The sequence below is a fragment of the Paraburkholderia sediminicola genome (assembly GCF_046027355.1).
In the GTDB taxonomy this organism is placed as follows: domain Bacteria; phylum Pseudomonadota; class Gammaproteobacteria; order Burkholderiales; family Burkholderiaceae; genus Paraburkholderia; species Paraburkholderia sediminicola_B.
On the sequence record NZ_JAQQEK010000018.1, the window covers coordinates 1 to 56,398 of the forward strand.

55 protein-coding genes are annotated in these 56,398 nt (G+C 63.7%); 33 read left to right on the forward strand and 22 right to left on the reverse strand.

What is annotated here, in order from left to right:
- Positions 1-3 precede the first annotated feature (3 nt).
- From PQR42_RS27105 to argS, 6 genes are all read right to left on the reverse strand, one after another.
- Positions 4-1,590, reverse strand: a complete 1,587-nt coding sequence (locus tag PQR42_RS27105; RefSeq protein WP_408389004.1) for an ABC transporter substrate-binding protein — start codon at positions 1,588-1,590, stop codon at positions 4-6.
- 261 nt (positions 1,591-1,851) lie between these two features.
- Entirely contained in the window at positions 1,852-2,670 is an 819-nt protein-coding gene (locus PQR42_RS27110; protein WP_408389002.1) for a cobalamin-binding protein, read from the reverse strand.
- A 3-nt stretch (positions 2,671-2,673) separates the two neighbouring features.
- Positions 2,674-3,453: an SDR family oxidoreductase gene (locus tag PQR42_RS27115; protein WP_408220005.1), complete on the reverse strand. Its 780-nt coding sequence runs from the start codon at positions 3,451-3,453 to the stop codon at positions 2,674-2,676.
- 15 nt (positions 3,454-3,468) lie between these two features.
- Positions 3,469-4,107 carry a thiol:disulfide interchange protein DsbA/DsbL gene (locus PQR42_RS27120; RefSeq protein WP_408220008.1) on the reverse strand — a complete coding sequence of 213 codons (639 nt, stop codon included), beginning with the start codon at positions 4,105-4,107 and terminating at the stop codon, positions 3,469-3,471.
- 172 nt (positions 4,108-4,279) lie between these two features.
- Positions 4,280-5,089 (reverse strand): SPOR domain-containing protein, encoded by an 810-nt coding sequence (locus PQR42_RS27125; RefSeq protein ID WP_408220011.1) that lies wholly within the window; start codon positions 5,087-5,089, stop codon positions 4,280-4,282.
- 61 nt (positions 5,090-5,150) lie between these two features.
- Positions 5,151-6,941 (reverse strand): arginine--tRNA ligase, encoded by a 1,791-nt coding sequence (argS, locus tag PQR42_RS27130; RefSeq protein WP_408389000.1) that lies wholly within the window; start codon positions 6,939-6,941, stop codon positions 5,151-5,153.
- A 435-nt stretch (positions 6,942-7,376) separates the two neighbouring features.
- Between argS and PQR42_RS27135 the strand changes: the two genes are divergently transcribed.
- Positions 7,377-7,703 (forward strand): DUF1840 domain-containing protein, encoded by a 327-nt coding sequence (locus PQR42_RS27135; protein WP_408220017.1) that lies wholly within the window; start codon positions 7,377-7,379, stop codon positions 7,701-7,703.
- 143 nt (positions 7,704-7,846) lie between these two features.
- Here the strand turns inward: PQR42_RS27135 and PQR42_RS27140 are convergent, their stop codons facing one another.
- From PQR42_RS27140 to PQR42_RS27170, 7 genes are all read right to left on the reverse strand, one after another.
- The gene (locus tag PQR42_RS27140) at positions 7,847-8,056 is read right to left on the reverse strand and encodes a hypothetical protein (RefSeq protein ID WP_012431543.1); all 210 of its coding nucleotides are present in this window, start codon (positions 8,054-8,056) and stop codon (positions 7,847-7,849) included.
- Between the two features lie 160 nt (positions 8,057-8,216).
- On the reverse strand, positions 8,217-10,934 hold the full coding sequence (gene metH / locus PQR42_RS27145; RefSeq protein ID WP_408388998.1) for a methionine synthase: 2,718 nt from the start codon (positions 10,932-10,934) through the stop codon (positions 8,217-8,219).
- A gap of 84 nt (positions 10,935-11,018) precedes the next feature.
- Positions 11,019-12,089 carry a homocysteine S-methyltransferase family protein gene (locus tag PQR42_RS27150; RefSeq protein WP_408388996.1) on the reverse strand — a complete coding sequence of 357 codons (1,071 nt, stop codon included), beginning with the start codon at positions 12,087-12,089 and terminating at the stop codon, positions 11,019-11,021.
- A gap of 285 nt (positions 12,090-12,374) precedes the next feature.
- Positions 12,375-12,632 (reverse strand): BTH_I0359 family protein, encoded by a 258-nt coding sequence (locus PQR42_RS27155; RefSeq protein ID WP_007179533.1) that lies wholly within the window; start codon positions 12,630-12,632, stop codon positions 12,375-12,377.
- Positions 12,633-12,749: 117 nt separating this feature from the next.
- Entirely contained in the window at positions 12,750-13,538 is a 789-nt protein-coding gene (locus tag PQR42_RS27160; RefSeq protein ID WP_408388994.1) for an alpha/beta fold hydrolase, read from the reverse strand.
- Between the two features lie 185 nt (positions 13,539-13,723).
- Positions 13,724-15,007 (reverse strand): DUF3108 domain-containing protein, encoded by a 1,284-nt coding sequence (locus tag PQR42_RS27165; RefSeq protein WP_408388992.1) that lies wholly within the window; start codon positions 15,005-15,007, stop codon positions 13,724-13,726.
- Between the two features lie 275 nt (positions 15,008-15,282).
- Positions 15,283-16,176 (reverse strand): IclR family transcriptional regulator, encoded by an 894-nt coding sequence (locus PQR42_RS27170; protein ID WP_408388990.1) that lies wholly within the window; start codon positions 16,174-16,176, stop codon positions 15,283-15,285.
- A 128-nt stretch (positions 16,177-16,304) separates the two neighbouring features.
- On the opposite strand from PQR42_RS27170, the gene PQR42_RS27175 reads away from it, so the two are divergent.
- From PQR42_RS27175 to rfaE2, 6 genes are all read left to right on the forward strand, one after another.
- Positions 16,305-17,288, forward strand: coding sequence for a fumarylacetoacetate hydrolase family protein (locus tag PQR42_RS27175; protein WP_408388988.1), 984 nt, complete (start codon positions 16,305-16,307; stop codon positions 17,286-17,288).
- Positions 17,289-17,540: 252 nt separating this feature from the next.
- Positions 17,541-18,776, forward strand: coding sequence for an ABC transporter substrate-binding protein (locus tag PQR42_RS27180; protein ID WP_408220047.1), 1,236 nt, complete (start codon positions 17,541-17,543; stop codon positions 18,774-18,776).
- 49 nt (positions 18,777-18,825) lie between these two features.
- Complete coding sequence (locus PQR42_RS27185; RefSeq protein ID WP_408388986.1) at positions 18,826-19,713, forward strand: enoyl-CoA hydratase/isomerase family protein; 888 nt, start codon at positions 18,826-18,828, stop codon at positions 19,711-19,713.
- A gap of 82 nt (positions 19,714-19,795) precedes the next feature.
- Positions 19,796-20,602 carry a PhaM family polyhydroxyalkanoate granule multifunctional regulatory protein gene (locus PQR42_RS27190; RefSeq protein WP_408388984.1) on the forward strand — a complete coding sequence of 269 codons (807 nt, stop codon included), beginning with the start codon at positions 19,796-19,798 and terminating at the stop codon, positions 20,600-20,602.
- A gap of 567 nt (positions 20,603-21,169) precedes the next feature.
- The gene (locus PQR42_RS27195; protein WP_408220056.1) at positions 21,170-22,042 is read left to right on the forward strand and encodes a ferritin family protein; all 873 of its coding nucleotides are present in this window, start codon (positions 21,170-21,172) and stop codon (positions 22,040-22,042) included.
- 160 nt (positions 22,043-22,202) lie between these two features.
- A complete protein-coding gene (gene rfaE2 / locus PQR42_RS27200) occupies positions 22,203-22,685 on the forward strand; it encodes a D-glycero-beta-D-manno-heptose 1-phosphate adenylyltransferase (protein WP_408220059.1) in 483 nt (160 codons plus the stop codon).
- A 100-nt stretch (positions 22,686-22,785) separates the two neighbouring features.
- Here the strand turns inward: rfaE2 and PQR42_RS27205 are convergent, their stop codons facing one another.
- Genes PQR42_RS27205 through PQR42_RS27215 form a run of 3 tightly spaced genes read right to left on the reverse strand, consistent with a single transcriptional unit; the run spans position 22,786 to position 24,781 of the window.
- Positions 22,786-23,025, reverse strand: coding sequence for a hypothetical protein (locus tag PQR42_RS27205; RefSeq protein ID WP_408231482.1), 240 nt, complete (start codon positions 23,023-23,025; stop codon positions 22,786-22,788).
- A 53-nt stretch (positions 23,026-23,078) separates the two neighbouring features.
- Positions 23,079-23,891: a type III pantothenate kinase gene (locus PQR42_RS27210; RefSeq protein WP_408388982.1), complete on the reverse strand. Its 813-nt coding sequence runs from the start codon at positions 23,889-23,891 to the stop codon at positions 23,079-23,081.
- Positions 23,888-24,781: a biotin--[acetyl-CoA-carboxylase] ligase gene (locus PQR42_RS27215; protein WP_408220068.1), complete on the reverse strand. Its 894-nt coding sequence runs from the start codon at positions 24,779-24,781 to the stop codon at positions 23,888-23,890. Before PQR42_RS27215 ends, PQR42_RS27210 begins: the two co-directional genes overlap by 4 nt.
- Before the next feature lie 105 nt (positions 24,782-24,886).
- On the opposite strand from PQR42_RS27215, the gene PQR42_RS27220 reads away from it, so the two are divergent.
- From PQR42_RS27220 to PQR42_RS27265, 10 genes are all read left to right on the forward strand, one after another.
- Positions 24,887-26,020, forward strand: coding sequence for an MlaE family ABC transporter permease (locus PQR42_RS27220; RefSeq protein WP_408220075.1), 1,134 nt, complete (start codon positions 24,887-24,889; stop codon positions 26,018-26,020).
- The gene (locus PQR42_RS27225; protein WP_408220078.1) at positions 26,017-26,895 is read left to right on the forward strand and encodes an ABC transporter ATP-binding protein; all 879 of its coding nucleotides are present in this window, start codon (positions 26,017-26,019) and stop codon (positions 26,893-26,895) included. Before PQR42_RS27220 ends, PQR42_RS27225 begins: the two co-directional genes overlap by 4 nt.
- Positions 26,896-26,911: 16 nt before the next feature.
- Positions 26,912-27,874: an MlaD family protein gene (locus PQR42_RS27230; protein WP_408220081.1), complete on the forward strand. Its 963-nt coding sequence runs from the start codon at positions 26,912-26,914 to the stop codon at positions 27,872-27,874.
- Positions 27,875-27,904: 30 nt separating this feature from the next.
- Positions 27,905-28,531 carry an ABC-type transport auxiliary lipoprotein family protein gene (locus PQR42_RS27235; RefSeq protein WP_408388980.1) on the forward strand — a complete coding sequence of 209 codons (627 nt, stop codon included), beginning with the start codon at positions 27,905-27,907 and terminating at the stop codon, positions 28,529-28,531.
- Between the two features lie 31 nt (positions 28,532-28,562).
- Positions 28,563-29,720 (forward strand): VanZ family protein, encoded by a 1,158-nt coding sequence (locus tag PQR42_RS27240; protein ID WP_408388978.1) that lies wholly within the window; start codon positions 28,563-28,565, stop codon positions 29,718-29,720.
- Between the two features lie 139 nt (positions 29,721-29,859).
- Positions 29,860-30,183, forward strand: coding sequence for a (2Fe-2S) ferredoxin domain-containing protein (locus PQR42_RS27245; RefSeq protein ID WP_408494008.1), 324 nt, complete (start codon positions 29,860-29,862; stop codon positions 30,181-30,183).
- Positions 30,184-30,191: 8 nt separating this feature from the next.
- A complete protein-coding gene (locus PQR42_RS27250; RefSeq protein ID WP_408388974.1) occupies positions 30,192-30,836 on the forward strand; it encodes an alpha/beta hydrolase in 645 nt (214 codons plus the stop codon).
- Positions 30,837-31,157: 321 nt separating this feature from the next.
- Positions 31,158-32,387 carry a D-alanyl-D-alanine carboxypeptidase family protein gene (locus PQR42_RS27255; RefSeq protein ID WP_408220094.1) on the forward strand — a complete coding sequence of 410 codons (1,230 nt, stop codon included), beginning with the start codon at positions 31,158-31,160 and terminating at the stop codon, positions 32,385-32,387.
- Positions 32,388-32,400: 13 nt separating this feature from the next.
- Positions 32,401-33,366 carry a D-amino acid aminotransferase gene (locus tag PQR42_RS27260; RefSeq protein ID WP_408494010.1) on the forward strand — a complete coding sequence of 322 codons (966 nt, stop codon included), beginning with the start codon at positions 32,401-32,403 and terminating at the stop codon, positions 33,364-33,366.
- Positions 33,338-33,607, forward strand: coding sequence for a DUF493 family protein (locus tag PQR42_RS27265; protein WP_132376230.1), 270 nt, complete (start codon positions 33,338-33,340; stop codon positions 33,605-33,607). Before PQR42_RS27260 ends, PQR42_RS27265 begins: the two co-directional genes overlap by 29 nt.
- Before the next feature lie 24 nt (positions 33,608-33,631).
- On the opposite strand, the gene PQR42_RS27270 is transcribed toward PQR42_RS27265, so the two are convergent.
- Positions 33,632-34,600 carry a transcriptional regulator GcvA gene (locus PQR42_RS27270; protein WP_408388970.1) on the reverse strand — a complete coding sequence of 323 codons (969 nt, stop codon included), beginning with the start codon at positions 34,598-34,600 and terminating at the stop codon, positions 33,632-33,634.
- Positions 34,601-34,698: 98 nt separating this feature from the next.
- Between PQR42_RS27270 and PQR42_RS27275 the strand changes: the two genes are divergently transcribed.
- The 3 genes from PQR42_RS27275 to lipA all read left to right on the forward strand — a co-directional run bounded on the left by PQR42_RS27275 (position 34,699) and on the right by lipA (position 36,925).
- Entirely contained in the window at positions 34,699-35,025 is a 327-nt protein-coding gene (locus PQR42_RS27275) for a DUF2917 domain-containing protein (protein ID WP_132376228.1), read from the forward strand.
- Between the two features lie 153 nt (positions 35,026-35,178).
- Positions 35,179-35,904, forward strand: a complete 726-nt coding sequence (gene lipB / locus PQR42_RS27280; RefSeq protein WP_408213426.1) for a lipoyl(octanoyl) transferase LipB — start codon at positions 35,179-35,181, stop codon at positions 35,902-35,904.
- Positions 35,905-35,917: 13 nt separating this feature from the next.
- Complete coding sequence (gene lipA, locus PQR42_RS27285; RefSeq protein ID WP_408213423.1) at positions 35,918-36,925, forward strand: lipoyl synthase; 1,008 nt, start codon at positions 35,918-35,920, stop codon at positions 36,923-36,925.
- 116 nt (positions 36,926-37,041) lie between these two features.
- Here lipA and PQR42_RS27290 read toward each other — a convergent pair whose 3' ends face one another.
- Both PQR42_RS27290 and PQR42_RS27295 read right to left on the reverse strand, forming a co-directional pair.
- A complete protein-coding gene (locus tag PQR42_RS27290) occupies positions 37,042-37,176 on the reverse strand; it encodes a hypothetical protein (RefSeq protein ID WP_408213421.1) in 135 nt (44 codons plus the stop codon).
- Positions 37,177-37,232: 56 nt separating this feature from the next.
- A complete protein-coding gene (locus PQR42_RS27295; RefSeq protein WP_408494012.1) occupies positions 37,233-37,730 on the reverse strand; it encodes a hypothetical protein in 498 nt (165 codons plus the stop codon).
- Between the two features lie 224 nt (positions 37,731-37,954).
- Here PQR42_RS27295 and tauA point away from each other — a divergent pair, with 224 nt between their 5' ends.
- From tauA to PQR42_RS27310, 3 genes are read left to right on the forward strand one after another with little or no spacing between them, the layout of a single operon-like run.
- Complete coding sequence (tauA, locus tag PQR42_RS27300; protein ID WP_408388968.1) at positions 37,955-38,977, forward strand: taurine ABC transporter substrate-binding protein; 1,023 nt, start codon at positions 37,955-37,957, stop codon at positions 38,975-38,977.
- 41 nt (positions 38,978-39,018) lie between these two features.
- Positions 39,019-39,816, forward strand: a complete 798-nt coding sequence (locus tag PQR42_RS27305) for a taurine ABC transporter ATP-binding protein (RefSeq protein ID WP_408388966.1) — start codon at positions 39,019-39,021, stop codon at positions 39,814-39,816.
- Complete coding sequence (locus PQR42_RS27310) at positions 39,813-40,682, forward strand: ABC transporter permease subunit (RefSeq protein WP_408388964.1); 870 nt, start codon at positions 39,813-39,815, stop codon at positions 40,680-40,682. The genes PQR42_RS27305 and PQR42_RS27310 overlap by 4 nt, the downstream gene beginning before the upstream one ends.
- 43 nt (positions 40,683-40,725) lie before the next feature.
- On the opposite strand, the gene PQR42_RS27315 is transcribed toward PQR42_RS27310, so the two are convergent.
- A complete protein-coding gene (locus PQR42_RS27315) occupies positions 40,726-41,409 on the reverse strand; it encodes a histidinol-phosphatase (protein WP_408213408.1) in 684 nt (227 codons plus the stop codon).
- Between the two features lie 226 nt (positions 41,410-41,635).
- On the opposite strand from PQR42_RS27315, the gene PQR42_RS27320 reads away from it, so the two are divergent.
- Entirely contained in the window at positions 41,636-43,303 is a 1,668-nt protein-coding gene (locus PQR42_RS27320) for a Na/Pi cotransporter family protein (RefSeq protein ID WP_408213405.1), read from the forward strand.
- Between the two features lie 31 nt (positions 43,304-43,334).
- On the opposite strand, the gene PQR42_RS27325 is transcribed toward PQR42_RS27320, so the two are convergent.
- Positions 43,335-44,105 (reverse strand): DeoR/GlpR family DNA-binding transcription regulator, encoded by a 771-nt coding sequence (locus PQR42_RS27325; RefSeq protein ID WP_408213402.1) that lies wholly within the window; start codon positions 44,103-44,105, stop codon positions 43,335-43,337.
- Positions 44,106-44,669: 564 nt separating this feature from the next.
- On the opposite strand from PQR42_RS27325, the gene ugpQ reads away from it, so the two are divergent.
- From ugpQ to PQR42_RS27365, 8 genes are all read left to right on the forward strand, one after another.
- Entirely contained in the window at positions 44,670-45,458 is a 789-nt protein-coding gene (gene ugpQ, locus PQR42_RS27330; protein WP_408388962.1) for a glycerophosphodiester phosphodiesterase, read from the forward strand.
- 105 nt (positions 45,459-45,563) lie between these two features.
- Positions 45,564-46,679 carry an ABC transporter substrate-binding protein gene (locus tag PQR42_RS27335; protein WP_408388960.1) on the forward strand — a complete coding sequence of 372 codons (1,116 nt, stop codon included), beginning with the start codon at positions 45,564-45,566 and terminating at the stop codon, positions 46,677-46,679.
- A 150-nt stretch (positions 46,680-46,829) separates the two neighbouring features.
- Positions 46,830-47,768 (forward strand): ABC transporter permease, encoded by a 939-nt coding sequence (locus PQR42_RS27340; protein WP_408494015.1) that lies wholly within the window; start codon positions 46,830-46,832, stop codon positions 47,766-47,768.
- Positions 47,765-48,556 carry an ABC transporter permease gene (locus tag PQR42_RS27345; RefSeq protein WP_095417604.1) on the forward strand — a complete coding sequence of 264 codons (792 nt, stop codon included), beginning with the start codon at positions 47,765-47,767 and terminating at the stop codon, positions 48,554-48,556. The genes PQR42_RS27340 and PQR42_RS27345 overlap by 4 nt, the downstream gene beginning before the upstream one ends.
- 46 nt (positions 48,557-48,602) lie before the next feature.
- Positions 48,603-49,673: an ABC transporter ATP-binding protein gene (locus PQR42_RS27350; protein WP_408388958.1), complete on the forward strand. Its 1,071-nt coding sequence runs from the start codon at positions 48,603-48,605 to the stop codon at positions 49,671-49,673.
- A gap of 404 nt (positions 49,674-50,077) precedes the next feature.
- Complete coding sequence (locus tag PQR42_RS27355) at positions 50,078-51,358, forward strand: dicarboxylate/amino acid:cation symporter (protein WP_408213386.1); 1,281 nt, start codon at positions 50,078-50,080, stop codon at positions 51,356-51,358.
- 55 nt (positions 51,359-51,413) lie between these two features.
- Positions 51,414-53,414, forward strand: coding sequence for a sensor histidine kinase (locus PQR42_RS27360; protein ID WP_408388956.1), 2,001 nt, complete (start codon positions 51,414-51,416; stop codon positions 53,412-53,414).
- Between the two features lie 17 nt (positions 53,415-53,431).
- A complete protein-coding gene (locus PQR42_RS27365) occupies positions 53,432-54,784 on the forward strand; it encodes a sigma-54-dependent transcriptional regulator (RefSeq protein ID WP_408213381.1) in 1,353 nt (450 codons plus the stop codon).
- A 78-nt stretch (positions 54,785-54,862) separates the two neighbouring features.
- Here PQR42_RS27365 and PQR42_RS27370 read toward each other — a convergent pair whose 3' ends face one another.
- On the reverse strand, positions 54,863-55,393 hold the full coding sequence (locus PQR42_RS27370) for a TlpA disulfide reductase family protein (protein ID WP_408248836.1): 531 nt from the start codon (positions 55,391-55,393) through the stop codon (positions 54,863-54,865).
- A gap of 172 nt (positions 55,394-55,565) precedes the next feature.
- Between PQR42_RS27370 and PQR42_RS27375 the strand changes: the two genes are divergently transcribed.
- Positions 55,566-56,246 carry a hypothetical protein gene (locus PQR42_RS27375; RefSeq protein ID WP_408388954.1) on the forward strand — a complete coding sequence of 227 codons (681 nt, stop codon included), beginning with the start codon at positions 55,566-55,568 and terminating at the stop codon, positions 56,244-56,246.
- Positions 56,247-56,398: the final 152 nt, after the last annotated feature.

A 56,398-nucleotide genomic window follows, 5' to 3' on the forward strand; every position in this document is an offset into this window, starting at 1 on the left:
CAACTACTGCACCGCCACCGTCCCAAAGTTCTGCCGTCCAAACGGACTCACGTGATAACCGCTCACATTCGTGCGCGTGATCGCCGCAGCAGTCGGATACCCAAGCGGAATCCACAGCGCCTGATCGTGAATGATCTGCTGCGCCTGTTCATACGCCTTCGCGCGCTTGGCCTGATCCGGCGTAGCCTTGCCGTCGGCGATCAGCTTGTCCAGGTCCTGATCGCAGAAACGCGCGAAGTTGATCCCCGACTTGACCGCATTGCAACTGAACAGCGGCGACAGGTAGTTGTCCGGATCGCCGTTGTCGCCGGCCCAGCCCATGAAGAGTGAATCATGCTGGCCCTGTTTGGCCTGTTTGATCAACTCGCCCCATTCGATCACCTTCACGTCGGCCTTCACGCCGATCTTCGCGAAGTCGGCTTGCAGCAGTTCGGCGCCCGCCTTCGGATTCGGATTCAGCACGCTGCCGTTCGGCCGTACCCAGATCGTCGTTTCGAAGCCATTCGGATAACCCGCGTCGGTGAGCAGTTTCTTCGCCTTCGCCGGGTCGTACGGCCACGCCTTCACGGCCTTGTCGTAGCTCCACGTGTTCGGCGGATACGGGTTCACGGCCGGCGTCGCCGTGTTGTCGAACACGGTCTTCAGATACGTGGTGCGGTCGAACGCCATGTTCAGCGCGGCGCGCACCTTCTGGTTGTCGAGCGGCTTCTTCTGCGTGTTCAGCGCGACGAACGCCGTCATGAACGCGGGCGTCTGCACGATGGCGAGCGACTTGTCGCCTTTTGCGTCGGCGAGATCCTGCGGCTTGGGCGACAAAGCGATCTGACATTCGCCCGCCTTCACCTTCTGCGCCCGCACCGTGGCGTCCGGCGTGATCGCGTAGATCAGGCGGTCGATCTTCGGCTTCGGGCCCCAGTAAGTCGGGTTCACGTCGTAGCGGATCACTGCGTCTTTCGTGTAGCTCTTCAGTTCGAACGGACCGGTGCCGATCGGCTTCGAATTCAGATCGACCTGTTTGCCGGCCTTGAGCAACTGGTCGGCGTATTCGGCCGAATAGATCGAGGCGAAACCCATCGTCAGGATCGACACGAAGGTGGCGTCGGGCGCGTTCAGCTCGAACTTGACGGTGTTGTCGTCGACCTTGCTGATGGACTTGATGAGCTTCGGCAGACCCATCGACTGCGCATGCGGGAAGCCGCTCGCACCCGTCACCTTGTGCCACGGATTGCTGTCGTTGAGCATGCGGTCGAACGTGAAGACGACGTCGTCGGCGGTGAGCGGCCGGGTGGGCTTGAAGTAATCGGTGGTCTGGAACTGTACGTTCGGGCGCAGATGGAACGTATAGGTGAGGCCGTCGGCGCTCACGTCCCACTTGTCGGCCAGCGCCGGCACCACTTTCTTCGCGGCCTCGTCGTACGAGACCAGCGAGTTGAAGATCACGTCGGCCGACGCATTCGTCGTGACGAGCGAATTGAACTGCACGACATCGAAGCCGTCGGGGCTCGACTCGGTACAGACGGTCAGCGGTTTGGCGAGCACGAGCGCGGGCGCCGTGAACAGTACGGCGGCTGCGAGCAGTTTGAAGCGCATAGGATCTCCCATAACAAGCGCAGTCAGGCAGTGCGTCTGGTTGTGTGGTTATATTCCGTTGACGAGGGACGGGCGGCCTGCGGCATAGCCGTCGTCTTTATTGTGATACGTTTCCGGCGCTGGCGCATGGGTCGGGTAATGCCGCCTACGCGCGCGTGGGCCTTCGCGAAAGCTTATCGAAGGGTGGTTGCGGCGACAACAACATAATCCGCATATTGATATGAAGCGGGCCGTCTTGTGGCGTCGTGCCCCCGTACGTGCTCAGACTGCCCCGGCGCGCCGCATCAAATAAGCGATACCTTCGATCGCACGTACGCCGTACCACGACACCATTTCCCCATCGATCAACTCGATGCGCTTGCCGGCCAGGCGCCGATCACGTTTCAGCGCGTCGCAATGGACCTGCGCAAAGCGATACGGCTCGCTGGAGAGCAGGATGCGGTCGACCTGGTCGAGCCACGGCGCGGTGTCGAAATCGAGCGTCGGGTAACGCGCGGCGCCTGCCGCACCGCCTTGCACGTCCGGCAGCGTGTGCCAGTTCACTAGCCGTAGCATCGTCGAGATATAGGTGTCGCGCGCCACGGTCATCCACGGCTCGCGCCAGATCAGATACAGCACGTTTTGCGGAATGAACGCTTGCGCTGCCGCCTCGTGCAGAGAGGCCTCAAGTGCTTCGCTCAGGCGCTGCGCTTCCTGCGCTCGATCGAAGATCGCGCCCAGCAGCGTGTAGAGCGCCAGATTGTCCCGTGGTGTCCGCGGATGTGTCACGACGATATGCGGCACGAACACGCGCAATTGCTCGACCGTATCGCGTTCGTTTTCGTCGATATTGACGATCAGATGGGTAGGGCGCAACGCGCGAATGGCGTCGAGGTTCACGGCCTTGGTGCCGCCGACCTTGCGTACCTGTTGCACCTTGTCATGGGGATGCACGCAAAAGCCGGTGCGGCCGACAATCTGGCTGTCGAGCCCGAGCGCGAACAGCAGTTCGGTGATGCTCGGCACCAGCGAAACGATGCGCGCCGCGGCGCCCGCTGGTTCGTGCGCGACGCCGGCTGCATCGACCGCACGGGATTGCATGGCTTACTCGGCTTCGGCGGCGGCGCGCGGCTTGCGCGGCGCGCGTTCGAACGCGCGGTCGTAGAGCCAGCGCGGCAGCACGTGCAGCAGCATGGCCACCACGCGCATCTGCCAGGGAAACACCGCGAACGCCGTTTGACGCTCGATCGCCTGCGCCACCTTGACGGCGAAACGGTCGGCGTCCATTAGAAACGGCATGGTGTACGGGTTGTGCTCGGTCATGGGCGTGCGGATATAGCCGGGCGCGATGGTGACCACGCCGACATCATGCGGCCGCATTTCGACGCGCAACGCTTCCAGATACTTGAGCGCCGCCGATTTCGACGCGCTGTACGCGCCGGAGCCCGGCAAGCCGCGCACACTCGCGACGCTGGCGATACCCACCAGCGTGCCACGTTTCGCGGCGATCATCGCGGCGGCAAACGGCTCGAAGGTCGCAACCATGCCGAAGTAATTGATATCCATCACTTCGCGGAAGGTACGCAGATCGCCGTGACCGGTGACCGCGCCGCGGCTGATGCCGGCATTGGCGATCACGACGTCCGGCAAGCCGTGCCGCGCGATGAACTGCGCAGCGGCGTCGGCAAGCGCTTCGGCGTCGCGCACGTCGACGGAATAGATGGAGACGGTGTTTTGCGGATGGGACTGCTGGAAGGCGGCGAGGGCGTCGCCGCGGCGGGCAACGAGGCCAAGAATCGCGCCGCGCCGCGCATATTCGGCGGCGAGCGCGAGGCCTATGCCACTCGAGGCGCCGGTAATGAAAACCTTCAGGGGTGAACTCATTCCGGCGCCTCGGCTTTACATCTTCTTGGCGCGGACCTGCGCGACCAGGTAGTCCAGCACCTGGATCGTGCCCGGCAGGCTGTTGGTCGCAGCCGGGCCGGTTTCATACTTGCCCTGCACGGCCAGCGTCGGCACGCCGTCGATCTTGTAGTCATCCAGCAGCTTCTTGTCCTTCTGCAGCGCGCTTTGCGTCGAGAACGAGTTGTACGCGTCCATGTACTTCTTCGGATCGACGCCGTTCTTCGCAAGGAATTTGGCCTGATCTTCCGGCGTCAGCAGGTAGTCCTTGTTGACGTGAATTTCATTGAAGACCTTCGGCGTGAGTTGCGCAGCAAGGCCGAGCGCGTCGAGCGCGTGGTACATCTTGGAGTGCGGAATGAAGTCGTCACGGAAGGCGACCGGCACGCGCTTGAACACCACGTCCGGACCTTGCTTCTTCACCCACGCTTCGAGGTACGGATCAAATTCATTGCAGTGCGGGCAGCCGTACCAGAAGAATTCGGTGACTTCGATCTTGCCGGCCGGCACGTCGGTGGGTTGCGCGGTGGACAGCACGGTGAAATCCTTGCCCGACACCGGCGCGGTCGGCGATGCCTGTGCCGAGGCGGCAACGAGGCCCAGCGAGAGGAACAGAATGCTCAGCAGTTTCTTCATGTTGTGTTGACCCAAGTAGGCGTAAAACGGTGGCGCCACGCAAATGCCCGTCACCGTCTTCAAGATTCGGCGTTGGACGGTTTGAACCGTCCGTCGTGTTTGTGACACGCGCCGCACGCCGATAGTTCGGCGGCGGCGCGTCCCGGCAAATCACCGTAGGTTTATTGTTGGCTTATTGCTTCGTAAAGCGGATCACTGCGGTATCCACGCCCGCGTCCGACAAACGCTGACGGCTCGAATTCATGTCTTCGAACTTCGAGAACGGCCCGATACGCACGCGGTAATACGTGACGCCGCCGGCATCGCGCTGCGTGACTTTCGATTCGAACCCCTGGAAGGCGAGACGCGCGCGCTGCTGTTCGGCGTCCGCCGAGGTCTTGTAGGCGCCCACTTGCAGGAAGTAGCCGGTGTTCGCATCGCCCGGCGCCGGCGCCGCGCCCGAACCGGGCTTGGCGTTGGCGGCCGTGGCGGACGAGTTGCTCTTCGGCGCCGAACCTGCCGCGGTGGCGGCCGGTGCGCTGGACGCTTGCGGCTTCTTCGCCGGCGTGGTGGCCGTGCCGTTGCCGTTGTCCTGCGCGGGTTTCGGCGCAACCGCCGTGCCGTTCGCGTTGCCGTTAGCCGGCGGCACCTCGACGATCTGCGGTTCTTCCAGCATGCCCGACTGCGTCTGCGAGTTGGTCTGGCCCGGCGCGGTGTTCGGCGGCGCCGGCTGCGCGGCTTGCGGCACCGGCTGCCCCGGCGTCTTGCCTTGCAGCGGACGGTTCGGATCGTACTGCGGCTGGCTCGCGCCCGAATCGGGTGCCGCCGGCGGCGCCACCTTCGAGACGAATGGCGTGGGCGCACGGGTGATATACAGCGCCACCACTACCGCGATCGCAAGGCCGACGATCAGGCCCAGCACGATGCCGAGAAAAGTCCCCCCGGTTTGTTTCGATTGCTTTGTTGTGCGGCGTGGTTTTGCCATCGTATGAATCACCTGCAAAAAGAATCCTGGAACGGCCGTCGATTATAACGACGGCCGCATGCATGTTGCGCCGGAGGACTTACATCTTGACGGGAGCGGAGACGCCGATCGTCGCGAGACCGTTGGCCAGCACTTGACGCGTGGCCGCGAGCAGCGCGACGCGTGCATTGCGCTCGGCCGCATCGTCGACCAGCACGCGCTCGGCTCTGTCATTGTAGAACGAGTGGAATTCCCCGGCGAGGTCGCGCAGATAGAACGCGACCGCGTGCGGCGCGAGTTCGTCGGCAGCGTGTTGCAGCATGTCCGGGAATTCGGCGAGCTTGTTCAGCAGGGCCATGGCGCGTTCGCTGGTGAGGGGCGAAACGTCCACGTCCGCCAGCGTGCTTTCGTCCGTGCTGTAGCGCGCCTTGCACTCGGCGATGACCGAGCAGATCCGCGCGTGCGCGTATTGCACGTAATGCACCGGGTTCTCGTCGTTCTGCTTCAGCGCGAGGTCGATGTCGAACACGAATTCCGTGTCGGCCTTGCGCGAGATCAGGAAAAAGCGCACGGCGTCGCGGCCACGGCGAATCGTTTCCTCGTCGATCAGATCGACGGCGGCTTCCGAGCCCGGCGTCGCGCCGCCCGACCATTCGATCAGATCGCGCACCGTCACGTAGCTGCCGGCGCGCTTGGAGATCTTCACCTCTTCGCCGTTGCGCATGACCGTGACCATCTTGTGCAGGATGTAGTCGGGATAGCCCTTCGGAATGCCGATGCCGAGACCCTGCAGGCCGGCGCGCACCCGCGCGATCGTACCGTGGTGGTCCGAACCCTGAATGTTGATGACCTTGGTGAAGCCGCGTTCCCACTTGGCGACGTGATAGGCGACGTCCGGCACGAAGTACGTGTAGGTGCCGTCGCTCTTGCGCATCACGCGGTCTTTGTCGTCGCCGTCGTCGGTGGTGCGCAGCCACAGCGCGCCTTCCTGTTCATAGGTCTTGCCGGCGGCGATCAGCGCCGCGACGGTCTTCTCGACCCGGCCTTCCTTATACAGCGACGACTCCAGGTAGTACTGGTCGAACTTCACGCCGAACGCCTGCAAGTCCATGTCCTGTTCGCGGCGCAGGTACGCCACGGCGAAGCGGCGGATTGCTTCGAGGTCTTCGACGTCGCGCGCGCCGGTGACCGGCTCGCCGTCGCTCGCGGCCACGGTGGCGCCGCTCAGATAGTCTTGCGCGATCTCGGCGATGTACTCGCCGTTGTACGCCGAAGCCGGCCAGCCTTCGTCGCCGGGAGCGAGACCGCGGGCGCGTGCCTGGGTCGACAGTGCGAGGGTCTGGATCTGCACGCCGGCGTCGTTGTAGTAGAACTCGCGATGCACGTCCCAGCCTTGCGAAGCCAGCACGTTCGAGAGCGCGTCGCCGAGCGCCGCCTGACGGCCGTGGCCGACATGCAGCGGGCCGGTCGGGTTGGCCGAGACGAATTCGATCAGCACATGCTTGCCGGCGTCGCGTTGCGAACGGCCGAAGGCCTCTTTCTCGGCGAACACGGCGGCGATCACCGCCTGCTTGGCGGCGGACGCGAGGCGCAGGTTGATGAAGCCGGGGCCGGCCACTTCGGCGGCTTCGATGAGGCCCTTTGCCTGCGGCTGCGCGAGCAGCGCATCGACGATCTGTTGCGCCAACTGGCGCGGATTGGCGCGCAGCGGCTTGGCGAGTTGCATCGCCACGTTGCACGCGACGTCGCCGTGCGCGGCGACCTTGGGACGCTCCAGCGTGATGGTGGGCGACACGAACGCGGCTTCGGTCGCGCCTTGCGAGGCGGTCGCGACCTGCTTCACCGTGTCGGCGAGCAATGTTTCGAGGGTATGTTTATGTGCAGGCAGCATGCTTGTTGCGAGTCCAGTGAGGCAATCCGGTGATGCGGGAGAGGCGCCGGCCGCGCGGCAGGCGCGTCCGGTTCGTCAGAAGCGTGGAAAGCGGCATGCATTAGCCGAAGCGCAGCGGTCGCAATGGGTGCGTTATCAGGCACGTTGCCTGCAACGCATCAAGTGCGGTGCGCGGCGGCCTGCCGTGGCGTTGGCTGGCGCGGTATGCGGATTGCGCCCAACCGGCCGAGCCACGGCTACCTGCGCTTCGCCGCGCGGTGCATTGCGGCATGCTTTTCCGTCCAGACGGATTTTAGCAGGTGCTAATATGTTCAATGAGATGCCCAACAAGGGCCGTGGCCGCCGCGCCTGATCGGCGGGCCAACGTAACGCGCGCTAGCAGCCGCCTTTCAGCCGCTCGCACGCCAATCCAACATAACGAAAAAGGGAACAGTCATGTTGATTACTTTCAAATGCCGCGCCAGCCCGGACGTGATGATGCTGGAAAATCTTGCCCAGTATCTCGTCGGCATCGTCGGCAAGCGGCTGGGTGAACGCGGCGTCATCACTCACGACGAACTGGGCCCGGCCATCGAGAAACTCGAAGCAGCGATTTCCGTCGACAAGCAGGAACGTGCCGAGCACGACGGCCATTTCCACGAAGGCGAAGACGGCCACGAGCATCATGAGATTCCGCCGGGACTCGCGCAGCGCGCGTATCCGTTCCTCGACATGCTGCGCGCGGCGCAGAAGGAAAACGCGGATATCGTTTGGGGTCTCTGATCCCACGCTGAACCGCTGTGCGCGGCGTTCGAAAGAGCTGCGGCGCCCGGCGGCGCGAAACCTTGCGCACCAATGAAAAGAGCCCGCTCGATGCGGGCTCTTTGTCGTTCAGAGATCCAAACTGACCGGCGCTGCCGTGTTGCTTACTGGCTGGCGGCGTCCGCCGGCGCGGCCGCGGGAGCCGACGCACCCTTCTTCGCTTTCTGTTTCTTCGGTTTCTTGACGTGTTTCACCGTGGGCGGCGAATACGAACTGACCGAGCTGGAACCGCCAGGCGCGGCGGGCTGGGCCAGCGCCGCCGTGGCGCCCAGGGCAAGCGAAACAGCGGTCAACAACAGCGTCAGCTTCTTCATACGATTTTCTCCGTTGACGATTTGCAATTAGTAAGCCGACGCGTTTTGGCCGCGTCTGGCGGGGTCAAGCCGCCTCAGTCTACAAAGCCGAAAATTACGTTGCCGCAAATATTCAGTCTTTCAAGGCCGATATAGTGGGTTTCCCGCCACGTCCGACGGCTTACAGCAAAGGCGCCAAGGCCCGTTCCGCATCCGTTTTCGACAGCGACATGCGCTTTGCGTAGTCTTCCAACTGGTCCTGGCCGATCTTGCCGACCGAGAAGTAAGTGCTGTCCGGATGCGCCAGATAGAAACCGGAGACGCTCGCCGCCGGCAGCATGGCCAGCGATTCGGTCACGCTCATGCCGATTTCGGTGGCGTGCAACACGTCGAACATATCGCGCTTCACCAGATGATCCGGGCAGGCCGGGTAGCCGGGCGCCGGACGGATGCCGTGGTATTTTTCCGCGATCAGGTCGTCATTGGAGAGCGTTTCGGCGTTCGCGTAGCCCCACAGGTCGCGCCGCACGCGCGCATGCAGCGCTTCCGCGAAGGCTTCGGCGAAACGGTCGGCGAGCGCCTTCAGCATGATCGCGCTGTAGTCGTCGTGGTCCTTTTCGAACTGCTTTTCCTTCACGTCGACGCCGAGACCCGCCGTTACCGCGAACATGCCGATGTAGTCGGCCACGCCCGAGTCCTTCGGCGCGATGAAGTCGGCAAGCGAGCGGTTCGGCCGCATCACGCCGTCCACCACCGGGCGCACGCTTTGCTGACGCAGATTGCGCCACGTGAGCGCGACTTCCGAGCGCGATTCGTCCGTGTAGATTTCGATGTCGTCGTCGTTCACCGTGTTGGCCGGCAGCAGCGCGATCACGCCGTTTGCTTGCAGCCAGCGGCCCTGGATCAGACGCGCGAGCATCGACTTGCCGTCCGAGAACACGCGCCGCGCCGATTCGCCGACGATTTCGTCGTTCAGGATGGCCGGATACGGGCCGGCCAGGTCCCACGTCTGGAAGAACGGACCCCAGTCGATATAGTTCGCGAGGTCGCTCAGATCGAAGTTCTTGAACACGCGGCGGCCGATGAACTTCGGCTTGACCGGCTGGTAGCCCGCCCAATCGACCTTGGTCTTGTTGGCGCGGGCTTCGGCCAGCGTGACCATCGGCAGCGCTTTCTTGTTGGCGTGCTGATCGCGGATCCGGTCGTAATCGGACTTGAGTTCGTCGAGGTACTTCGCCGCGCCCTCGTCGGAGAGCAGGCTCGACGCCACGGAGACCGAGCGCGACGCGTCCGGTACATAGACCACCGGTCCTTCGTAATGCGGCGCGATCTTCACGGCAGTGTGCACGCGCGAAGTGGTCGCGCCGCCGATCAGCAGCGGAATCTTCTTGATGCGGAAGTAGTCGTCGCGCTGCATTTCCGACGCGACGTATGCCATCTCTTCGAGGCTCGGCGTGATCAGCCCGGAGAGCCCGATAATGTCCGCGCCTTCGACCTTCGCCTTGGCGAGAATGTCGTTGCAGGAGACCATCACGCCCATGTTGACCACTTCGAAGTTATTACACTGAAGCACCACCGACACGATGTTCTTGCCGATATCGTGCACGTCGCCCTTCACCGTGGCGATGACGATCTTGCCTTTCGCGCGCACGTCGGCGCCGGCTTCGGCCATCAGCTTCTTTTCTTCTTCGATGTACGGAATCAGATGCGCGACGGCCTGCTTCATCACGCGCGCCGACTTCACCACTTGCGGCAGGAACATCTTGCCCTGACCGAACAGGTCGCCGACGATGTTCATGCCGTCCATCAGCGGGCCTTCGATCACATTGATCGGGCGGCCGCCATCCGCGGCGATTTTCGCACGGACTTCCTCGGTGTCTTCGACGATGAAGTTGGTGATGCCATGCACGAGCGCATGCGACAGACGCTTCTCGACCGGCTGGTTGCGCCACTCGAGGTTCTCTTCCTTCTTCGCGGCGCCGGTCTTGAACTTGTCGGCGATTTCGAGCAGCCGGTCGGTGCCGTCTTCACGACGATTCAACACGACGTCTTCGACACGTTCGCGCAATTCGGGATCGAGGTCGGCGTACACGCCGAGCTGGCCCGCGTTGACGATGCCCATGTCCATGCCCGCCTGGATCGCGTGATAGAGGAACACGGTATGGATCGCTTCGCGTACCGGATCGTTACCGCGGAACGAGAACGACACGTTCGACACGCCGCCGCTCACCTTCGCGTACGGCAGATTCTCTTTGATCCAGCGCGTGGCGTTGATGAAGTCGACGGCGTAGTTGTTGTGCTCTTCGATGCCAGTTGCGATCGCGAAGATGTTCGGGTCGAAGACGATATCTTCCGGCGGGAAGCCGACTTCGTTCACCAGGAAGTCATACGAGCGTTTGCAGATTTGCGTCTTGCGTTCGAAGGTATCGGCCTGGCCTTTTTCGTCGAATGCCATCACCACCGCGGCCGCGCCGTAGCGGCGAATCAGGTTCGCGTGGTGGCGGAACGCGTCTTCGCCTTCCTTCAGCGAGATCGAGTTGACGATCGCCTTGCCTTGCACGCACTTCAGGCCCGCTTCGATCACTTCCCATTTCGACGAGTCGATCATGATCGGCACGCGCGCGATATCCGGTTCCGACGCGATCAGATTCATGAAGCGCACCATCGCCGCTTTCGAATCGAGCATGGCCTCGTCCATGTTGACGTCGATGACCTGCGCGCCGTTTTCGACCTGCTGGCGCGCGACGGCGATCGCGTCGTCGAACTGGTCGTTCAGGATCATTCGCGCGAACGCCTTCGAGCCGGTCACGTTGGTGCGTTCACCGACGTTGATGAAAAGCGTCCCGGATGTGACGTTGAACGGCTCGAGGCCGGAAAGGCGCATGGTGTGATCGGTCATGGCGTATGTGCTCGATTGCTGCGATTAAGTGCGTCGTGTTCGATAGCGGAAGTGCGGTGGCGGCTCAGCGAGGCGCAGCTGGACTCAGGCTGCGTCGCGGTATTGCGTCGGCCATTGGCGCGGCTTCACTTCAGCCAGCGCCTGCGCGATCGCCGCAATATGCTCCGGCGTCGTACCACAGCAACCGCCGGCGATATTCACCAGCCCAGCCTGCGCGAATTCCTTCAGCAAGCCCGAGGTATCAGCGGGCAGTTCATCAAAGCCCGTATCGCTCATCGGATTCGGCAAGCCGGCGTTCGGATAGCACGACACATAGGTATCGCACAGCTTGGCCAATTCAGCGATATACGGGCGCATCAGTGCCGCGCCCAACGCGCAATTCAAACCGAACGTGAGCGGCTTCGCATGACGCAGCGAATTCCAGAACGCTTCAACCGTTTGCCCCGACAGAATGCGGCCCGACGCATCGGTAACGGTGCCGGAGATCATGATCGGCAAACGCTCGCCGGTGTCTTCGAACAGTTCGTCGAGCGCAAACAGCGCAGCCTTCGCATTGAGCGTGTCGAAAATGGTCTCGACGAGGAACAGATCGGCGCCGCCGTCGAGCAGGGCCTTGGCTTGCTCGTAGTAGGCCGCGCGCAGTTCGTCGAACGTCACATTGCGCGCGCCCGGATCGTTCACGTCAGGTGAAATGCTCGCGGTCTTCGGCGTCGGTCCGATCGCGCCGGCGACGAAGCGCGGCTTGTCGGGCGTCGAATACTTGTCGCAGGCGGCGCGCGCCAGTTTCGCCGACTCGAGATTCATCTCGACCGCAAGCGCTTCCATGCCGTAGTCCGCCTGAGCGACCGTGGTCGCACCGAACGTGTTGGTTTCGATGATGTCCGCGCCCGCCGCCAGATACTGCTCGTGGATCTCGCTGATGATCTGCGGCTGCGTGATCGACAGCAACTCGTTGTTGCCCTTGATGTCGCGCCCGTAGTCCTTGAAGCGCTCGCCGCGATAGCGGGCTTCGTCGAGCTTGTAGCGCTGGATCATCGTGCCCATTGCGCCGTCGAGGATCAGGATGCGCGACTTGAGCAGCGCGGGCAGCGCCGTGCCGCGCGTGTAGGCGGCGTCGGGACGGACTGGCGTGGCGGTTTGAGCGGGCTGGTTCATGGCGGACGAGGGCTTGCGCCGGCTTTTTCGGGAAACCTGTCATTGTAGCCGCTGCCGGACAGATCCGCCCGGCGCGGGCGGGGCAGCTACACGCGCTGTCGAGGCGCGCTGCATAAAACGCAACGTTGAGGCGGCATGGCAAAGAAAACGGCCCAGCGAGGCAAAAGCCTGCTGGGCCGCTTCATATTTGCCGACCGACTTGTAAAAGCCGCCGGGTTACCCGGTTACGGGGCCGGACGGCGCGGTCGATGTATGTCGCCAAAAACGTTAAATCAAACCCTGCGGTTAGTGAAGGATCACCGGTTGATGCATCAGGCTGTCGAACTGGCCGAGGAATTCGTCTACTTCATCCAGCGACGGTTCCTCTTCGATCAGCTTCTGCACGTGCTCGCGAAAACGCGCCGCCATTGCTCCGTCGATATAGATCTCACGCTGCATGTTTTTGTCGACGATCTCGTAGCCGCCTGACTTCATGGCCAGCGGGCCTTCCTGCGGCGGAAACTCGACGACACAATAGTTGGGGCTGTTGTAGATCATTTGCATGGCGACACTCCTTATTTCCGTTGGCTCCTGGCCATTCCTGCGCCATAGGTGGAGCGTATGGTTTGGAATTCAAGGGGTGGGTCCGGATTGACGCTTGTAAAGTCCCGAACCTACCGGTTAGACCGGCCTTTCAAGAAACGTTTCAAGCAGTGCAGCAAAACGGTGAGATTGCTCGATGGGCGCGAGATGAGCGGCATCCAGCAGTTCGAAACGTGCGCCTTCGATGGCGTCTGCTATTGCCTGTGTAGAAGCAGGCGGCGTGCCCGTGTCGTGGCGGCCCGCCACGGTCAATGTTGGGCATCGGATTGCTCCCAGCTTACTGCGTACGTCGAAATCGCGCAGGGCTTCGCACGCCATGGCGTAGCCTTCTGACAACGTGTGGGTCAACACGTCGCGGATCTGCTCGACCGCTTCGGGGTGCGCGGCCTGAAAATCGGGCGTCAGCCAGCGGCCCAATGTCGCGGGCACGAGCGACGCCATGCCGTCGCGGCGGGCCGCCGCGGCCCGCAGATCCCACGTGGCACGGGCTTCCAGCGGCGTGCCGGCGCTGCTGTCGGCGATCGTCAAGGAGTCGACGCGCGCAGGATGGTCGAGTGTGAATTGCTGCGCGATCATGCCGCCCATCGACATGCCGACCAGATGCGTGCTGGGTGCGTCGAGTGCATCGAGCAGCGTGGCGAGATCGTGTGACAGATCGGCGATGCTGAAGGGCGCGCCGGATGCCGCGGTCTTGCCGTGGCCGCGCACGTCGTAGCGCAACACCGTGTAGTCATCGCGGAAATAGCCCGCGAGCTGGTCCCACACGGACAAATCACCGCCGAGTTGGTGGATGAACGTCAGCCACGGGCCGCCGCCCTCGTTGCTCAGCACATAGCGCGTCTCGATACCGTTGATGTTCACTTGCATGCGGGCTCCTTTGAAGGGGAACGCAGTGGAAGGAGCCGTTCGCGCGCGCTGTGTCCCATCTGGTCTGGGCTATACGGCTGATCTATATACGCAGCATAGGCGCGAACGGTTGCAGCAGGTGGTGCGAGTCGGCCTCGTTGCGGAAGTTTCGCCGGTTTGATGGAGACCTAGTTCGGATTCGTCGCTTAGGGTTTGATGATGCCGGGTGTAGTGGCGGAGTCGGTCGGATCGACCGGCGACGATCGCGTGGCCTCGGGCGTAACTGCCGATGCTGCCGGAGCTGAAGCGTTGGTCGAAATGTCAGGGGAAGCCGTGCTCGCGTCGCCATTGCTGTTGGAAGCACTGTCGGCCGTGTCGGCATTGAGTTTGCCACGCCACACCAGTTCGAATTGCGTGCCGTTCGGTTCCGTCTGAACGATCCGCGCAGGCAGCCAGCCGAGCGACGGCGCAAGCCACACGTCGATGCGGCGCAGATCGCCATCACGGCGGGGCAGGCGCTTGAAATGCCGCGTGTCGAGGAAGCCTTGGGCCGTGCGGATGGTTTCGTCGCCGATCGTCTCGACCGGCCAGTTTTCGCCGCTATCGTTATCGACCACGAAGAACTGTCGCGTCACGCCCGGCTTGTAGGCGCCCGGGTCGCCGCGCACGAGGCTGGCGAGTTGCATCACCATGCTGAAACGGTCCTGCGCGCCGTCGGGCAACGACAGCGTGGCCGGGGTGCGCGTAAAAGCGATCTTTTTGTCAGTGCGGTTGAAGATCGCGATGTCTTCCGGCCGGCGGCCGCGCTTTTCGACGTACTGGTCCGGCGCGAGGCCGAATGCGTCGATGCGGCCATGGCTCGAGTAGACGAATGTGCCGACGAAAGGCAGCGGCACGGAGACCACCATTTCGTAGCTTTGGGCGTTGCTGCTCCAGTGGATCGTACCGGGCTGGTTGCGCACGCCGTTATAGAACGTGTCGTATTGCAGTTCGCCCGATGGCGGGACGGAGAACTTCACTCCAGGCGACGCTTGCGGCGCGCTCGCGGTAGCGGGCGCGCTGGCTGCGCCGGCGGCGCTGGCTTTGGATGCCGCGTTGGGGCCTGCGGCGGCCGTGGCGCTTGCCACGGCGTCAGATGCCGCGGCAGGTGCCGCCGGCGCGGTTTGCTTTGCCGGCTGCAGGGCGGTCAGCACATGTTCGCGCGGCTTGCTCGCCGCGGCGTGGCGCGCCGGCGCCGGTTCAGGCGCGGGCGACGCGGCGGCCGGTTTGCGTTCGATACGTTCGGGCGTCAGCAACGCGACCTGCACGGGCACATGCTCATTGTCAGAGGGATTGAGCGTCGCGCGATTGCGCTCGACCCATTGCGCGGCGATCCAGTGCAAAACGGCGACGATCAGCAGCACCACGATCCAGCGCCACACGCGCAAACCGGTGCGCGGCCCGCTGGGCGGCGTGCGATCGGAACGGCGGGTGACGGGGGCAGAGGACATCGGTCAGTGAATGTGTGCGGGCGGGAGGCTTTGGGATCGACGAGCGGAGCGTGCGGTGGTCATTGCGAAAAAGGCGCCAGGCCTGCTGCCTGATGCGTACGAGGCCGGCGGCGAACCGATTCGACCGCATAGCCGCGAGCGATGTTCCGCGCGGGTGAAAAACTGCGCACGTTCAAGAGCCGGAACAGCACACGCAGCGTCGTTGCGCCGTGCCCGCCGACGGAGTTCGCGTCAAACCCTGCAATGCGCCAAGCGCCCACCGCGCAACATCACGCCTATTCGTCGCGTGGCGACGCACTATACCCCAGCTCATACGAGAGCTTTTGCGCGCAGTCGCGCAACGCCGTATCGATCTCGCCGCCCCAGCGAATATCGAATGCGCCTTCATGGCCGAGCGCGACGAGGCCGAGCGCGAGTTCGCCGGTCGAATCGAACACCGGCATGCAGAACGCGTGAATGGTCGGCAGCAACATGCCTTCCACGCGCGCCGCCTGATGTTCACGCACTTGCGCGAGGACCTGTTCGACTTCGTCGCGCGTGCGCGGGCCGCCCATATGCGACGAGCGGCGCGAATCCGCCAGTTCACGTTCGAGCATCGCAGCGGTCTTGCTCACCGGCAGATACGCGGCGAACAGCAGGCCCGTGGCGGAACTGAGCAGCGGCATCACGTCGCCGAGTTTCAGCGATGCCTTCGCCGGATAGCTCGATTCCATCCAATGCACCATGGTCGGCCCCTGATTGCCCCACACGGCGATGCCTACGGTGAGATCGAGCCGGTCGCGCAATTCGGACAGCGCGATGCGCGCGAGTTTGACGCCGTCGACGCGAGCCAGCCGCGCGAGTCCCAATTGCAACGCGAAACCGCCTAGCTCGTAACGGCCCGACAGCGGGTCTTGCGACACCACACCGAGGCGCAGAAAACTCACGAGATAACGATGCGCTTTCGCCGGGCTCATGCCGGCACGCTGGGCGAGATCGCGCAGCATCATGGCGCGCGGCTCGTGGGTCAGCACGTCGAGCAATTTGAAGCCGACTTCGATCGACTGGATGCCCGAGCGCAGCTTTTCCTCGCCGCTCTCGACGCTTTCGTCGTCGGGTTCGGTTGGGTCGAGCGGCTCAGCGGAGTCGGCGTCGGTACGGATCGCGCCGGAGCGGGCAGTTGGAGGCATGAGCGGGGCGCACGCAGCGCATTCAAAAAGTGATACACGGATGAGGCAGGTCGCAGCCACTTGGGCCGCGCCGATTCACCATCGTAGAATACATTCCCTCTATCGTCACCAACACGGTTCATTCCTCTATGAAACTTGCCACGCTGAAGGACGGCACGCGCGACGGCCAACTGATCGTCGTGTCCCGCGACCTGCACACGGCGGCTGTCGCCGACGCGATCGCGCCAACGTTGCAGCGCGTGCTCGACGACTGGGCCTTCTACGCGCCGCAACTGCACGATCTGTACGACGCGCTCAATCAGGGGCGCGCGCGCAACACCTTCCCGTTCGACGCCAAGGAATGCATGGCGCCGCTGCCGCGCGCGTTTCAATGGGCCGACGGCTCGTCGTATGTGAACCATGTCGAACTGGTGCGGCGCGCGCGTGGCGCGGAAATGCCGCCGGAATTCTGGACCGATCCGCTGATGTATCAGGGCGGCAGCGACGACTTCATCGGGCCGAAAGACGACGTGCTGTGCGCGTCAGAAGCATTCGGTATCGACTTCGAGGCGGAAGTCGCCGTGATCACCAGCGATGTGCCGATGGGCGCCACGCCCGACCAGGCGCTCAGAAGCGTGCGTCTGATCACGCTCGTCAACGACGTGTCGCTGCGCAATCTGATTCCCGCCGAACTCGCGAAAGGCTTCGGCTTTTTCCAGAGCAAGCCGGCCACGTCGTTCGCGCCGGTCGCGGTGACGCCCGACGAACTCGGCGAACACTGGCGCGAAGGCCGCGTGCATCGGCCGATGATCGTCCACTGGAACAACAAGAAAGTCGGCCAGCCGGACGCCGGCACCGACATGGTGTTTCACTTCGGCCAGTTGATCGCGCACGCGGCGAAGACACGCAATCTGCGCGCGGGCGCGATTGTCGGCTCGGGCACGGTGTCGAACAAGGACGCCAAGCGCGGCTATTGCTGTATCGCGGAGAAGCGTTGCCTCGAAACCATCGAGCACGGCGCGCCGCAGACCGAGTTCATGAAGTACGGCGATACGGTGAAGATCGAAATGTTTGACGAAGCGGGGAAGTCGATTTTCGGCTCGATCGACCAGGGCATCGCGCCGCTGGATTGAAGCACCGCTTTTGTGCGGAACACGGCGTCGCGGCCGCGTCCGCAGCGCGCCACGCCGGATTCGAAAGGGTTTCGCCCGATGCCGCGGTGAGTGCGCGCGGCTACACTGACTGGCGCGACGGCATGGCCGGGGTGGCTGACTGTGGGTGCATCGCAGGACCGTCGCGAAGCCGCGTGTGAACGGCAGGCGAGCAGGGCATGAGCCGGGACATCGGCAGCACATCAAAACGAAAAACCGACGTGAGGAGACAGCATGCCGCGAATCGAATCCCTTGAACCTGGAACCCGGCGCGCTAGCGCATCCAACAACCTGCGCCTGTCGCCCTCGCGCAATCGGCTCGCGCGCCGCGCCGTTGCGCTATGCGCGGCGCTTGCCGGCGTGTTGCCCGGCATCGCGTTGGCGCAAGTGAAAATCGGCCTCGTGTTATCGCTCACCGGGCCGGCCGCGTCGCTCGGCATTCCCGCGCGCGATACGGTCGCGCTGCTGCCCAAACAGATCGGCGGTCAGAGTGTCGAATACATCGTGCTCGACGACGCGTCCGACACGACCCAGGCCGTGCAGGACACCAAGAAGCTGATCTCCGAAAATCACGTCGACGCGATCATCGGTTCGTCGATCACGCCGAATTCGCTGGCGATGATCGACGTGGTCGCCGAAGGTCAAACGCCGATGATCTCGCTGGCGTCGTCGGCGAAAATCATCGAGCCCGTGGATGCGAAACGCCACTGGGTCTTCAAGACGCCGCAAACCGACGCGATGATGGCGTCGGCGATTGCCGAACATGCCAGCCTGCACGGCGTCAAAACCATCGCGTTCATCGGCCAGGCCGACGCGCTCGGCGAGACCTTCTACACCGAAGTCGCGAAGTTCGCGCAACTGCATCACATCAGCATGGTGGCGAGCGAGCGCTTCAATCGCACCGATCCGAGCGTGACCGGCCAGGTCCTCAAGATTCTCGCGACGCATCCCGACGCGGTCGTGGTCGGCGCGGCCGGCACGCCCGCCGCCTTGCCGCCGAAGACGCTCAGGGAACGCGGCTACAAAGGCATGATCTATCACAATCACGGAGTCGGGAATAACGACTTCCTGCGCGTGTGCGGCGCCGATTGCAACGGCACGTTCCTGCCCGCGAGTCCGGTGCTGGTCGCCGCGCAACTGCCGGCGGATCATCCAGCCAAACGGCTCGCGCTCGACTACATCGCGCGCTTCGAAGCGGTGCGCGGCGCGGGCAGTGTCTCGGCCTTCGGCTCATACACGTGGGACGCGGGCATGCTGCTCGGCAATGCCGTGCCGATCGCGCTGAAAAGCGGCGCGCCGGGCACGCCGGAATTTCGCCGCGCACTGCGTGATGCACTCGAGGCGACGCGCGGTCTCGCGGACACCAACGGCGTCGTCAACATGAGCGCCACGGATCACCTCGGGCTCGATCAACGAGCGCGTGTGATGGTCGAAATCAAGAATGCGAAGTGGGTTTATCAGCCGCGTTGAATGAGCGCGGCACGGTTCAACCGACACACCGACACACGGATTGCTCATCATGTCTCAGGCACCACACCGTAACGACGCGTTTTACGCGCACTACCAGTCGCTCCAGTTGCATCGCCATCCGCACGGCGTGCTCGAAGTCGTGATGAGCGGCGAAGGCGCCAACAAGAGCGCGCTCGCCACCGCCAACGCGCGCATGCACTTCGAACTCGCGGAGATCTGGCGCGACATCGACCGCGATCCCGATACGCGTGTGGCGATCATTCGCGGCGAAGGCAAGGGCTTTTCGGCGGGCGGCGACCTGCAGCTCGTCGAAGACATGGCGACCGATTTCGACGTGCGCGCGCGAGTGTGGCGCGAGGCGCGCGATCTCGTCTACAACGTGATCAATTGCAGCAAGCCTGTTGTGTCGGCCATGCACGGACCGGCGGTGGGTGCCGGGCTCGTGGCGGGGCTGCTCGCCGACATCTCGATCGCGACGAAGACGGCGCGCATCATCGACGGGCATACGCGTCTTGGCGTGGCCGCCGGTGATCACGCGGCAATCGTCTGGCCGCTGCTGTGCGGGATGGCCAAGGCCAAGTATTACCTGATGCTGTGCGAGCCGGTGAGCGGCGAGGAGGCTGAGCGCATTGGCCTAGTCTCGCTCGCCGTCGACGAAAACGATCTGCTGCCCAAAGCATTCGAGGTCGCGCAGAAGCTGGCCAACGGCTCGCAAACGGCGATCCGCTGGACCAAGTACGCGTTGAACAACTGGCTACGTTCGGCGGGACCGGCGTTCGATACGTCGCTCGCGCTGGAATTCATGGGCTTTGCCGGGCCGGACGTGCGCGAAGGCGTGAACTCGCTGCGCGAGCGGCGTGCACCGAATTTCGGCGGCGCCGACCCGTGGCGCGCACCGCCGTCGAACGGCGGCGCGACAGGCGGCGAGCGCTCCTGAGGTCCCTTCCCGCACGGTATGATCGAAACAGACGCGCGCGGGCCGGCGCCCCTTCCTAACTTGACGCAGCGAGGCGACAACCATGACCGATACTTCTAACTCCACGCCGCCCTTTCCCGGCTTTCCCGGTTTTCCGCCCGCTGAAATGCTCGAACGCATGTGGGGCATGATGCGGCTCTCGCCGTTCGGCTCAGCTTTTTCCGGCGCGCAGCCGGCCGGCGGCGGCCTCGGACCGTCGCTCTCGATGATGTCCGACATGATGGCGCCGCTCACCAACGTCGAGGAACTCGACAAGCGCATCACCGACATGCGCGCGGTCGAGCAATGGCTCAAGCTGAATCTGAGCATGCTGCAGTCCGCGATTCAGGCGCTCGAAGTGCAGCGCGCGACGCTCGCGACACTGCGCGCGTTCGGCGCTTTCGCGCAGTCGTCGATGGCGCAACCCGCGGCGGAGTCGGCCGCACCGAGTCCCGCGCCGGCGACGGGCTGGCCGCATCCGGCGGCGCCTGCCCCGGCGCCAGCGCAAGCGGCTTCGGCGAGCGCTTCGTCGGCTGAGGAACCGGCCGGCGGGGAAGAGGAGGCGCCGGCCACGCAGCCATTCGACGCATCCGCGTGGTGGAATCTGCTGCAATCCCAGTTCAACCAGATCGCCCAGTTCGCGATGACGCAACCGCCGGCCGCCGGTGCGGGTGCCGAGGCATCTGATTTTGTGCCCGACGATGCGGCCGCTTCGGCAGCCGGCGGCGAGGCAGCGGCCGACGCACCGCAGGCGCCGGCACAAGACGCGGAGTCCGCGGCCAGGCGACCGGCGGCGAAGCGGGCGCCGGCGGCCGCGAAGCGTGCGAGCGGTGCAAGCGCCAGCCCGAAAGCCACGAAAAAGTCTATTTAAAGGCAGGAATGAAACGCGCTGGCGTGACGCGGGTGTCGATGCTGCACAGAAAAGGCGAGTTCGCCGTCTGTCATGGTTTTGACCCCGATCGTCCGCCACACTCCGCGAATCGCGCGTTTTCTTGCGCAAGGTCAGCCGGGCACCGGAATTGCGGGTGTTACGGTGCGAGTTCGGTCAGGTCAGCGTGCTATCATTGTGTAAGCTTTATTTTGGCTTTTGGGCGTGCGCTGAAAACTACCAATCCAGCCGCCCTTGCTCCTTTTACCGTCGGCAACACCGGCGCAGGGCTGGACGGTGCGGTTTTCATCGCAAACTGGCTCGACCTCAGGCACAGGGTATCCCTCACCCACGGTTGGCCGCGCAGCGCGTAACGTAGGGGTAGTCGCGCATGCGCAAACGCCTGGACTTCTTTGCCGTCAGGTGCATCTGGGCGGCCGATTACCGCGTAAAATTGAATGCTTGGCCGGCAAACGGTGCACATATGGGTGCGATCCGTTCGTCGTGAGCAAAAGTGCTACACGTAGCAGCAACAGACACACACAGTATGCGCAGAACAGGGGTGGGACTATGAACACCATGCTTTATCCGGAACTTTATAAATCGCTCGAATCCGTTCGATGGGACATGGAGAAAGACATTCCCTGGGACAAGTTCGATGCATCGCTATTGACCGACGAGCAGGCAGCGACGATCAAGATGAACGCGATCACCGAATGGTCGGCGTTGCCCGCCACGGAAATGTTTCTGCGTGACAACCATCACGACAGCGATTTCTCCGCGTTCATGAGCGTGTGGTTCTTCGAAGAACAGAAGCATTCGCTGGTGCTGATGGAATATCTGCGCCGCTTCAAGCCGGAAATGTGTCCGACCGAGGAGGAGCTGCACGCCGTGCGCTTCGAATTCGATCCGGCGCCGCCGCTCGAAACGCTAATGCTGCACTTCTGCGGCGAAATCCGCCTGAATCACTGGTATCGCCGTGCCGCCGAATGGCACACCGAGCCGGTCATCAAACACATCTACGAAACCATCTCGCGAGACGAAGCGCGTCATGGCGGCGCGTATCTGCGCTACATGAAGAAGGCGATGGCGCAAACCGGTGACATCGCGCGTGCCGCGTTTGCGAAGATCGGTGTTCTGATGGCATCGGCTCGCCGCACGGAAAAACCGCTGCACCCGACCAACCTGCACGTGAACCAGGCACTGTTCCCGCGCGACACGATTCAATCGCGTCTGCCGGATCCGGAATGGCTCGAACGCTGGCTCGACGAACAGATCCGTTTCGACGACGGCTGGGAAAAGAAAGTGGTCGAGCGCATTCTGCACAACCTGTCCATTCTGTTCGAGCGCACGTTCAACACGGCGCAGGAACTGAACCGCTACCGCAAGGAAGTGGTCGCGCGTCTGCAGGCCGATCAGAAGACGGCGGAACAGCCGGCCTGATGGTCGCGAACAGGTGACTCGGGTTCGCGGCGCCGCGCGCTGCGAACTGGTTTGAAAATGTTTATGGACGGCCTGGCGCGTTTATGTGCGCCAGGCCGTTTTATTTCATGCGGCCCATCGTGTATGGTGACGGCACCTTCCTGTCCTTTCCGATTCCCCCATGGCTGCCATTTTTGAACGCAAGATTCTGACGCGCGACGCACTGGTGACGCTGCGTCCTTCGCTGAACGCGCCGGTGGTGTTTACCAACGGCGTGTTCGATATCCTGCATCGCGGGCACGTGACCTATCTCGCGGATGCGAAGGCTTTGGGCGCTTGCCTGATCGTCGGCGTGAATAGCGATTTGTCGGTGCGCATGCTCGGCAAAGGCGACGACCGGCCCATCAATAACGAAGCTGACCGCATGGCTTTGCTGGCGGCGCTGGAGAGTGTCGACTACGTGGTGTGCTTCGGCGAGAAGACGCCCGTCGAGTTGATTTCGGCGGTGCGGCCGGACGTGCTCGTGAAGGGCGGCGACTACGACATGGACGTGTTGCCCGAGTCGGCCATCGTGCGAAGCTGGGGCGGTAAGGCGTTGGCGATTCCCTTCGAGCACGACCGCTCGACGACCGCACTGCTGAAGAAAGTTCGTACGCAGGGATAAAGGCCAACTGTCGCGCGAGCGACGCGCCGACTTCGCGTCTCGCGTCGCCCGCCGCGAATTCTATTCGCTCGTTGCGTGACTGCTTGAGTTACTGCTTGCGTTACTGCGACAGCGCGGACGCCGCGATCGGCGCCACCGGCGCTGGGCCGCCTACAACGGCCTGATCGGCGGCTTCGGACGCCGTGACCGGCTGCACCTTCAACCATTCCTGATGAACCTGACGGTTCAGATGATTGGGCTCGCGTCCGCCGGCTGTGGGCGTCGGGCCGAAAACGCCGCGCACCGCGACGAATGCCAGCATGTTGGCAAGAAACAATATGGCGATCAGCCAGCGCAGCATTGTTGGTTTTCCCCGTCCAGAAGTTGAGCCGCCGTTATCCCTATGGCCGCGATTCAGTTGCCGCGTTCCATGACGCGCTCCGCAGCAATCAGCGCAAGACCGGACAGCACGAGCGAATCGTGGCGAGTATGCGGCACTTTCAGCGCGCTCGCCACTTCGTCCACGGCGCCGCCGCTGACCACGAGCCGCACCGGCACTTGCCACTCATCCTGCAGATCGCGCCACATGCGCTCGATCAAGCCGGCTTGTGCCAGCGTGCAACCCGCGGACAGCGAGCGCGGCGTATCCGTCGCGAAGAACGGGCCGCGGCGCGCCGTATCGGGCATGCTGCCGTCGAGCAGGCCGCGTGCGGCTTGGGCGTCGAGCGTCGGCAGTTGCGCCGTGTGCTCGCCCAGCGAGCGCATCATCAAGCTCCAGCCCGGCGCGATCAGACCGCCGACAAAGCAGCCGTCCGCACGCAATGCTTCGAGCGTGGTGGCCGTGCCGAATGTCGCAATCAGCAGATGTTCGCCGGGAAACGCCGCGTGCGCGCCGATCATGCCGGCCCAGCGGTCGCTGCCGAGCGCATGCGGCGTGGTGTAGCTGTTGGTCACGCCGCATTGTTGTGCGCAAGCACGGATCGTCGTGAGCGGCAGTTGCGGCCAGCGCGCGTCGAGCAATGCGGCAATCCGCGCCGCGACGTTTTCGCCCGCGACGTTCGACAACCATGCGCCACCGGGCGTCGGCAAATCCGACCAGTCCGGCTGATCCGCGCCGCCGTGCGTCAGGGCGCCGGCCGCGATCTGCGCACCGTCCGCCTGCACCAGCGACCACTTGATGCGGCTATTGCCCGCGTCGATCAACAACCAGGGCGCGCCGCTCGTCATGCGGCACCGTCGGCCAGACGCAGCGAGACGTCGCCGGTTGCGATGGTCTCGCGGCCGGTTGCGGTGTCGAGCAGCAACTGGCCGCGCTCGTCGACGCCCGCCGCCACGCCGCGCATCTGTTCCTGGCCTTGTTCCAGCAACACGACTTCGCGGCCTGCGTAGGCGTGCACCGCGTTCCAGCGTGCCTGGAACGGCGCGAAGCCTTCAGCGCCGAAGCGCTGCAAGGCCGGTTCGAGCGCGTTCAGCTCGGCGGCGAGCGTGTCGGTGAGGTTGGCGTTGGGCAGCGCGCGCTGCAAGGCGGTCGGCGCGGTGCCGCGCGCTTGCGGCGGCACGCCAGCGTTCAGTGCGCCGACTTTGGCCGCCAGTTCGTCCGCGCCCTTGACGTTGGTGCCGATGCCGATCACCACCGCGCTGGCGTCGTCGGTGCTCCACGCGGTTTCGATCAGGATGCCGGCCAGCTTGTCGCCTTCGAGCAGAACGTCGTTCGGCCACTTCAGCGCGATCTGGCCGGGGCCGGCGACCGGCAGCGAGCGCAGCCCGTCGACCAGCGCGACGCCCACCGCGAGACTCAGGCCCGCGAGCCCTTCGAGCGGACGCGGCAGCACGCACGCCACCGAAAACAGCAGCGCATTGCCCGGCTCCGCATACCACGGACGACCGCGGCGGCCACGCCCGGCGGTTTGCAGATAGGCGACCCGCACGATCGGCCGCGGCAGCGCGCCGGCCTTGCGCGGCAGCGCTTTGACGCGGGCCATCAGGTCGGCGTTGGTCGAGCCGGTTTCCTCGACGATTTCGATCGGCCAGTCATGCGCGTGCGGGCCGAACAGGGCGACGGCGCGCTCGCGATCGATGCGCCAGTCTGCTTGAGGGGGAGTCTTGGAAGCGTTCATGGTTCATATTGTAGCGACAGCGAAGCGCGTGAGCCCGCGTGCACGGTTCCCGCGCCGCGCCTTCGTTACAATGGCCGCTAATCCGATAACCAGATTCAACGATCCTTGAACTACGACACTCCGCCCGGCCTCGAAGTCGCGGCAGGCAGCCAAGGCAAGATCGTCCGGCTCTCGGGCCAGTGGACGGCGCTCGCGCTCGCGCGCGACAAGGCCACCGGGCACGTGATTCCTCTGTTGGGATCGCTGGTCGGCGCTGAAGGCATCGGTCAGTGGGACCTGTCGCGCATCGACCGGATGGACCACGTCGGCGGCCAGGCGCTGTGGCGCGTGTGGGGTCACAAGATGCCCCCGGATACCACGCTCACCGATACGCAACGCGACATTTTCGAGCGCATCGCCCTGCTCGACACCGTGCGCGAAACGGCCGAGCCGGTGATCAAGTTCGATCCGTTCACGCGGCTCGGGCTCGCGATCTTCTCGTTCTTCGAGCATCTGTATGGCGGCGTGGCCATGCTCGGACGCGTCGTGCTCGATCTGTTGGCGATCGCGCGCAAACCGAAAATCACGCCGTGGACCGAGATCTCCGCGAACATCTATAACGCCGGCACCAAGGCCTTGCCGATCACCGCGCTGGTCGCGTTTCTGATCGGCATTGTGTTGAGCTATCTGTCGGCGCAGCAACTGCGGCTGTTTGGCGCAAACCAGTACATCGTCAATATTCTTGGCCTTTCGGTGATCCGCGAGCTTGGGCCTGTGCTCGCCGCGATTCTGGTGGCAGGCCGCTCCGGCTCGGCGATCACCGCGCAGATCGGCGTGATGCGCGTGACCGAGGAACTCGACGCCATGCGCGTGATGGGCATCCCGCACGGCCTGCGGCTGATCCTGCCGCGCGTGGTTGCGCTCGGCGTGGCAATGCCGCTGCTCGTCATGTGGACGAACATCATCGCGCTGACGGGCGGCGCGCTCGCCGCGAAGATTGCGCTCGGCATCGACATGAACTACTTTGCGCGGGCTCTGCCGAGCGTGGTGCCGGTCGCGAATCTGTGGATCGGCCTGGGCAAGGGCGTCGCGTTCGGCATGCTGATCGCGATCGTCGGCTGTCATTTCGGTTTCCGTATCAAGGCCAATTCGCAGAGTCTCGGCGAAGGCACGACGACCTCGGTGGTGACCTCGATTACCATCGTGATTCTCGCGGACGCCGTGTTCGCGATCCTCTTCCAGAACGTGGGGCTCGGATGATCGCGCCACTCACTCAGGCCGTGCGCGGCCAGCCGATGCCCTCGATCGCCGAGCCGGTGATCGAAGTGATCGACGTGACCAAGCGCTACGGCCGCAACATCGTGCACCAGCATCTGAATCTGGACGTGCGGCGCGGCGAGATCGTGTCGATCGTCGGCGGCTCGGGTTCCGGCAAGACCACGCTGGTGCGGCAGATTCTCGGTCTCGAGCGTCCTTCGTCCGGCACCATCAAGCTGTTCGGCGAGAATCTCGCGACCATCTCGCCGGAAACCGCGCTGCTGATGCGCAGCCGCTCCGGCATGCTGTTTCAGCGCGGCGCGCTGTTCTCGTCGCTGTCGGTGTTCGACAACATCGCGCAGCCGGTGCGCGAACTCGGCAAGGTGCCCGCAGATCTGTTGCGCGACATCGTGATGCTCAAGCTCGAGATGGTCGGCCTGCCGTGCAAGCACGCGTCGAAAATGCCGTCGGCGCTGTCGGGCGGCATGATCAAGCGCGTGGGCATTGCGCGGGCAATCGCGCTCGAACCTGAGCTGCTGTTTCTCGACGAACCGACCGCCGGGCTCGATCCGCAGGCGTCGGATGAATTCGTCGAGCTGATCTCCGCGCTGCATCGCGCGCTCGGCCTGACAGTGGTGATGGTCACGCACGATCTCGACACGATGATCGCGCTGTCCACCCGCGTCGCCGTGCTGGCGGATCGCAAGGTGCTGGTCGCCGCGCCGGTCGAGGAGGCCGCGGGCGTCGATCATCCTTTCATCCGCGAATATTTCCTCGGCCTGCGCGGACGCCGCGCGTTGCAGGCGTTGCCGCCGGAGCGTCGCGCGAGGCTGCCGCGGGCGGCGCTCGAGCCGGCATCGTCTGAATTGCCGCTGTGAACCAGGGAACCTGACAATGGAAAACAAATCACATGCCTTCTGGGCCGGGCTCTTCACGATCGTTTTGCTGGTGGCCATCGCGCTGGCGGCTTTTTTGTTCAATGTCGACCGTGCCGTGCGGGTGCCGTACGATCTGATTGCGCGCACCAACGTGACCGGCCTGTTTACCGACGCGGCGGTGCGTTATCGCGGGCTCGACGTCGGCAAGGTGCAGTCGATCAAATTCGACCCGGCTCATCCGGGGCAGATTCTGATCCGCATCCTCGTCGATACGCACGCGCCGATTACCCATTCGACGTTCGGCAGCCTGGGTTTCCAGGGCGTGACGGGCATTGCCTTCATCCAGCTGGATGACAATGGGCGCGACCCGTCGCCACTGCCGTCGTCGGCCAAACAGGTGGCGCAGTTGCCGATGCGCCCCGGCTTGCTCGATCAACTGCAGCAACGCGGCGACGTGTTGCTGCGCAAACTCGAAAAAGTCACGGACGACGTCGACAATTTGCTGTCGCCGGAAATGGCCGCGCAGTTGCAAGGCACGGCTGCAAGCCTGCAAAAGGCCGCGGATGGCGTGGCCACGCTGACCCAGAAAATGACGCCGGCCGCCGGCAAGCTGCCCGGCACGATCGACCAGCTGGACCGCACGCTGGCGTCGACCAATCAGCTGATCACCAGCCTGAACCGGCCGAACGGCCCGTTCGAGACCAACCTGAACAAGGTCGGCACGGCCGCGCAGCAGGCCGGCGACGCGCTGGTGTCGATCAACGGCGTAGTGCAGGAACTGTCGGCGCGGGTCGGCTACGACACCTTGCCGCGCGTCAACTCGCTCGCTGAAGACGTGCGCTCCGCGGCCCGCTCGGTGGACCGTGCCGCTGATACGTTCAGCACCAGCCCCCGCAGCGTGCTGTTCGGCGCGCCGGGTGCGGCGCCCGGCCCCGGCGAAGCAGGCTTCAAGTGGCCCGCCGCCCGTGCTGCTCAATGATTTTGAAGGTTTGAAGAAAGGAAGATTGTCATGTCACGCTCGATTCACCGATTCTTGTCCTCGAGCGCCGCGTTGGCGGTGCTGCTCGCATTCGGCGTGCTCGCCGCGGGCTGCGCCGGTACGCCCGCAGCGCTCTCGGACATCCGCTACGACTTCGGGCCGCCGAGTCCGGCGGCGTCCGCAGGCACGTCGCCGGCTGTGAAGGTGCTCGATGTGAGCGCGCCCGACGTGCTCGAGTCGGACAAGCTGATTTACCGCCTGAGCTATGCCGACGCGCAGCAGACGGCCGCGTACGCGAACAGCCACTGGACCATGACGCCTTCGCAGTTGCTGACCCAGCGTCTGCGCGGCGCGCTCAGTTCGCGTGGCACCGTGCTGACGGGCGCCGACGGCATCGCCGCGCCGGTGCTGAAAGTCGATCTGAGCGAGTTCGAGCAGGTCTTCGACAGCCAGTCCCAAAGTCACGCCGCGGTCACCGCGCGCGCCACCCTCACGCAGAACGGCAAGGTGCTCAGCCAGCGCACGTTCATCGCGCGCGCGCCGTCCAGTTCGGCGGACGCCGCCGGCGGCGCGCAGGCGCTCGCCACCGCCAGCGACGAACTGGTCGCGCAGATCGGCGCATGGCTCGGCGTGCAGGCGCTGGTCGCCGCGCAATGACCAGCATGCAGCGCACACACCGGAGCGCTGCATGAGCGTAAAACCCTGGGCGCGCCGTCCGTCGGTGCTCGCCCGGCAGGCGCTGGTGCTGTATACCGCGTTGATCGTCTACGGTTCGTGGTATCCGTTTACGGGCTGGCGCTCGCTCGGCCTCGGTCCGTTTGCCTACCTGTCCGATCCCATGCCGCAGTACCTGACGGCGTTCGACGTCGTCACCAACGTGCTCGGCTATATGCCGTTCGGCGCGCTCGTGGTGCTCGCGGTCTATCCGCGCTGGCGCGGCACGCTGGCGGTCGCGTTCGCCTTCGTGCTCGGCGGGCTGCTGTCCGGCGTGATGGAAGCCGTGCAGACCTATCTGCCGACGCGTGTCGCCTCCAACCTCGATCTCGCCGCCAATGCGCTCGGCGCGCTGCTCGGCGCGGCGATCATGTCGCCGGCGACGGGCGCGCTGCTCGATCGCGGCTTGCTGCGGCGCGTGCGGCTTCTGTGGTTCGAGCGCGACCGCGCGGCGCTCGCGTGTCTGGTGCTGGCGTGGCCGTTCGCGACGATGTACCCGGCGCCCCGTCTGTTCGGTCTTGGCAACTGGCCGCGCGCGCTCTGGCTGCGTTTCGATTCGACGACGCAGGACGCCTTGCTCGCGTGGACGCCGCCGGGCTGGCACGTCGGCACATGGCCGGCGCTTGCCGCCGCCTGGATGCCCGAGGACGTGTGGGAAGCTGTGCTCACCACGCTCAACCTGTTCGCCGCGCTCGCGCTGGCGTCGTTGCCGGTGCGCCGCCATGCGCCGCGCGTGCGCCTGTTGCTGCTGTTTATCGCGATGACCTTGTGCGTGAAGGCGGGCGCGACTTTTCTGCAGTCGCAGTCCGGTCTCGCGTTCGACTGGGCGACGCCCGGCGCGTTGGCCGGCCTTGTATGCGGCACCGCCGCGGCACTCTTCACGTTGCGTCTGCGGCGCCGATCGCGCGCGGCGTTGGCGGGCGCCGCGCTGACGGTCGCGCTGGTGTTCGTCAACCTGCTGCCGGTGAATCCGTACTTCGATGCCGTGCTGGCCGACTGGCGGCAAGGGCGTTATCTGCACTTCAACGGTCTGGCGCACTGGCTCGCGTGGATCTGGCCGTATGCGGCGCTCGTGTGGCTGGCCTATGTCGTCGAGCAGGCGTGGCTCAAACGGCGCATGAAGCACACGTGAAGCACGCACTCGGAGCGTGGGGCAAGCGTGGACAGCATCAGCGACCGCCGGCCCCGCTCGTTATAATCGTTCGCACAACAGGCGCGCCGCCGTGCCTCCAGCGCCGCTCCCCACATTGACAGCCTCGCCCCCGGACATCATGGACGCCTTCTACAAGTACCACGTCTTCTTCTGTCTCAATCAGCGCGAACCCGGCGCCGAGCGCCCGAGCTGCGCGAACTGCAACGCGCAGGAGATGCAGGAGTACGCGAAAAAACGCGTGAAGAAACTCGGTCTCGCAGGTCCGGGCCAGGTGCGCATCAACAAGGCTGGTTGCCTCGACCGCTGCGAACTCGGCCCGACGGTCGTCGTGTATCCGGAAGGCATCTGGTACACCTACGTCGACGAGAGCGACATCGACGAAATCGTCGACTCGCACCTGGCGAACGGCAAGATTGTCGAGCGTCTGAAAATCGATCAATAAGCGTCGCCATGAACGTACATACCAGGAAGTATCTGATCGACGGCCCGGTCGGCAAAATCGAGGTCGCGCTGGATCTGCCCGACGAGACGCGCGAGAACGGCGCCGCGCCGCGCGGCATCGCGCTGGTCGCGCATCCGCATCCGCTGTTCGGCGGCACGATGGACAACAAGGTCGCGCAGACGCTCGCGCGCACGCTCGTGCAGTTGAACTACGTGACGTACCGCTCGAATTTTCGCGGCGTCGGCGAAACGCAAGGCGAGCATGACGCGGGCATCGGCGAGCGCGACGATCTGCGCGCCGTGCTCGATCACATGCGCGCTGAGCCGGGTCAAAGCGATCTGCCCCTCGTGCTCGCCGGTTTTTCGTTCGGCACGTTCGTGCTGTCGCACGTGGCCGCGCAGTTGCGCGAAGAAGGTCAAGAGATCGAGCGAATGGTGCTGGTCGGCACTGCGGCGAGCCGCTGGGACGTCGCGCCCGTGCCGGACAACACGCTCGTGATTCACGGTGAAACCGACGAGACGGTTCCCATTCAATCCGTTTACGACTGGGCGAGGCCGCAGGAATTGCCGGTCGTCGTGATTCCGGGGGCGGAGCATTTTCTGCATCGCAAGCTGCACGTGCTGAAGCGGATCATTGTCGACGCGTGGCGGTAATCGGCAGGCAATGTGTGTTTTCCGGGGTACAGGTACGCACAAACGCAAATTAATCGCCGACCTTTGCGCAAAGTAACCGGGAGAGCGCGCGTATAATGGCGACTCTTTTTTGGGCGCAGCGCCGCCCATCCGGCAGTTCGCGCGACGCGTAGCGTCTTTTCGCGCGCAGCGGTGCCGGATGCGGGCGTGCTGCGCGAACCGATCGCGTGGCCGGAAGTCCAATGGGCGCCGCGCCGTTTTTTTACGGCCAGACGCTCGCCGACCGGCTCTTCCAAACTCTGCGCCCTGCGCGCGATGTATTTTTCTGCACGAATCGACCCTATGCGTTTCTCCACCTCCGGCCGCACGTCATTCCCCTCAATTGCTTCTTTCGTTCCCTCTACGCTTAGCCGTGCCGTGACCCTCGGCGTCGTGCTGCCGGCCACGCTCGTCGCCAGCACCGCGTTCGCGCAAGTGCCGCCGCCGGGTGTGAATGCGCGCTCGTGGGTGCTCGTCGACGCCACCAGCAACCAGGTGCTCGCCTCGGGCAATCCCGACGAGCGCGTGGAACCGGCGTCGCTGACCAAGCTGATGACGGCGTACCTCGTCTTCGAAGCACTGCAGACGAAGAAGATCAACATGGACCAGACGGTCATGCCGAGCGAAGCGGTGCGCCGCGTGCGCACGGACGAATCGCGCATGTTCATCGAAGCGAACAAGCCGGTGACCGTGCACGATCTGGTGTACGGCATGATCGTCCAGTCGGGTAACGACGCGGCGATCGCGTTGGCCGAACTGGTCGGCGGCAGCGAGTCGCAGTTCGTCAACATGATGAACACGGAAGCGCAGCGCCTCGGCATGAAGAACACGCATTTCGCCGATGTGAACGGCATGCCCGATCCGCAGCACTACACCACCGCGGGCGACCTCGCGGTGCTGTCGGCGCGTCTGATTCGCGACTTCCCTGACTACTACAACATCTTCTCGGTCAAGGATTTCACGTACAACAAGATCAAGCAGCCGAACCGCAACCGCTTGCTGTGGATCGACCCGACGGTCGACGGTCTGAAGACGGGTCACACGCAAGCCGCCGGTTACTGCCTGATCGCGAGCGCGAAGCGTTCGCTGCCGGGCGCGACCGACGCGTCGCGCCGTCTCGTCTCGGTCATGATGGGCGAGACGAAGGAACACGACCGCGTGCAGGACAGCCTGAAGATGCTGAACTACGGCTACACCGCGTACGACACGGTGCGTCTGTACAAGGCGAATCAGGTGGTGGGCACGCCGCGCGTCTACAAGGGTGCGCAGGACACCGTGCAGATCGGCGTGAAGGGCGATCAGTACATCACCGTGCCGAAGGGCATGGGCGACAAGGTGAAGCCGCAAATCGAGCAGATCGATCCGCTGATCGCACCGATCGCGAACGGTCAGCAAGTCGGTACGGCGAAGCTGGTCGCCGACGGCAAGGTGCTGGCGCAGTTCCCGATAGTGGCGTTGCAGGCTGTGCCGCAAGCCGGCGTGGTCGGCCGCGTGTGGGATTCCCTGATGCTCATGTTCAACAAGAAGAAGTAAGAGCCTGATTGCGATGACCGCTGTTTCCGAGGTTTCGTCCGATCCGATTGTCTATCTGAACGGTGAGTTGGTGCCGTTGTCCGAAGCGCGCGTGCCGGTTCTCGACCGCGGCTTTATTTTCGGCGACGGCATTTACGAAGTCGCGCCGTTGTATGCGCCAACTGGGGCCGCGCGCGGCCGTACGCCGTTTCGCTTCCAGCAGCATCTGGCGCGGCTCGCGCGCTCGGTCGACAAGATCGGCATCGTCAATCCTTTCGACGATGCCGGCTGGCGCGCGCTGATCGAGCGGGTGGTCGCGGCAAACGAGGCGGACGGCGCTTTGCGTGACGATCAGGACGCGATTGCCTATATTCAGGTCACGCGCGGTGTCGCCAAGCGCGGTCACGCGTTTCCGGCCGGCATTCAGCCGACCGTGTTCGTGATGGTTACGCCGCTGAACCTGCCGAACGCGGCGCAGCGCGCGCAAGGTGTGCGTTGCGTGACGGCGGAAGATCGTCGCTGGCTCAATTGCGACATCAAGTCCGTGTCGCTGCTCGGCAACGTGCTGATGGCGCAATATGCCGCTGAGAACGATGCGTTCGAGACGATCCAGTTTCGCGACGGCATGCTGACCGAAGGATCGTCGTCGAATGTGTGGATGGTGAAGGACGGCGTGTTGTCCGCGCCGCCTCGCAGCCACAAGATCCTCGAAGGGATCCGCTACGGTCTGATCGAGGAACTGACGAGCGAATGCGGCATCCGTTTCGAAGCGCGTGAGATTAGCGAAGCCGAACTGCGCGCGGCTGACGAGATCATCGTCAGTTCGGCAACCAAGGAAGTGCTGCCGGTCACGCAGCTCGACGGCCAGCCGGTCGGCGAGGGCAAGCCGGGTGCGGTCTTCGCGGCGCTGTACGCGGCCTACCAGCGCGCCAAGACCCAGGAAGCGCGCGAGGCGCGGCAAGGAGTAGAGAATGAGTCCCGTGAACGAGTCACTGTTTGAGTTTCCTTGCGATTTCCCGATCAAGATCATGGGCAAATCGCATCCCGAGTTCGCCGAGACGATCGTCACGGTGGTGCGGCAGTTCGACAACGAAGTCGACGCCTCGCGCATCGAAACGCGGCCGTCCAGCGGTGGCAACTATACGGGCCTGACGGTCACGGTGCGCGCCACGAGCCGCGAGCAGCTCGACGATATCTATCGCGCGCTCACCGGCCATCCGATGGTCAAAGTGGTGCTCTAAAGCCCGCTCGTCATTTGGTTCGTGTTACGGCGTGACGCGCAATGTGTCCGCCGACAGATCGGCGCTTGCGGCGGGTCTCAGCTCGCAAGCCCGGTCGAAAAGCTGCTTGAAGCGTCCCACCTCCTCGAACACCCAGTCGCGAAACGCCCTGACCCGTGCGGTCTCGAGCATCTGCGGTGGGCAGATGAGGTAGTACTGCCACGGGCTCGGCCCATCCACATCGAATAGCCGCACGAGGCGGCCCGCCGCGATCTCGTGCATGGCCAGCGAGCGGCGCGTGAGCGCGACGCCCTGGCCGTCGATGGCCGCCTGCAGCAGGTTCGACGAATCCTGATACAGCACGCCGCGCTTCGGCTCGGGCCAGTCGGTGAGGCCGGCGGCGTCGAACCAGGGGCGCCAGAGTTCGTCGTCGGAGCGCAGCAGCGGGACTTTGGCCAGATCGGCCGGCGTTTGCGGCAGCTTGCCGCCGTTGAAATTCGGCGCGCAGGCGGGAAAGAAAATCTCCTCCAGCAGCAACTCCGAATGCAGACCCGAATATTTGCCGAAGCCGAAACGGATTGCCACGTCGACGTCGTCGCGCGCGAAATCCGTTAAAGCGTTGGTGGACAGCAGTTCGAGATCCCACTGCGGATGCGCCTCGATAAAGCTGCCGACGCGCGGCGTCACCCAGCGCGCCGCAAACGACGACAGCATGGACACCACCAGTCGCCGCTCGCGGTCGCCGGCGCGGATTTCACGGGTGGCGTCGGCGAGTGCCATGAGCGCCGAGCGCACTTGCGTGGCGTAGCGCCGGCCGGTCTCGGTGAGCCGCACGCGCTTGCCGTCGCGCGCGAACAGCGAGACGCCCAGCTCGGCCTCGAGCGCGCGGATCTGATGGCTGACGGCGCCGTGGGTGACGAAAAGCTCGTCGGCAGCGCGCGAAAAGCTTTCGTGACGGGCGGCGGCCTCGAATGCCTTGATCGCGTTCAGTGGGGGCAATTGCCGGAGGTCCATAGCAATATTTCTCACATAGAGGTGAAAATAGATCGTTTTGCGTAAACCCTTGCTGCGCCTAGGATTGTAGTCATGAAACGACTTTTGGCGAGGGCATCATGCGAGAAATTTCCTCTAGCATCGCGTTCGAAATCCGCAGTGGTGAAACAGTTCCCCTGAAGGTGGCGCGCAGCACCAAGCTGGTCGTTCGCGGCGGTGCGGTGTGGGTCACGCGCAGCGACGACACGGAAGATTACTGGCTGCAGCCTGGCCATACGCTGCGGCTGCGGCGCGGCGAACGGCTGTGGCTGAGCGCCGAGGGCAACGGGCAGGCGAGGGTGGCGTTTTCCGTGCCGACGCGCTGCGACGAGCGCGCGCTGAACTGGTTTGCGCGCATTGGCGAACGGCTGGCGGCGCGTATGCGAGGCGGCTGGCGCACGGTTTGATCTTGGCGACGCGGCGCGCCGGTTCGGCCGAACGGCGCGCCGCCCAGCTGATTCTGGCGGCGGCCCGGGCCAGCCACGCCGCTGCGATTCGACACATTCCTAATGTACCTGCCTCCGGCGGGAATTCCCAGATTTCGGTAAACTGCCGGGATCATGTGCGCCACCCCGGTTTCCCCGACTCCCTTGCCGTCCACGGCGCCGCTTACGCTGCGCTGGCGTGGCCGCGAACCCTACGAAGCCAGTTTCGAAGCCATGCGCGCGTTCACCGACGAGCGCACGGCCGACACCCCCGACGAAATCTGGCTGGTCGAACACCCACCCGTCTTCACGCTAGGCCAGGCGGGCGATCCCGCCCATCTGCTGGCCGCCGACAGCGGCATTCCTCTGGTTAAAGTCGATCGGGGCGGGCAGATCACGTATCACGGGCCCGGACAGGTGGTCGCCTACCTGCTGCTCGATTTGCGCCGCCGCAAGCTGATGGTGCGCGAGTTGGTCACGCGGATCGAGCAAGCCGTGATCGACACTCTTGCGGCGTATAATCTCGCCGGAGAACGAAAGGCGGGCGCCCCCGGTATCTACGTGGCGCCCGGGCCGGACGCCGGGCTGCACGCCGGCGCCAAGATTGCGGCGCTGGGGTTGAAGATCCGCAATGGCTGCAGCTATCACGGCGTGAGCCTGAACGTGAACATGGATTTGCGGCCGTTTCTGGCCATCAATCCATGTGGCTACGCGGGGCTCGAAACAGTCGATATGGCAACGCTTGGCGTGGCCGCCGGCTGGGACGACGTGGCCCGTACCTTTGCAGAACGCCTCACCGCAAACCTCGACGGCAGTCCCGCGGCCGTCGCCCAACCACAGGCCGGTGCCCTCACCGCCTGACTGGACCGAACGAATGACTGACGTTACCGCGAACCTCGCAGCTTCCCCCACACCTGACGCCGTGCCGGCTTCCGCCGCTGCCTATGACGCCACCGCGAAGCAGAAGGCGCAAGCCAAGACCGCCCGTATTCCGATCAAGATCGTTCCGATCGAAAAGCTGAAGAAACCTGACTGGATCCGCGTCAAAGCGGCAACCGGCAATTCGCGCTTCTACGAAATCAAGCAGATTCTGCGCGAACACAATCTTCATACGGTGTGTGAAGAAGCGAGCTGCCCGAACATCGGCGAATGCTTTGGCAAGGGCACCGCGACCTTCATGATCATGGGGGACAAGTGCACGCGCCGCTGCCCGTTCTGCGACGTCGGCCACGGCCGCCCGGACCCGCTCGATGTGGACGAACCGGGTAACCTCGCGCGCACCATCGCCGCGCTGAAGCTGAAGTACGTGGTGATCACCAGCGTCGACCGCGACGATTTGCGCGACGGCGGTGCGGCCCACTTCGTGGAATGTATCCGTCAGACGCGCGAGCTTTCGCCGGAGACGCGCATCGAAATTCTGACGCCGGACTTCCGTGGCCGTTTGGATCGCGCGCTTGGCATTCTGAATGCCGCACCGCCCGATGTGATGAATCACAACCTGGAAACGGTGCCGCGTCTGTACAAGGAAGCGCGCCCGGGTTCGGACTACGCGCATTCGTTGAAGCTGCTGAAGGACTTCAAGGCGCTGCATCCCGACGTGGCCACCAAGTCCGGTCTGATGGTCGGCCTCGGCGAGACTGAAGAAGAGATTCTGCAAGTGATGCGTGACCTGCGCGAACACGACGTGGACATGCTGACGATCGGCCAGTACCTGCAGCCGTCGGAACATCATCTGCCGGTGCGCTCGTACGTCCATCCGGACACGTTCAAGATGTACGAGGAAGAAGCGTACAAGATGGGTTTCACGCACGCGGCCGTGGGCGCGATGGTTCGTTCGAGCTACCACGCCGATTTGCAGGCGCATGGGGCCGGCGTGGTCTGAGTGCCATAGTTAGCTGTCAGTTTGAGAAAAGCCTGCGCGTGTTGCAGGCTTTTTTCTTTTGGGCGGTCAGATTTTGATTACCGACACCGCGCATCTTCGCGCTTCTCTGCGAAGAGTTACCGGTAGTACCGTGCGAGCAGCATGCAGATCGAGGCGAGCGTTCCGTTGATGATCGAAAAAGGGATACTGAGTTCGATAATGCGATGGCGCAGCTCGCGATTTTCGATGATGTAATCGATCAGATTGGGCATTTAAGTTCTCCCTGTGAGATGTGCTTAAAAGTATAGCTCAGACAATTATCAGTTAGTTAGCTTAACGAATAGTGAGATAAAGCGAATGAGGTAGCGACGATCACGGTCATGATGAGTGATGACCACATCAATCTCCTTGCCGGTGCCTCGTCGTCGCGATGATAAGCGGAGTGCTGCGTTGAGTCGGCCGCGCCGAACAGCACGAGAATGGACGCCGCGACGATGAACAGAACATGCCAGAGCAATCCGGCCAGCATGAAAGCCAGCGTATTTTTTGTCGATGCCTCGCCCAGCGCGCTTCCGATCTCGTAGCATGCGCTGGTGCACATTGAAATGACGACCCACAGAAGTTGTCCGTCCTGCACGGAACGTATCGCGATACCTTTCGACGACTGCCGGTAAAAGCGCGAGAATCTCAACAGAGGCAGCAACGCAATGGGCGCGCACACTGGCACGCCGATGTTGAAGAACAACCAACTAAGGTGCGATAGAAAGTCGATCATAGGAATGCGAAGTTTTGGCAACGCAAAGATGATCCCGCCGCTGTCGATCACAGGTCAATCTGCCGAACGGCCAGCTTGCGCACAGGCCCCGCGATCCGCCATCATTCGCTGCAACCGCCCGACTGCCCGCAACAGCAGTCGCCGCTAACCAACCGAACGTGAAAAGCAATGCTCGAACAGCGTGATTAGCAATCGCGGATTAATTAGAACCGGCCGCGAACAAACTGCCTATAGTCGAAAGCCTCCCGCACAACACCTGCTCAAGGGGCTTCCCGATGAACCGCTTCCTCCGTCCGCTTGCCGCGTTCGCCACGCTGCTCGCACTGTCCGCGCCATTTGCTTCCGTGGCGCACGCCGACACCAAAGAAGTCGTGATCGCGTATCAGGACATGGTGGTGCCCTGGCGTTACGCGCAGGCCACCGGCGAAGTGGAGAAGGCCACCGGCTACAAGGTCATCTACCGCAAACTCGGCAGCGGCGCCGATGTGATCCGCGCGCTCGCCTCCGGCTCGGTGCAACTCGGTGAAGCCGGCTCGAGCCCGATCGCCGCGGGTCTGTCGCAAGGCGTGGATATTTCGCTGTTCTGGATTCTCGACAATATCAACGACGCCGAAGCGCTGGTCGCCCGCGACGGCTCCAATGTAACGAGCGTCGCCGGTCTCAAGGGCAAGAAGATCGGCGTGCCGTTCGTATCGACGTCGCACTTTCACACGTTGGTCGCATTGCAGAGCGCCGGCGTGAATCCGTCCGACGTCAAGATCGTCAACCTGCGTCCGCCTGAAGTCGCAGCGGCGTGGGAGCGCGGCGACATCGACGCGACGTATATCTGGGACCCCGTGCTGGCCAAGGTCAAGAAGAACGGCAAGGTGCTCATCACCTCGGGGCAGGTCGCGCAGCAAACCGGCAAGGCGACCTTCGACGGCTTCGTCGTCGATCGCAAGTTCGCTAGTCAGAACGCCGAGTTCGTCGCGCGCTTCGTGAAGGTGCTGGCTGCGACGGACGCGAATTACCGCGACCACACGTCCGCGTGGACGGCGGCGTCGCCGCAGGTCGAAGCGGTCGCCAAGGAGTCCGGCGCGAACGCGCAGGAGGTGCCGGCGAGCCTCGCGTTATACGCGTTCCCGACGCCGGCGCAGCAGGCTTCGAATGCATGGCTTGGCGGCGGCGCGCAATCGGGCGCGGCGAAGTCGCTGGCCGCCACCGCGGCGTTTCTTAAGACGCAAGGCACGATTCAGAACGTGCTGGCCGACTATTCGACCGGCGTCGATCCGCGGTTCGTGCAACGCGCGGCGCATTGATCGTCGCGTGCTGTCTCTTCTCGACATCATGAGGTCCGGCGATGAGCGGTCTTGAAATCCGGCAACTGCACGTCGCCTACGAAGGCGCGCGTGGCGCGGCGCCGCATGTCGCGCTGGCCGATGTCGATCTGCGTATCGAGCCCGGCGAGTTCGTGGTCGCGCTGGGCGCGTCGGGCTGCGGCAAGACGACCTTGCTCAACTGCATTGCCGGCTTCATCCCGCCAACGGAAGGCGAGGTGCGGCTGAACGGCGAGCCCGTGCTCGGACCGGGCGCGGACCGCGGCGTCGTGTTCCAGAAGTACGCATTGATGCCGTGGCTCGACGTGCTCGACAACGTCGCGCTCGGTTTGCGCTTTCAGCGCGTGCCGAAGGCGGAGCGCGAGCGCATTGCACGCGAGATGCTGAAGCTCGTCGGACTCGAGAAGCATGCGCGCTCGCGGGTCTATGCGTTGTCGGGCGGCATGCAGCAGCGCGTGGGTATCGCCCGCGCACTCGCCAGCGATCCGCAAGTGCTGCTGATGGACGAACCGATGGGCGCGCTCGACGCCATGACGCGCGAGTCGATGCAGGAACTCGTACTCGATGTCTGGGGCCGCACGCGCAAGACGGTGTTCTTCATCACGCATAGCGTCGAGGAGGCGCTTTTTCTTGCGACCCGTCTCGTTGTCATGACGCCGGGCCCGGGCCGCATCGCGGATAGCTACGACTTGCCGTTCGCGCGGCGTTTTCTACAGACACGCGATGCGCGCGCGGTGAAGTCGTCGGCGGATTTCATCGAATGGCGCGAGCGGCTGGTGCATCGGCTGCATGAGCGCAATCAGGAAGAGGTGGTGTCGTGACGGCTTCGCGTGAATCATTGCGCAACGTGCCGCTCGCCCAGACCGGCAAGCGGACACAACGCACAACGCGGGCTGTGCGCGGTTGGCGTTTGCCGGGCGAAGGGCCGACCGCGGCGCTCAGCGCGTTTTCAGTCGCGACGCTCGCGGCGTTGTGGTGGCTTGCCACGCATCTGCACTGGCTGCCACCGCTATTTCTGCCGACACCCGAAGCGGTATGGACCGCATTTCTCGACGCGTGGCACGGCCGCATCCAAGGCGGTTTGCCGCTCTCCGAGCATCTCGCGTGGAGCGCGTTGCGTGTGTTCGGCGCGTTTGCGCTGGCCGCGATCACGGCCGTGCCTGTCGGTATTCTGATGGGTGTGAGCCGGGTCGCGCGCGGTCTTCTCGATCCGCCGCTCGAGTTCTATCGACCGCTGCCGCCGCTCGCTTATCTGCCGCTGGTGGTGATCTGGTTCGGCATCGACGAAACGGCGAAGATCGTCGTGATCTATCTGGCCTGCTTTGCGCCGATTGCCATGGCCGCGCGCGCCGGTGTACGCAGCGCGACCATCGAGCAGATTCATGCGGCGTATTCGCTGGGCGGCCGCTTCTCGCAGATCGTGCGGCACGTGGTTTTGCCGGCGGCGTTGCCGGAGATTCTGACCGGCCTGCGTATCGCGATCGGCTTCGGCTGGACCACGCTGGTCGCCGCCGAAATGGTTGCGGCCACGGCAGGCCTGGGTCAGATGGTGCTCAACGCGTCGAGCTTTCTACGTACCGACGTGGTGGTGATGGGCATCGTGCTGATCGGGCTGATCGCGTGGCTCTTCGATCTAGGTATGCGCGCGCTGGAACGGCGGCTCGTGCCGTGGAAAGGGCGTGTATAACGCAGCGGTTGCCGCTCAGTTTGAGCCGCGAGCGGGGTCGGCTTCAGGCAAACAGCTCAATCACTGGCCAGCCGCGTTCCGTGGCGATGGCACGCAAGCGCGCATCAGGATTAGTCGCAACGGGATTCGTAACGCGCTCCAGCAACGGCACATCGTTGATCGAATCGCTATAAAACCAGCTCTGCGGGAAATCCTGCAGACGATGCCCGAGCGAGGCCAGCCAGCTCTCGGTGCGCGTGATCTTGCCTTCGCGGAAGGTCGGTGTGCCGACAGCCATTCCTGTAAAGCGTGTGAACGGATCGCCGCCTTCGGTGCCAAGCTCGATTCCCAGCAGATGCTCGAAGCCGAGCGCCTTGCCGATCGGCTCCGTGATGAACACGTTGGTGGCGGTGACGACGCAGCACAGGTCGCCCGCATCTAAATGGCGTTGCACGAGCGCACGTGCTGCCGGAAGGATGGCCGGCGTAATCACCTGCTGCATGAACTGCGCATGCCACGTGTCGAGTTGCTCGCGCGAGTGGCGGGCAAGCGGCGCCAGCGTGTAGTTCAGGTAAGCAGCCATGTCGAGCGTGCCGGCCACATATTGCTGGTAGTAATCGTCGATTTCCTGCGCGTGCCGCGCGGCGCCTTCTATACCCAATCCGGCAATGAAGTGGGCCCACGCCTGATCGCTATCCAGCGGCAGCAACGTGTGATCCAGGTCGAACAGCGCAAGGTTGCGGCTCATCCAGAGTCCTCGTGATTAGGTGGGCGAGCGGTCGAGTAGTCGAACTCACCGCATGACTGACCATGAGCCGGCACACAGCCATCCACAGCTTGACACGAGCCTATATTTAAAAGCACAAAATTACAATAAGGCAAAAATGTGCAACACTACTGTCATACGCCCCGGGTGCCGGTTCGCGCGGCATGCGGTTCGGGTCATGGCAGCAGGAACGGATGCGCAGTGCCTTATGTTGATTCTCCTAAACCTTCTGGCCGGTGTGGCGCTTCTCGTGTGGGGTTCGCACATTGTGCGCACCGGCATCCTGCGGGTCCTCGGCGCCGATCTGCGCAGCGTGCTGGGGCGCAGCACCAGTAGCCGCTGGCGTGCTTTCCTCTCGGGTGTCGGCGTCACGAGTCTCGTGCAGAGCAGTAATGCCACCGCGGTGATCGTCACGTCGTTCGCGGCGCAGGGACTGTTGCCGCTTACCAGTGGTCTCGCGATCATGCTCGGCGCCGACGTCGGCACCGCGTTGATGGCGCGGATCCTCACACTCGATCTGTCCTGGTTGTCGCCGATCCTGATTCTGCTCGGCGTGCCGCTGTTCCTGTCGCGCAAGCAAACCCGTCTCGGTCAGGCCGGCCGCACACTGATCGGCCTCGGTCTGATTCTGTTGGCGTTGCGTCTGATCGTCGAAGCCGCCCAGCCCATGATGCAAGGCGCCGGCGTGCGCGTGATGTTCGGTGCATTGACCGGCGACACCATGCTCGATGCACTGGTCGGCGCCGCGTTCGCCATGTTGTCCTATTCGAGCCTCGCCGCCGTCCTGTTGACCGCGACGCTCGCCTCGTCCGGCGTGATTTCGCTGAAGGTCGCCCTGTGCCTCGTGATCGGCGCGAATCTCGGCAGCGGTTTGCTCGCGCTCCTCGGCACCGTCGCGCAAAACGCGGCGGCGCGGCGTCTCGCGTTGGGCAGCTTCGCGTTCAAGCTGGCCGGCGCGCTGCTGATCCTGCCGTTCACTTCGCTGCTCGCGCGCGGTCTGCCGGTGCTGATCGCGAATCCGCGTGAAGCCACGGTCGGGTTCCATCTGATCTACAACACGTTGCGTTGCTGCGCGTGCCTCTCGCTGATCGACCCGGTGGCGCGTATCTGCGTGCGCGTGTTGCCCGACCGGCCGGTGCCGGGCGGTGAGCTGCGGCCGCTCCATCTGGATGCCACCGCGCTGTCCACGCCGACGCTCGCGCTCGCGCATGCTTCACGCGAGGTGCTGCGGATCGGCGACATCGTGCGGACCATGCTCGACAACGTGGCGGACCTGATCCATCACAACAATCTGGACAAAGCGCGCGAAACGGTACGCATGGACGACGACGTGGACGAGCTCTACGCCGCCGTGAAAACCTATCTGACGCTGATCTCGCGCGAGCAACTCGACGAAGCCGACAGCCGCCGCTGGACCGACATCATTTCATTGACCATCAACCTGGAGCATGCGGGCGACATCATCGAACGGATCGTGCGCGACATCGAGGAAAAGAAGATTGCTCACCGCCTGTCGTTTTCGGAGGAAGGGCTGGGTGAGCTGGACGATTTGCAGACGCGGCTCGTCAGCAATTTGCAGCTTGGCCTGTCGGTGTTTCTGAACAACGATCTGCGTTGCGCCGAGCGCCTGCTCGCGGAGAAGGAGCGCTTTCGCGATCTGGAGCGCGCGTATTCATACCGGCATCTGGACCGGCTCGCCGGACAGACCTTGCGAAGCATCGAAACCAGTGCGCTGCATCTCGATCTGATCAGCGACATGAAGCGGCTCAACTCGTTATTCTGCTCGACCGCCTATCCGGTACTCGACGCAGCCGGCGCGTTGCACGACACCCGCTTGCGCAAGCGTTCGCTCGACACGATGCATGTGAAGGAATAGACCTCGAGTCTCCTGACCTAAAACCCAAGTCCTACGCAAGCACGATCTCTTCGAGCTTCTTTTTCAGCGATGCAAAATCGGCGGCTTCGGCCGCCTTTTTGTTGGTGACCAGCACGTCGATCCGATCGACCGGGCAGTACGAAATACGGCTGCGCTGGCCGATCTTGCTGTAGTCGGCGAGGATCACCACGCGGTCCGCATTGGCGACCATGGCGCGCGCCACTTCGGTTTCGGCGTGATCGTAGTTGGTCGCGCCATGCCGGTGATCGATGCCGACCGGCGACAGCAGCGCGAGGTCCGCGCGATAGCGCTGGATGTCGAGCACGGTGGTGGCGCCGGTGGTCGCCATGGCGCGGTCGCTGATCGAGCCGCCGAGCAGGATGACTTCGTTGGCGGCTTCGGTTTGATCGACGGCGCCGCGCATCTTCAATGCGACGTCGATCGAATTGGTGACGATGGTGAGGTTCGCGAGTTTCGCCAGTTCTTCGGCGAGTGCGGCGGTGGTGGTGCCGGCGTCGATGAACAGCGTCTGGCCGCTCGCGATCAAACGCGTCGCCGCCTTCGCAATCGCCGTTTTGGATTTGACGCGCATGTGGGCGCGTTCGGCGATCGGCGCTTCGTCGGCGGGCTTGATCGCGCCGCCGTGCACGCGCCGCAGTTCACCGAGTGCTTCGAGATCGAGCAGGTCGCGCCGCACAGTTTCGCGCGACACCCCGAGATCCGCCATGATCCGTTCCGTGGACACACGCTGCAGCGTGGACAGCAACGCGCGAATTCTTTGATGCCGGTCTTCCTGCCACATGCATTTTTCCCTGGATGCGCACGCGCGTTGATTCAGCTTGTATTTAACTGCGACATCGTGGTCACGAATGTGTGTCCGGACGATGTCAAGCGTACTACTTTAGCCGGATTGTGTTGTATTTTTTTGGCAGCTTGCAAGTTTGTGTATTTCAACTTAGCCTTCGCAGATCGAAGCGCTGACTCTATTTCGAACATCAAATGTTCGAAAAGGAATTGAAATGTCCGGTTCCGAGCATTTCGCGGCGTTTTTGGCAAATTGATTGACCCATGCCGTCGCCATAATGGATCTTGCGGTTTGCCGTCCGGGCAATAGGCCGGTGATGCTTTGCGCTGCGGGATGACTGCACGCTTCGTCATCCTGACAATGACATTGCAGCGTGCAGCGGGGAAAACATCGCGCGTACGCCCGGGTATCGCCGCGCTTGCCTTAGCGCGATACTACGCACGGGCTCGCGCGTGGAGACAGCATGAGGCCGCATATGCCTCATGATGGCCGAGGCGGCGGTGACGGCCGGGAACGTGTCGAGAGCATAGTCAACCCGCTCTATCTGAAAGGTAACGAGACGTGGGAAACGGGATTAATCGCACCTTGTCCGCGGACTGGCCTTATCCGCGACTGGCCGCGCATCGCTGCGGCGGCACGCTGGCGCCGGAAAACACGCTCGCCGGTTTCGACGCCTGCGTGCGCTACGGCTACCGCATGGTCGAATTCGACGCCAAGCTATCCGCCGACAACCAGCTCTTCCTGCTGCACGACGACACACTCGAGCGCACCACCAACGGCCACGGTGCCGCCGCCGAACACACATGGCGGCAACTGGCAACGCTCGACGCCGGTGCATGGTACGGACCGCAATTCGCCGGCACGCGTTTGCCGACGCTCGCCGAGGCGGCCGAGCGTTGCGCGCGCGACGGCATTGCCGCCAACATCGAAATCAAACCGTGTCCGGGCCGCGACGAGATCACCGGCACGCTGGTGGCAAGCGGCGCGCTGACCTTGTGGCAAGGACAAAAGACGCCGCCGTTGCTATCGTCGTTTTCGGTCGAGGCGCTCGCCGCGGCGCGCGACGCGGCGCCGTCGGTGCAACGCGGCATGCTGTTCGACGAAGTGCCGGACGACTGGCTGCGCATCGCGCGTGAACTGGACTGCGTGTCCTTTCACGCGAACCAACGCTATCTCACCGAGCGGCTCGTCGCGGAGATTCACTGCGCCGGCCTGCGCGTGCTCGCCTACACGGTCAACGACACGGCGCGCGCACAACTGCTCGCGCAATGGGGCGTCGACATGATTTGTACAGATCGCATCGATACACTGCGACACGACATGTTCTCGGCGCCGGCCAATCCGGCCTGAGCGACATGATGCGGGCGCACAAGTGCCAGCGTGCACGGCGCGCCCTGAAGCTCGAACTAGAAATTTTCCAAACGTAGCAATTTCGGCAGAGGATGGGGAACGACTATGAACCGCACCGCGTTAGCTCGCATACTTTCGATGTCGGCCGTTGCGGGTGTCACCGCCGCCGGCGTCAACAGCAGCGCTTCGGCCGCGCCGCTCGACGCACTGATCGCCGCCGCCAAGCAGGAAGGCCAACTCACTGTGATCGCGCTGCCGCACGACTGGTGCAACTACGGAGAACTGGTCGCCGGCTTTCAGAAGAAGTACGGCATCAAGATCAACGAACTGAATCCGGACGCGGGTTCGGGCGACGAAATCGAAGCCATCAAGGCGAACAAGGGCAACAAAGGCCCGCAGGCGCCGGACGTGATCGACGTGGGCCTGTCGTTCGGTCCGTCGGCGAAGGCCGAAGGACTGCTGCAGCCGTACAAGGTCGCCACGTGGAACTCGATTCCGAAAGAGTCGAAGGATGCCGACGGCTATTGGTATGGCGATTACTACGGCGTGCTCGCGTTCGAAGTCAACGCCGACATGATCGACAAGGCGCCGTCCGACTGGAGCGATTTGCTCAAGCCGGACTACAAGAACGCCGTCTCGCTGGCCGGCGACCCGCGCTCGGCGAACCAGGCGATTCAGGCCGTGTACGCCGCTGGTCTGTCGCAAAGCAAGGGCGACGCGAGCAAGGCCGGGCAGGCCGGTCTCACGTATTTCGCCAACCTGAACAAGAGCGGCAACTTCGTGCCGGTGATCGGCAAGGCCGCATCGCTCGCGCAGGGCACCACGCCGATCGTCGTGCGTTGGGACTACAACGCGTTGGCCGACCGCGACACGCTGAAGGGCAATCCGAAGGTGGAAGTGGTGGTGCCGAAAACGGGCGTGGTCGCCGGCGTGTACGTCCAGGCGATCAGCGCTTACGCGCCGCATCCGAACGCAGCCAAGCTGTGGATGGAATACCTGTACTCCGACGAAGGCCAGATCGGCTGGCTGAAGGGCTATTGCCATCCGATGCGCTACAACGAACTGGTGAGCGGCAAGAAAGTGCCTCAAGCGCTGCTCGACAAGCTGCCGCCGCCGTCGGCTTACAAGAACGTGGTGTTCCCGACGCTCTCGCAACAGGATGCGTACAAGGACACCATCACGAAGCACTGGGACGAAGCGGTCGGCGCGAACGTCAAGTAAGCGGCGTAGCGTGAGTCGCGGCGGCAGCGCAACACGCGCGTCGCGATGCCGAAAAAACCGTAGCGTGAAGTTTTGCCGCCCCGGCGCGCCGCCGCTCGTGATGAGCGCGGCGTGCCTGGTGCGTTTGCCAGATTGCCCCAAGGGTGAGCTATGAGCGCTTCATCGGATGCTGGATCGGTGCAGCCGAAATTGCTGGTTCCGCCTGTGCCCACCCCAACGCCTCGCGTCGACGGCCCGGGCCGCGCGTCGCAGTTACTCGCCTGGATCGGCGTGGTGCCGTTTTTCACGTTCGCGCTGCTGTTTCTGATTCTGCCAACCGGCTTCCTGATGGTCGGCGCGTTCCAGGATTCGCACGGCCACTTCACGCTCGCCAATTTCCGCGATCTGCTCCAGCCGACCGTGATGGACGCGTACTGGATCAGCTTCAAGGTGAGCGCCGCGTCATCGCTGGGCGGCGCGGTGATCGGCTCGCTGCTCGCATGGGCGGCGGTGCAAGGCAAACTGCCCGGCTGGATTCGTCCGACCTTGATGACGTTTTCGGGCGTCGCGTCGAACTTTGCCGGCGTGCCGCTCGCGTTCGCTTTCATCTGCACTTTGGGGCGCGTCGGGCTCGTCACTGTGCTGTTGAAGAAATACCTCGGCTTCAATCTGTATTCGACCGGCTTCAGCATCCTGAGCTTTTCCGGCCTGACGCTGACCTATCTGTATTTCCAGATTCCCTTGATGGTGCTGATCGTCACGCCCGCGCTCGACGGTCTGAAGCGCGAATGGCGCGAGGCCTGCGATTGTCTGGGCGGCTCCGCTTATCAATACTGGCGCTACGTTGCGTTGCCGGTGCTGTGGCCGAGCGTGCTCGGCGCAGCGTTGCTGCTGTTCGCCAATTCGTTCGGCGCGGTCGCCACGGCCTATGCGCTGACCGGCAGTTCGCTGAACATCGTGACGATCCTGTTGTATGCACAGATTCGCGGCGACGTGATGCACAACCAGAATCTCGGCTATGCGCTCGCGCTCGGCATGGTGCTCGTCACCGGCCTTTCGAATGGCGGCTACATCTGGCTGCGCTCGCGCGCTGAAAGGGGACGTCGATGAAAAGCCAATCGCGTGTGGGTGCGTGGACCGCGATGATCGTCGGGTCGCTGTACTTTCTCATCCCCTTGATCGCGACGTTCGAGTTCAGCCTGCGCATGAAGCGCGGCACTTATAGCTTCGAAGCGTACAGCGTCGTACTCGGCGATCCGCGCTTTCAGGCCTCGTTCGGCTACTCGATTCTGATGGCGCTGCTGACGATCGTCGTCGGCGTGCTGCTGGTCGTGCCGACCGCTTACTGGGTGCAGTTGCGCTTGCCGAAGCTACGGCCGCTGGTCGAATTCATCACGCTGTTGCCGCTCGTGGTGCCGGCGATTGTGATCGTGTTCGGTTATCTGCGCATCTATAACAGCAGTTCGATCCTGCCGCTTACCGGCAACGAGCGCGCCACCGACCTGCTGCTGGTGTTCGGCTACGTGACGCTTTCGCTGCCGTACATGTACCGCGCCGTCGATGCCGGCCTGCGCGCGGTCGACGTGCGCTCGCTTACGGAAGCCGCCGAGTGTCTCGGCGCGAACTGGCCGACGATTCTCTTCAAAGTGATTTTCCCGAACATCCGCTCCGGCATTCTGTCCGGCGCGTTTCTCACCTTTGCGGTGGTGATCGGCGAGTTCACGCTGGCGAGTCTGCTCGACCGCCCCGCGTTCGGTCCGTATCTGCAATTGATCGGTGCGAACCGCGCGTACGAGCCGTCGGCGCTCGCGATCATCGCGTTCGTGATCACGTGGGCGTCGATGGGTTTGATTCAGGTATTCGGCTCGGCCCGCGCGATGAGCGGCCAGAAAGTTTGACCAATGAGTTTGATCCAATGAGTTTCACGGACTGAGGCAGCGAATCATGGCATTCCTTGAGATCGAAAATCTGCATAAGTCCTTCGGGGCGAACATTGCGCTGCATCACTTCGACATGCAGATCGAACGCGGCGAATTCATTACTTTCCTCGGGCCATCCGGCTGCGGCAAGACGACGGTGCTACGCATGATCGCCGGCTTCGAAACGCCGACGCGCGGCATCATCCGGCTCGACAACAAGGACGTCACGCACCTTCGCACGCGGCAACGCAAGGTCGGCATGGTGTTCCAGTCGTATGCGCTGTTTCCGAACATGACGGTGGCCGAGAATATCGGCTTCGGGCTGAAGATCACGCATCGGCCGCAGGCGGAGATCAATCAGCGTGTGGAGGAGATGCTGCAGCTGATCAAGCTGCCGCATCTGGGCGGACGTTATCCGTGGCAATTGTCGGGCGGCCAGCAGCAGCGCGTGGCGCTCGCGCGGGCGCTCGCCGGCAAGCCGCAGGTGCTGCTGCTCGACGAACCGCTCTCGGCGCTCGACGCGAAGATCCGTATCTCGTTACGCCAGGACATTCGCGCGTTGCAGCGCGAACTCGGCATCACGTCGATTTTCGTCACGCACGATCAGGAAGAGGCGCTGTCGATCTCCGACCGCATCGTCGTGATGAACGAGGGCCGCGTCGAACAGATCGGCTCGCCCTCGGAGATCTACAACTTTCCGCGCACGCGCTTTGTCGCGTCGTTCGTCGGCACGCTGAATATTCTGGCCGGCCATGTGGTCGATCCGGCGACCGGCAAGATGGTCGTGGACGGCCAGGAACTGACCACCACGCAGGAGTTGCCGTCGAACGATGCGGGCAGGAAACGCCTGCTCGCGCTGCGGCCCGAAGCGATCGTGCTGGAGCCGGCCGCGCCTGGCCGCAACACGCTGAACGCTACGGTCGAAGAGGTGAATTTCCTCGGCGCGGTGGTGCGCATCAGAACCCGCGTGAAAGACGCCGTGATTTCGCTCGACGTATTCAACGACCCGAATCGCGGTTTGCCTGAACGCGGTCAGCCGGTGTCGCTCGGTTTCTCGCACGAGAATCTGCTGGTGTTGGAGGAGGGCGGCGTTTAAGCCGAGCGTGTTGGACGGCGCGCTTGCTTTCGGGCAAGGCACGCCGTAGAAAGCCTTACGGGTTATCCCGCAGCCGCCGCCCCGATCGATTCCGGATTCCCCGACAACCCTTGTCCGGATTTCCGGAATCCCGGACTGCGCTTACGGTGAAGCGTCAGAAAACCCATAAGAATCAATGCGCCGAGCCCGGCATCAAGCTGGCATCGACCTTGCGAAATAGAAGCCGCGGCCGCAACGGTCCGACAACTAAAGCAAGGAGACAACGATGTCCGATTTCCCTTCCCGGTATTTCTGAATTCGTCGTCTTGTCGCGGCCTAATGCCGTGCACAGGCGTGACGACTATTCGTTCGCATGATGCGCAGCGTGGCAGGCCATTGAGCTCATCCACATCGCAGGAACCATCGTGAAGAAACCTATCCACAAAGTGCTGTACGTCCAGGTGATCGTGGCGATCATCATCGGCATCGCGCTCGGGCATTTCTACCCGAATCTCGCCGTCGACATGAAGCCGCTCGGCGACGGCTTCATCAAGCTGATCAAGATGGTGATCGGGCCGATCATCTTCTGTACGGTGGTGACGGGCATCGCCGGCATGGAAGACATGAAGAAGGTCGGGCGCGTCGGCGGCAAGGCGCTGCTGTACTTCGAGATCGTCTCGAGCTTCGCGCTGGTGCTCGGCCTGATCGCCACGCACTTGCTGAAGCCGGGCGTCGGCTTCAACATCGACCCGGCCACGCTCGACGGCAAGGCGGTGGCGTCGTACGCCGCCAAGGCGCACGGCCAGACCACGGTCGACTTCCTGATGCACATCATTCCGGACACGCTCTCGTCGGCATTCGCGCAGGGTGAAATCCTGCAGATCCTGCTGATCGCGCTGCTGTTCGGCGCGGTGCTCGCGACGGCCGGTGAGAAGGGCAAGGTCGTGACGAACTTCATCGACGGGCTCTCGCACATTCTGTTCGGCATTGTGCGGATCATCACGAAGCTGGCGCCGATCGGCGCGTTCGGCGCGATGGCGTTCACGATCGGCAAGTACGGGATCGGCTCGCTGCTGCCGATGCTGAAACTGATCGGCACGTTCTATCTGACCTCGATCGTCTTCGTGGTGGTGGTGCTCGGCATCATCGCGCGTGCGGTGGGCTTCAACATCCTGCGCTTCGTTGCGTACATCAAGGAAGAGATGCTGATCGTGCTCGGCACGAGTTCGTCCGAAGCCGCGCTGCCGCAACTGATGCTGAAGCTCGAAAAACTCGGCTGCTCGCGTTCGGTGGTGGGCCTCGTGGTGCCGACCGGTTATTCGTTCAACCTCGACGGCACCAACATCTATATGACGATGGCCGTGCTGTTCATCGCGCAAGCCACTAACACGGACCTCACGTGGACGCAGCAGCTCACGCTGCTGGCGGTGACGATGCTGACCTCGAAGGGCGCGAGCGGTGTGACGGGCGCGGGCTTCATCACGCTGGCCGCGACGCTGGCGGTGGTGCCGACCATTCCGCTGTCGGGCATGGTGCTGATTCTCGGTATCGATCGCTTCATGAGCGAATGCCGTGCGCTGACGAACATTGTCGGCAACGGTGTGGCGACGGTGGTGGTGTCGGCGTGGGAAAAGGAACTGGACCGCAACAAGCTGAACGCCGCGTTGCGCGGCGACGTGGCCGTCAAAGAGCCGGCCGGCGTCTAAGCCGCGCATCGGCAACGTCCTTTAACGCAACGCTCACGGCCGCGGACACCAGCATATGAAACCGGTGTCCGCGCGCCAAACTCCCGCGCCGTCGGCCGACGAGGCTTACGCCGACGACGCGTCGCCTTATGCCACAATAAACGATCCTCACCGATCGGATATTGCCAACGTGACGCGACGCCTGCTGATCCTCTTCGCGCTCGTCGCCGGGCTCGTGGTGGCGTGCGGGCTCACGTACAGCATCGCGTGGCAAAGCGGCATCGACCATTTGCGGCGCAACGCCTCGGTACGAGTCGACCGTACGACCAGCGCGCTGAAGAGCACGCTCGAACGCTACGAATCGCTGCCTTATCTGCTGGCGGAACATCCTATCGTGCAAGACGTGCTGGTCAATCCCAGTCCGGCCAACGTCGCGCGCGCCAATGTTTATCTTGAAGACCTGAACCGCCACGCGCGTGCCACGGTCACTTACATCATTCCACTCGACGGCTATTGCGTCGCCGCGAGCAACTGGCGCGGGCCGGGCAGCTTCATCGGCGCGGGCTACCAATTCAGGCCGTATTTTCTCGATGCGGTCAAAGGCGGCGTGGGCCGCTTCTTCGGCATCGGCACGATCTCACAGGCGCCGGGCTACTACATCTCGCAGCCGGTGCGGCGCGAGGGCAAGATCGTCGGCGTGGCGGTCGTCAAACTCGATCTCGAATGGTTTCAGGGCGTGGATGCGTCCGAGCCGCTCGTCGTGACCGACGATCACGGCGTGATTTTTCTGTCGTCGGTGCCGGCGTGGAAATACCACACGATCCGGCCGCTGTCGGGGCCGGTCGCCGATTCGATCTACCAGGCGCGTCAATATGCGCAGCAGCCGATCGCACCGCTGCCGGTGTCGATCGAACGCACGCTCGAAGGCAATGCACAGATCGTGCGTATCGGCGGTGGCCGCTATGCGCCGCGTTACCTGGCGTCGCGGCGCGGCATGGGCGAGCCGGACTGGCATCTGATCACCATGTCGCCCGTCGATCCGGTCGACGCCGACGCGCGCAAGGCGACCATCGTCACCGCCTTCGGCTACGTGTCGCTGGTGTTGCTCGCGTTCTACTGGAGAATGCGCCGGGCTCGCGTGCGCGAGGTGATGCGCAGCCGCGCGCTGCTGCAAAAGGCCTACGCCGAACTGAACCGGCGGGTCGCCGAGCGCACCGCTGATCTCTCGCAGGCGAACGAACAGTTGCAGAAGGAAGTGGCCGAACGCACGCGCGCCGAACAGGAGTTGCGCGCCGCGCACGACGAGCTGATCCAGGCGAGCAAGCTCGCCGCGCTCGGTCAGATGGCCGCCGGCATCACGCATGAATTGAATCAGCCGCTCGCCGCGCTGCGCGGTTTCTCGGACAACACGCGCGTGCTGCTCGAACGCGGCGACCAGGCGTCGGCGCGGGAAAATCTCGAAGCGATCGCCGCGCTCACGGAGCGCATGGGCAAGATCACCAATCAGTTGAAACTGTTCGTCGGACGCGCGCGGCCGCGCAGTGCGCGCGCGCCGATCGTGCGGGCGTTGCGCAACGTCGTCGCGTTGCTGCAAAAGCGCTTGCAAGGCGTCGAGGTCGAATTCGCCTTGCTCGATGCGGACAGCGGCATGCGCACGCCGATGAGTCTCGCCGACGACCATCCCGAACTGATCGCGAATTGCGACGATCTGCGGCTCGAACAGGTGCTGATCAACCTGCTCGGCAACGCGCTCGATGCGACCGCCGACGTCCATCCGCCGCGCATTTCGATCGAGATCCAAGTCGCCGATGCGAATCTGTCGTTCGCCGTGAGCGACAACGGCCCTGGCATTCCCGACGATGTCCTGCCGCGCCTGTTCGAGCCGTTCTTCACCACCAAGGAAATGGGCCACGGGCTGGGGCTCGGACTCGCGATATCGTCGTCGATCGCGCGCGATTGCGGCGGCTCGCTGGTGGCGCGCAACGCGCCGGACGGCGGTGCATTATTCGTGTTGACGCTGCGCCGCGCACGCCTGCAGACGAGCCATACATCGGACCCGCTGACCACGGGCTCCTGAATCACACGGAAAACGCCATGCTGAACTACGGCCTGCAAGTGCTGTACATCGAAGACGACGAACTGGTGCGCCGCGCCAGCGTGCAGAGTCTGCAACTGGCGGGCTTCGACGTGGTCGGCCACGCCTCGGTGGAGTCGGCGGCGAAGACGATCAGCGCCGACTTCTCCGGCGTGATCGTCAGCGACATCCGCTTGCCGGGCGCGAGCGGCCTCGATTTGCTTGCGCAATGCCACGAGCGCGCGCCCGACGTGCCGGTGATTCTGGTGACGGGCCACGGCGATATTTCGATGGCCGTTCAGGCGATGCGCGACGGCGCATACGACTTCATCGAAAAGCCTTTCGCGTCCGAACGTCTGATCGAAACCGTGCGGCGCGCGTTGGAGCGACGCAAGCTGGTGCTGGAGAACCTCGCGCTGCGCCGTGAGTTGGCGGAACAGAATTCGGTGGCGCCGCGCATCATCGGCAGGAGTCCGGCCATCGAGCAGGTGCGGCGGTTGATCGCCAATGTCGCGCCCACCGACGCTTCCGTGCTGATCAACGGCGACACCGGCGCGGGCAAGGAGTTGATCGCGCGCAGTCTGCACGAACTATCGCCGCGGCGTGACAAACCGTTTATCGCGGTGAACTGCGGTGCGCTGCCGGAGCCGATGTTCGAGTCGGAAATGTTCGGCTACGAGCCGGGCGCTTTCACCGGCGCGGCGAAACGCCGCATCGGCAAGCTCGAACATGCATCGGGCGGCACGCTGTTTCTGGATGAAATCGAAAGCATGCCGCTCGCCCTGCAGGTCAAGCTGCTGCGCGTGTTGCAGGACGGCGTGCTGGAGCGGCTCGGCTCGAACCAGCCGATTCGCGTGAATTGCCGCGTGGTCGCCGCCGCCAAGGGCGACATGGCCGAGCATGTCGCGGACGGTTCGTTCCGGCGCGATCTGCTGTACCGGCTGAACGTGGTGACGATCGCGCTGCCCCCGTTGGGCGAGCGTCGCGAGGACATCGTGCCGCTCTTCGAACACTTCCTGCTGGATGCGGCCGTGCGTTATCAACGCCCCGCACCGATCCTCACCGATCGTCAGCGCGCGAGCCTGATGCAGCGCGACTGGCCGGGCAACGTGCGGGAGCTGCGCAATGCCGCCGACCGCTTCGTGCTCGGCGTCGCCGACGATCCGGTCATGTCTTTCGGCGACGACGGCGCGGCCACGCAGCCCTTGAAGGAGCGCGTCGAACAATTCGAGCGGGCGGTGATCGCGGAGGCGTTGGAGCAGACCGGCGGCGTGGTCGCGATCGCGGCGGACAACCTGCAGCTCGGCAAGGCGACGCTCTACGAGAAGATCAAGCGATATGGCCTCGCGGCCAAAGGGGAAGGGGAGCGGTGAGGATATGAAAACGCCGGCGTCGAGATGCGACGCCGGCGTGTTTGAATCAGTTGAATCGGGTCAGGCTGCGCTGCGCGTTCAGGCCGGTTTCAGCGCTTTTTCCAGCAGTTGGTCGAGTTCCGCGAATTGCGGTTCGCCGACATAGCGCTTCAGAATCTTGCCGTCCTTGTCGATGAGGAACGTGGTCGGCGTGAGCTGGACGTTGCCGAACTGCTTGGCGGCCGAGCCGTCGTCCATCGCTACCTTGAACGGCAACTGGCGAGTTTGCGTGTAGTTGGCCACGTACATCGGCGCGTCGTAGTTCATGGCCACGGCGACGAATTCGAGGCCTTGACCCTTAAAGCGGTTATAAGTCTGGACCATCTGCGGCATTTCCTTCATGCAGGTATCGCAGCTCGTCGCCCAGAAGTTGACGAGGTAGACCTTGCCTTTCAGGTCAGCGGTCGAGACTTTCTGGCCGGACAGCAACGTGAAGGTCGCATCAGGCACGCGCTGCTGGCCGGCAAAAGCGAAATAACCGGCGATGGCGATCGCAACGGCCACGGCGGCAATGATGATGTAGCGAAGCGGACTCGCGCGCCGTGCGGCGGTGGACGGGGTGGAACTCATGAACGGAACCTCGAGAGTCGCGCGGAACGCGCGGGACAGTGCGTCGGTTTGGGCTTTCGACCCGGTGCTGAACAGCGTCGCTATTGTAGCCCCATTCCGGCGGCGCGGCAGGGCGTCGGCTGGGAGCGGATAATAGGGTTTTACGTTCTCGTCAGTCCAATCTTCTGTCCCCATGTTCCGAACTGTTTTTCGCTTCAGTCGCGTTAGTCGCTTTCTCGCTCGAATTCCGTCCCGTCTAACCTCTGCCAGTTGTTCGCCGCGCCTGATCGAGACAGACCAGCGGCCTGGCGGCGCCACGCGTCGACTGCCGAGCACGCGCGCAGTCTTGCGTACGCTGGCCTGCACCGTGGCGTTGGGCGTCGCGCTGAGCGCCTGCTCGCCGACTTTCGACTGGCGGACCATCATGAACAACGACAACGGCTACACCGTCGACCTGCCGGCCAAGCCGGGCAACGATCAGCGGGCCGTGCAGATCAACGGCACGCCGATGCAGATGGCGATGCAGACGGCCGAAGCCGGCGACGCCGTCTTCGCGGTCGGCACCGTGATGCTGCCAAACGACGACGAAGCCACCCAGCGCGCCGCGCTCGATTTCCTGCGCACCGGCCTTGCCCGTAACGTGGGCGCCGCGCCCGACGCGCGTGCCGTGCAGGTCCCGCTTGCTGCTGGCGGCCAGGTGCTCGGTCTGGAAATGAAGCTGAGCGGCGAGGCCGGCTCGCAGCATGAGGCGCGCACCGTCTACGCTCGCCTAGTGGCGCGCGGACGGCATGTCTATCAGGCGGCGATCATTGCCTCCAAGCCGATGCAGCAGGAACAGGTCGATCAATTTTTTTCGTCGTTTCAACTGTATTGAGAGCGGTATTTTTGTCCGATTCGGCGCGTGATGTGGCTCAACTGAGGTGCTGAGCACAGTGAAAGTTCCTTGGCAGCATCGCGCGCTAATTCCCGGTTTACGTTGAAGTTTTCAGGTTACTCACAAGTCCTGTGGATAACTCTGTTGAGAAC

Bases quoted from the DNA above. Each gene is read 5' to 3' on its own strand.
- PQR42_RS27105 (WP_408389004.1), bottom strand. From the start codon at position 1,590: ATGCGCTTCAAACTGCTCGCAGCCGCCGTACTGTTCACGGCGCCCGCG.
- PQR42_RS27110 (WP_408389002.1), bottom strand. From the start codon at position 2,670: ATGCAATCCCGTGCGGTCGATGCAGCCGGCGTCGCGCACGAACCAGCG.
- PQR42_RS27115 (WP_408220005.1), bottom strand. From the start codon at position 3,453: ATGAGTTCACCCCTGAAGGTTTTCATTACCGGCGCCTCGAGTGGCATA.
- PQR42_RS27120 (WP_408220008.1), bottom strand. From the start codon at position 4,107: ATGAAGAAACTGCTGAGCATTCTGTTCCTCTCGCTGGGCCTCGTTGCC.
- argS (WP_408389000.1), bottom strand. From the start codon at position 6,941: ATGCTGCCTGCACATAAACATACCCTCGAAACATTGCTCGCCGACACG.
- PQR42_RS27135 (WP_408220017.1), top strand. From the start codon at position 7,377: ATGTTGATTACTTTCAAATGCCGCGCCAGCCCGGACGTGATGATGCTG.
- PQR42_RS27140 (WP_012431543.1), bottom strand. From the start codon at position 8,056: ATGAAGAAGCTGACGCTGTTGTTGACCGCTGTTTCGCTTGCCCTGGGC.
- metH (WP_408388998.1), bottom strand. From the start codon at position 10,934: ATGACCGATCACACCATGCGCCTTTCCGGCCTCGAGCCGTTCAACGTC.
- PQR42_RS27150 (WP_408388996.1), bottom strand. From the start codon at position 12,089: ATGAACCAGCCCGCTCAAACCGCCACGCCAGTCCGTCCCGACGCCGCC.
- PQR42_RS27155 (WP_007179533.1), bottom strand. From the start codon at position 12,632: ATGCAAATGATCTACAACAGCCCCAACTATTGTGTCGTCGAGTTTCCG.
- PQR42_RS27160 (WP_408388994.1), bottom strand. From the start codon at position 13,538: ATGCAAGTGAACATCAACGGTATCGAGACGCGCTATGTGCTGAGCAAC.
- PQR42_RS27165 (WP_408388992.1), bottom strand. From the start codon at position 15,007: ATGTCCTCTGCCCCCGTCACCCGCCGTTCCGATCGCACGCCGCCCAGC.
- PQR42_RS27170 (WP_408388990.1), bottom strand. From the start codon at position 16,176: ATGCCTCCAACTGCCCGCTCCGGCGCGATCCGTACCGACGCCGACTCC.
- PQR42_RS27175 (WP_408388988.1), top strand. From the start codon at position 16,305: ATGAAACTTGCCACGCTGAAGGACGGCACGCGCGACGGCCAACTGATC.
- PQR42_RS27180 (WP_408220047.1), top strand. From the start codon at position 17,541: ATGCCGCGAATCGAATCCCTTGAACCTGGAACCCGGCGCGCTAGCGCA.
- PQR42_RS27185 (WP_408388986.1), top strand. From the start codon at position 18,826: ATGTCTCAGGCACCACACCGTAACGACGCGTTTTACGCGCACTACCAG.
- PQR42_RS27190 (WP_408388984.1), top strand. From the start codon at position 19,796: ATGACCGATACTTCTAACTCCACGCCGCCCTTTCCCGGCTTTCCCGGT.
- PQR42_RS27195 (WP_408220056.1), top strand. From the start codon at position 21,170: ATGAACACCATGCTTTATCCGGAACTTTATAAATCGCTCGAATCCGTT.
- rfaE2 (WP_408220059.1), top strand. From the start codon at position 22,203: ATGGCTGCCATTTTTGAACGCAAGATTCTGACGCGCGACGCACTGGTG.
- PQR42_RS27205 (WP_408231482.1), bottom strand. From the start codon at position 23,025: ATGCTGCGCTGGCTGATCGCCATATTGTTTCTTGCCAACATGCTGGCA.
- PQR42_RS27210 (WP_408388982.1), bottom strand. From the start codon at position 23,891: ATGACGAGCGGCGCGCCCTGGTTGTTGATCGACGCGGGCAATAGCCGC.
- PQR42_RS27215 (WP_408220068.1), bottom strand. From the start codon at position 24,781: ATGAACGCTTCCAAGACTCCCCCTCAAGCAGACTGGCGCATCGATCGC.
- PQR42_RS27225 (WP_408220078.1), top strand. From the start codon at position 26,017: ATGATCGCGCCACTCACTCAGGCCGTGCGCGGCCAGCCGATGCCCTCG.
- PQR42_RS27230 (WP_408220081.1), top strand. From the start codon at position 26,912: ATGGAAAACAAATCACATGCCTTCTGGGCCGGGCTCTTCACGATCGTT.
- PQR42_RS27235 (WP_408388980.1), top strand. From the start codon at position 27,905: ATGTCACGCTCGATTCACCGATTCTTGTCCTCGAGCGCCGCGTTGGCG.
- PQR42_RS27240 (WP_408388978.1), top strand. From the start codon at position 28,563: ATGAGCGTAAAACCCTGGGCGCGCCGTCCGTCGGTGCTCGCCCGGCAG.
- PQR42_RS27245 (WP_408494008.1), top strand. From the start codon at position 29,860: ATGGACGCCTTCTACAAGTACCACGTCTTCTTCTGTCTCAATCAGCGC.
- PQR42_RS27250 (WP_408388974.1), top strand. From the start codon at position 30,192: ATGAACGTACATACCAGGAAGTATCTGATCGACGGCCCGGTCGGCAAA.
- PQR42_RS27255 (WP_408220094.1), top strand. From the start codon at position 31,158: ATGCGTTTCTCCACCTCCGGCCGCACGTCATTCCCCTCAATTGCTTCT.
- PQR42_RS27260 (WP_408494010.1), top strand. From the start codon at position 32,401: ATGACCGCTGTTTCCGAGGTTTCGTCCGATCCGATTGTCTATCTGAAC.
- PQR42_RS27265 (WP_132376230.1), top strand. From the start codon at position 33,338: ATGAGTCCCGTGAACGAGTCACTGTTTGAGTTTCCTTGCGATTTCCCG.
- PQR42_RS27270 (WP_408388970.1), bottom strand. From the start codon at position 34,600: ATGGACCTCCGGCAATTGCCCCCACTGAACGCGATCAAGGCATTCGAG.
- PQR42_RS27275 (WP_132376228.1), top strand. From the start codon at position 34,699: ATGCGAGAAATTTCCTCTAGCATCGCGTTCGAAATCCGCAGTGGTGAA.
- lipB (WP_408213426.1), top strand. From the start codon at position 35,179: ATGTGCGCCACCCCGGTTTCCCCGACTCCCTTGCCGTCCACGGCGCCG.
- lipA (WP_408213423.1), top strand. From the start codon at position 35,918: ATGACTGACGTTACCGCGAACCTCGCAGCTTCCCCCACACCTGACGCC.
- PQR42_RS27290 (WP_408213421.1), bottom strand. From the start codon at position 37,176: ATGCCCAATCTGATCGATTACATCATCGAAAATCGCGAGCTGCGCCAT.
- tauA (WP_408388968.1), top strand. From the start codon at position 37,955: ATGAACCGCTTCCTCCGTCCGCTTGCCGCGTTCGCCACGCTGCTCGCA.
- PQR42_RS27305 (WP_408388966.1), top strand. From the start codon at position 39,019: ATGAGCGGTCTTGAAATCCGGCAACTGCACGTCGCCTACGAAGGCGCG.
- PQR42_RS27315 (WP_408213408.1), bottom strand. From the start codon at position 41,409: ATGAGCCGCAACCTTGCGCTGTTCGACCTGGATCACACGTTGCTGCCG.
- PQR42_RS27320 (WP_408213405.1), top strand. From the start codon at position 41,636: ATGTTGATTCTCCTAAACCTTCTGGCCGGTGTGGCGCTTCTCGTGTGG.
- PQR42_RS27325 (WP_408213402.1), bottom strand. From the start codon at position 44,105: ATGTGGCAGGAAGACCGGCATCAAAGAATTCGCGCGTTGCTGTCCACG.
- PQR42_RS27335 (WP_408388960.1), top strand. From the start codon at position 45,564: ATGAACCGCACCGCGTTAGCTCGCATACTTTCGATGTCGGCCGTTGCG.
- PQR42_RS27340 (WP_408494015.1), top strand. From the start codon at position 46,830: ATGAGCGCTTCATCGGATGCTGGATCGGTGCAGCCGAAATTGCTGGTT.
- PQR42_RS27345 (WP_095417604.1), top strand. From the start codon at position 47,765: ATGAAAAGCCAATCGCGTGTGGGTGCGTGGACCGCGATGATCGTCGGG.
- PQR42_RS27350 (WP_408388958.1), top strand. From the start codon at position 48,603: ATGGCATTCCTTGAGATCGAAAATCTGCATAAGTCCTTCGGGGCGAAC.
- PQR42_RS27360 (WP_408388956.1), top strand. From the start codon at position 51,414: ATGAAACCGGTGTCCGCGCGCCAAACTCCCGCGCCGTCGGCCGACGAG.
- PQR42_RS27365 (WP_408213381.1), top strand. From the start codon at position 53,432: ATGCTGAACTACGGCCTGCAAGTGCTGTACATCGAAGACGACGAACTG.
- PQR42_RS27370 (WP_408248836.1), bottom strand. From the start codon at position 55,393: ATGAGTTCCACCCCGTCCACCGCCGCACGGCGCGCGAGTCCGCTTCGC.
- PQR42_RS27375 (WP_408388954.1), top strand. From the start codon at position 55,566: ATGTTCCGAACTGTTTTTCGCTTCAGTCGCGTTAGTCGCTTTCTCGCT.